This is a genomic window from Methylobacterium sp. AC690 (assembly GCF_979256535.1).
In genome coordinates, this window is the sequence record NZ_CEEDOX010000014.1 from 1 (window position 1) to 57,015 (window position 57,015).

General features: G+C 68.1%; 47 protein-coding genes, 2 tRNA genes and 1 pseudogene (1 of these 50 only partly in view). 23 read left to right on the top strand and 27 right to left on the bottom strand.

Annotation, left to right across the window (positions count from 1 at the left end):
* The 3 genes from AC0IY1_RS16820 to AC0IY1_RS16830 all read left to right on the top strand — a co-directional run.
* Nucleotides 1–880: SapC family protein (locus AC0IY1_RS16820; RefSeq protein ID WP_471771038.1), on the top strand; the 880-nt coding region annotated here is incomplete at its 5' end.
* Nucleotides 877–1,530 carry an invasion associated locus B family protein gene (locus AC0IY1_RS16825; RefSeq protein WP_471771040.1) on the top strand — a complete coding sequence of 218 codons (654 nt, stop codon included), beginning with the start codon at nt 877–879 and terminating at the stop codon, nt 1,528–1,530. The genes AC0IY1_RS16820 and AC0IY1_RS16825, both read left to right, overlap by 4 nt.
* Before the next feature lie 1,565 nt (nt 1,531–3,095).
* Entirely contained in the window at nt 3,096–4,211 is a 1,116-nt protein-coding gene (locus AC0IY1_RS16830) for a S1C family serine protease (RefSeq protein WP_471771042.1), read from the top strand.
* A gap of 129 nt (nt 4,212–4,340) precedes the next feature.
* Here the strand turns inward: AC0IY1_RS16830 and AC0IY1_RS16835 are convergent, their stop codons facing one another.
* From AC0IY1_RS16835 to AC0IY1_RS16870, 8 genes are all read right to left on the bottom strand, one after another.
* Nucleotides 4,341–4,799 carry a tetratricopeptide repeat protein gene (locus AC0IY1_RS16835; RefSeq protein WP_245435919.1) on the bottom strand — a complete coding sequence of 153 codons (459 nt, stop codon included), beginning with the start codon at nt 4,797–4,799 and terminating at the stop codon, nt 4,341–4,343.
* 227 nt (nt 4,800–5,026) lie between these two features.
* Nucleotides 5,027–6,904 (bottom strand): MAP7 domain-containing protein, encoded by a 1,878-nt coding sequence (locus AC0IY1_RS16840; protein WP_471771044.1) that lies wholly within the window; start codon nt 6,902–6,904, stop codon nt 5,027–5,029.
* Between the two features lie 20 nt (nt 6,905–6,924).
* The gene (locus tag AC0IY1_RS16845; RefSeq protein WP_471771046.1) at nt 6,925–7,989 is read right to left on the bottom strand and encodes a hypothetical protein; all 1,065 of its coding nucleotides are present in this window, start codon (nt 7,987–7,989) and stop codon (nt 6,925–6,927) included.
* Nucleotides 7,990–8,049: 60 nt separating this feature from the next.
* Nucleotides 8,050–10,692 carry a virulence factor SrfC family protein gene (locus AC0IY1_RS16850; protein WP_471771048.1) on the bottom strand — a complete coding sequence of 881 codons (2,643 nt, stop codon included), beginning with the start codon at nt 10,690–10,692 and terminating at the stop codon, nt 8,050–8,052.
* Nucleotides 10,693–10,740: 48 nt separating this feature from the next.
* The gene (locus AC0IY1_RS16855; RefSeq protein WP_471771051.1) at nt 10,741–13,851 is read right to left on the bottom strand and encodes a virulence factor SrfB; all 3,111 of its coding nucleotides are present in this window, start codon (nt 13,849–13,851) and stop codon (nt 10,741–10,743) included.
* An 81-nt stretch (nt 13,852–13,932) separates the two neighbouring features.
* Nucleotides 13,933–15,300 (bottom strand): hypothetical protein, encoded by a 1,368-nt coding sequence (locus tag AC0IY1_RS16860; RefSeq protein ID WP_471771054.1) that lies wholly within the window; start codon nt 15,298–15,300, stop codon nt 13,933–13,935.
* Nucleotides 15,301–15,313: 13 nt separating this feature from the next.
* Nucleotides 15,314–17,134 carry a trypsin-like peptidase domain-containing protein gene (locus AC0IY1_RS16865; protein ID WP_471771056.1) on the bottom strand — a complete coding sequence of 607 codons (1,821 nt, stop codon included), beginning with the start codon at nt 17,132–17,134 and terminating at the stop codon, nt 15,314–15,316.
* 36 nt (nt 17,135–17,170) lie between these two features.
* A complete protein-coding gene (locus tag AC0IY1_RS16870) occupies nt 17,171–17,785 on the bottom strand; it encodes a tetratricopeptide repeat protein (protein WP_471771058.1) in 615 nt (204 codons plus the stop codon).
* Between the two features lie 1,317 nt (nt 17,786–19,102).
* On the opposite strand from AC0IY1_RS16870, the gene AC0IY1_RS16875 reads away from it, so the two are divergent.
* The 3 genes and pseudogenes from AC0IY1_RS16875 (at nt 19,103) to AC0IY1_RS16885 (ending at nt 21,697) form a co-directional block, all read left to right on the top strand.
* Nucleotides 19,103–19,414 carry a hypothetical protein gene (locus tag AC0IY1_RS16875; RefSeq protein WP_471771060.1) on the top strand — a complete coding sequence of 104 codons (312 nt, stop codon included), beginning with the start codon at nt 19,103–19,105 and terminating at the stop codon, nt 19,412–19,414.
* The gene (locus AC0IY1_RS16880; protein WP_471771063.1) at nt 19,411–20,079 is read left to right on the top strand and encodes a thioredoxin domain-containing protein; all 669 of its coding nucleotides are present in this window, start codon (nt 19,411–19,413) and stop codon (nt 20,077–20,079) included. Before AC0IY1_RS16875 ends, AC0IY1_RS16880 begins: the two co-directional genes overlap by 4 nt.
* Nucleotides 20,080–20,933: 854 nt before the next feature.
* Nucleotides 20,934–21,697, top strand: a pseudogene (locus AC0IY1_RS16885) (transposase).
* Between the two features lie 305 nt (nt 21,698–22,002).
* On the opposite strand, the gene AC0IY1_RS16890 reads toward AC0IY1_RS16885, so the two are convergent.
* The 3 genes from AC0IY1_RS16890 to queA form a co-directional block, all read right to left on the bottom strand.
* Nucleotides 22,003–22,078, bottom strand: a tRNA-Lys gene (locus AC0IY1_RS16890).
* A gap of 118 nt (nt 22,079–22,196) precedes the next feature.
* Complete coding sequence (gene tgt, locus AC0IY1_RS16895; RefSeq protein ID WP_471771065.1) at nt 22,197–23,369, bottom strand: tRNA guanosine(34) transglycosylase Tgt; 1,173 nt, start codon at nt 23,367–23,369, stop codon at nt 22,197–22,199.
* A gap of 58 nt (nt 23,370–23,427) precedes the next feature.
* The gene (gene queA, locus AC0IY1_RS16900; protein ID WP_471771067.1) at nt 23,428–24,513 is read right to left on the bottom strand and encodes a tRNA preQ1(34) S-adenosylmethionine ribosyltransferase-isomerase QueA; all 1,086 of its coding nucleotides are present in this window, start codon (nt 24,511–24,513) and stop codon (nt 23,428–23,430) included.
* 182 nt (nt 24,514–24,695) lie between these two features.
* On the opposite strand from queA, the gene AC0IY1_RS16905 reads away from it, so the two are divergent.
* The 5 genes from AC0IY1_RS16905 to AC0IY1_RS16925 all read left to right on the top strand — a co-directional run bounded on the left by AC0IY1_RS16905 (nt 24,696) and on the right by AC0IY1_RS16925 (nt 27,775).
* Nucleotides 24,696–24,953 (top strand): hypothetical protein, encoded by a 258-nt coding sequence (locus AC0IY1_RS16905; RefSeq protein ID WP_156375847.1) that lies wholly within the window; start codon nt 24,696–24,698, stop codon nt 24,951–24,953.
* Nucleotides 24,954–25,072: 119 nt separating this feature from the next.
* Nucleotides 25,073–25,960 carry a cation diffusion facilitator family transporter gene (locus AC0IY1_RS16910; protein WP_471771069.1) on the top strand — a complete coding sequence of 296 codons (888 nt, stop codon included), beginning with the start codon at nt 25,073–25,075 and terminating at the stop codon, nt 25,958–25,960.
* Between the two features lie 88 nt (nt 25,961–26,048).
* Nucleotides 26,049–26,651, top strand: a complete 603-nt coding sequence (locus tag AC0IY1_RS16915; RefSeq protein ID WP_471771072.1) for a TetR/AcrR family transcriptional regulator — start codon at nt 26,049–26,051, stop codon at nt 26,649–26,651.
* An 86-nt stretch (nt 26,652–26,737) separates the two neighbouring features.
* Nucleotides 26,738–26,989 (top strand): hypothetical protein, encoded by a 252-nt coding sequence (locus tag AC0IY1_RS16920; protein ID WP_471771075.1) that lies wholly within the window; start codon nt 26,738–26,740, stop codon nt 26,987–26,989.
* Nucleotides 26,990–27,091: 102 nt separating this feature from the next.
* Nucleotides 27,092–27,775 carry a type 1 glutamine amidotransferase domain-containing protein gene (locus AC0IY1_RS16925; RefSeq protein ID WP_471771077.1) on the top strand — a complete coding sequence of 228 codons (684 nt, stop codon included), beginning with the start codon at nt 27,092–27,094 and terminating at the stop codon, nt 27,773–27,775.
* Between the two features lie 145 nt (nt 27,776–27,920).
* Here the strand turns inward: AC0IY1_RS16925 and lipB are convergent, their stop codons facing one another.
* Entirely contained in the window at nt 27,921–28,616 is a 696-nt protein-coding gene (gene lipB / locus AC0IY1_RS16930) for a lipoyl(octanoyl) transferase LipB (RefSeq protein ID WP_471771280.1), read from the bottom strand.
* Between the two features lie 110 nt (nt 28,617–28,726).
* On the opposite strand from lipB, the gene AC0IY1_RS16935 reads away from it, so the two are divergent.
* Complete coding sequence (locus AC0IY1_RS16935) at nt 28,727–29,032, top strand: FliM/FliN family flagellar motor switch protein (RefSeq protein WP_055958086.1); 306 nt, start codon at nt 28,727–28,729, stop codon at nt 29,030–29,032.
* 135 nt (nt 29,033–29,167) lie between these two features.
* Nucleotides 29,168–29,252, top strand: a tRNA-Leu gene (locus tag AC0IY1_RS16940).
* A 122-nt stretch (nt 29,253–29,374) separates the two neighbouring features.
* Here AC0IY1_RS16940 and AC0IY1_RS16945 read toward each other — a convergent pair.
* A complete protein-coding gene (locus AC0IY1_RS16945) occupies nt 29,375–30,508 on the bottom strand; it encodes an FAD-dependent monooxygenase (RefSeq protein ID WP_471771079.1) in 1,134 nt (377 codons plus the stop codon).
* Nucleotides 30,509–30,879: 371 nt separating this feature from the next.
* On the opposite strand from AC0IY1_RS16945, the gene AC0IY1_RS16950 reads away from it, so the two are divergent.
* Nucleotides 30,880–31,089 carry a hypothetical protein gene (locus tag AC0IY1_RS16950; protein ID WP_471771081.1) on the top strand — a complete coding sequence of 70 codons (210 nt, stop codon included), beginning with the start codon at nt 30,880–30,882 and terminating at the stop codon, nt 31,087–31,089.
* A gap of 76 nt (nt 31,090–31,165) precedes the next feature.
* Here the strand turns inward: AC0IY1_RS16950 and ribB are convergent, their stop codons facing one another.
* The 3 genes from ribB to AC0IY1_RS16965 form a co-directional block, all read right to left on the bottom strand.
* On the bottom strand, nt 31,166–32,242 hold the full coding sequence (gene ribB, locus AC0IY1_RS16955; RefSeq protein WP_471771083.1) for a 3,4-dihydroxy-2-butanone-4-phosphate synthase: 1,077 nt from the start codon (nt 32,240–32,242) through the stop codon (nt 31,166–31,168).
* A 51-nt stretch (nt 32,243–32,293) separates the two neighbouring features.
* The gene (gene aroC / locus AC0IY1_RS16960) at nt 32,294–33,397 is read right to left on the bottom strand and encodes a chorismate synthase (protein ID WP_471771085.1); all 1,104 of its coding nucleotides are present in this window, start codon (nt 33,395–33,397) and stop codon (nt 32,294–32,296) included.
* 94 nt (nt 33,398–33,491) lie between these two features.
* Nucleotides 33,492–34,631 carry an anhydro-N-acetylmuramic acid kinase gene (locus tag AC0IY1_RS16965; protein ID WP_471771087.1) on the bottom strand — a complete coding sequence of 380 codons (1,140 nt, stop codon included), beginning with the start codon at nt 34,629–34,631 and terminating at the stop codon, nt 33,492–33,494.
* Between the two features lie 135 nt (nt 34,632–34,766).
* Here AC0IY1_RS16965 and tyrS point away from each other — a divergent pair, with 135 nt between their 5' ends.
* Nucleotides 34,767–36,071 carry a tyrosine--tRNA ligase gene (gene tyrS, locus AC0IY1_RS16970; protein WP_471771089.1) on the top strand — a complete coding sequence of 435 codons (1,305 nt, stop codon included), beginning with the start codon at nt 34,767–34,769 and terminating at the stop codon, nt 36,069–36,071.
* Nucleotides 36,072–36,096: 25 nt separating this feature from the next.
* On the opposite strand, the gene AC0IY1_RS16975 is transcribed toward tyrS, so the two are convergent.
* A complete protein-coding gene (locus AC0IY1_RS16975; protein ID WP_471771091.1) occupies nt 36,097–37,005 on the bottom strand; it encodes a LysR family transcriptional regulator in 909 nt (302 codons plus the stop codon).
* A 161-nt stretch (nt 37,006–37,166) separates the two neighbouring features.
* On the opposite strand from AC0IY1_RS16975, the gene AC0IY1_RS16980 reads away from it, so the two are divergent.
* Nucleotides 37,167–38,024 (top strand): aldo/keto reductase family oxidoreductase, encoded by an 858-nt coding sequence (locus AC0IY1_RS16980; RefSeq protein ID WP_471771283.1) that lies wholly within the window; start codon nt 37,167–37,169, stop codon nt 38,022–38,024.
* Nucleotides 38,025–38,084: 60 nt separating this feature from the next.
* Here the strand turns inward: AC0IY1_RS16980 and AC0IY1_RS16985 are convergent, their stop codons facing one another.
* Complete coding sequence (locus tag AC0IY1_RS16985) at nt 38,085–41,534, bottom strand: YhdP family protein (protein ID WP_471771093.1); 3,450 nt, start codon at nt 41,532–41,534, stop codon at nt 38,085–38,087.
* Nucleotides 41,535–41,707: 173 nt separating this feature from the next.
* On the opposite strand from AC0IY1_RS16985, the gene AC0IY1_RS16990 reads away from it, so the two are divergent.
* Complete coding sequence (locus tag AC0IY1_RS16990) at nt 41,708–42,175, top strand: peroxiredoxin (protein ID WP_055958191.1); 468 nt, start codon at nt 41,708–41,710, stop codon at nt 42,173–42,175.
* A gap of 98 nt (nt 42,176–42,273) precedes the next feature.
* The gene (locus AC0IY1_RS16995; protein WP_471771095.1) at nt 42,274–43,482 is read left to right on the top strand and encodes a M23 family metallopeptidase; all 1,209 of its coding nucleotides are present in this window, start codon (nt 42,274–42,276) and stop codon (nt 43,480–43,482) included.
* A 191-nt stretch (nt 43,483–43,673) separates the two neighbouring features.
* On the opposite strand, the gene prfB is transcribed toward AC0IY1_RS16995, so the two are convergent.
* Nucleotides 43,674–44,802, bottom strand: a protein-coding gene (gene prfB, locus AC0IY1_RS17000; protein WP_156375845.1) for a peptide chain release factor 2 whose coding sequence is annotated in 2 segments (ribosomal slippage) — nt 43,674–44,732 and nt 44,734–44,802 — 1,128 coding nt in all. Because the reading frame shifts where the segments join, the coding sequence is not laid out codon by codon here.
* A gap of 118 nt (nt 44,803–44,920) precedes the next feature.
* On the opposite strand from prfB, the gene AC0IY1_RS17005 reads away from it, so the two are divergent.
* The gene (locus AC0IY1_RS17005; RefSeq protein WP_471771097.1) at nt 44,921–45,316 is read left to right on the top strand and encodes a ribosomal maturation YjgA family protein; all 396 of its coding nucleotides are present in this window, start codon (nt 44,921–44,923) and stop codon (nt 45,314–45,316) included.
* On the opposite strand, the gene AC0IY1_RS17010 is transcribed toward AC0IY1_RS17005, so the two are convergent.
* From AC0IY1_RS17010 to AC0IY1_RS17025, 4 genes are all read right to left on the bottom strand, one after another.
* Entirely contained in the window at nt 45,292–45,612 is a 321-nt protein-coding gene (locus AC0IY1_RS17010) for a hypothetical protein (protein WP_471771098.1), read from the bottom strand. The genes AC0IY1_RS17005 and AC0IY1_RS17010 overlap by 25 nt on opposite strands.
* Before the next feature lie 211 nt (nt 45,613–45,823).
* Entirely contained in the window at nt 45,824–46,036 is a 213-nt protein-coding gene (locus tag AC0IY1_RS17015; RefSeq protein ID WP_103709647.1) for a hypothetical protein, read from the bottom strand.
* Nucleotides 46,037–46,199: 163 nt separating this feature from the next.
* Complete coding sequence (locus AC0IY1_RS17020) at nt 46,200–47,432, bottom strand: LL-diaminopimelate aminotransferase (RefSeq protein ID WP_055958044.1); 1,233 nt, start codon at nt 47,430–47,432, stop codon at nt 46,200–46,202.
* 256 nt (nt 47,433–47,688) lie between these two features.
* Nucleotides 47,689–48,015, bottom strand: coding sequence for a hypothetical protein (locus AC0IY1_RS17025; protein WP_103709648.1), 327 nt, complete (start codon nt 48,013–48,015; stop codon nt 47,689–47,691).
* A 142-nt stretch (nt 48,016–48,157) separates the two neighbouring features.
* On the opposite strand from AC0IY1_RS17025, the gene AC0IY1_RS17030 reads away from it, so the two are divergent.
* Nucleotides 48,158–49,963: a PHA/PHB synthase family protein gene (locus tag AC0IY1_RS17030; protein ID WP_471771100.1), complete on the top strand. Its 1,806-nt coding sequence runs from the start codon at nt 48,158–48,160 to the stop codon at nt 49,961–49,963.
* The gene (locus AC0IY1_RS17035; RefSeq protein ID WP_471771101.1) at nt 49,960–50,430 is read left to right on the top strand and encodes a GNAT family N-acetyltransferase; all 471 of its coding nucleotides are present in this window, start codon (nt 49,960–49,962) and stop codon (nt 50,428–50,430) included. Before AC0IY1_RS17030 ends, AC0IY1_RS17035 begins: the two co-directional genes overlap by 4 nt.
* A gap of 13 nt (nt 50,431–50,443) precedes the next feature.
* Here AC0IY1_RS17035 and AC0IY1_RS17040 read toward each other — a convergent pair whose 3' ends face one another.
* Entirely contained in the window at nt 50,444–51,781 is a 1,338-nt protein-coding gene (locus AC0IY1_RS17040) for an OmpP1/FadL family transporter (RefSeq protein ID WP_082513257.1), read from the bottom strand.
* A 436-nt stretch (nt 51,782–52,217) separates the two neighbouring features.
* Between AC0IY1_RS17040 and AC0IY1_RS17045 the strand changes: the two genes are divergently transcribed.
* A complete protein-coding gene (locus tag AC0IY1_RS17045; RefSeq protein WP_471771102.1) occupies nt 52,218–53,102 on the top strand; it encodes a fumarylacetoacetate hydrolase family protein in 885 nt (294 codons plus the stop codon).
* Between the two features lie 50 nt (nt 53,103–53,152).
* The gene (gene bioB, locus AC0IY1_RS17050; RefSeq protein ID WP_055958183.1) at nt 53,153–54,172 is read left to right on the top strand and encodes a biotin synthase BioB; all 1,020 of its coding nucleotides are present in this window, start codon (nt 53,153–53,155) and stop codon (nt 54,170–54,172) included.
* A gap of 36 nt (nt 54,173–54,208) precedes the next feature.
* On the opposite strand, the gene AC0IY1_RS17055 is transcribed toward bioB, so the two are convergent.
* The 3 genes from AC0IY1_RS17055 to AC0IY1_RS17065 form a co-directional block, all read right to left on the bottom strand.
* Complete coding sequence (locus tag AC0IY1_RS17055) at nt 54,209–55,699, bottom strand: sensor histidine kinase (protein ID WP_055958031.1); 1,491 nt, start codon at nt 55,697–55,699, stop codon at nt 54,209–54,211.
* 186 nt (nt 55,700–55,885) lie between these two features.
* Complete coding sequence (locus tag AC0IY1_RS17060) at nt 55,886–56,686, bottom strand: TVP38/TMEM64 family protein (RefSeq protein WP_471771104.1); 801 nt, start codon at nt 56,684–56,686, stop codon at nt 55,886–55,888.
* Nucleotides 56,683–57,015 carry the 3' portion of a class I SAM-dependent methyltransferase gene (locus AC0IY1_RS17065; protein WP_055958025.1) on the bottom strand. Its footprint extends 321 nt past the window's final position, so only the last 333 of its 654 coding nucleotides appear in the window; the start codon falls outside the window, past its right edge; the stop codon is at nt 56,683–56,685. The genes AC0IY1_RS17060 and AC0IY1_RS17065 overlap by 4 nt, the downstream gene beginning before the upstream one ends.

The following is a 57,015-nucleotide window of genomic DNA, read 5'->3' on the forward strand; positions in this document are numbered from 1 at the left end:
CGCGGGCACCGATGGCCCGCCCGGCCCCCGTCCCCGCCCCGACGCCGCAGGCGAGCCTGCCGGCGCGCACCCGCTGACCCCGAACCGGACCGTCACGCGACCGATGACAGGCTTGCCCCTGCTCTACCGTGCGGTCGTGCCCCTCGACCGCGCGACTCAACGCACCTTTCACCTCGCCAACCCGCAGCGCTTCGGCTTCGCCCGCGACGGCCATCGCGTCCCGGCGGCGATCGGCGCGTTCGGTCCCGCTTGCCGCCACCGGCCGATCCTGTTTCGGCCGGACGGCCTCGGCCCGACCCCGGTCTTCCTCGCCTGCTTCGTGCCCGCGCACTGGGCTCCGATCGACGCGGACGGCGCCTGGACGGGCCGCGACCGGCCGGCCTATCTGCGCCGCTTCCCCTTCATCCTCGGCGGGACCGGCGACGCCCCGCCGCTGGTCTGCCTCGACGACACCGGCGACCCGATCCGCCGCGATTCCGCCGGGGCGGCGCCGGCCGAGGCCGCCCCGCTGTTCCGCGAAGACGGCCGAGAGACGCCGCTGCCGGAAGAGCGGGTGCGGCCGACGGCTGATGATGCGGACGCCGCCCACCCCACCACGGCCTTCGGCCGCACGCTTCAGGATCTCGGTCTGCTGTGGGCGCTGTCGGTGCAGGGCCGGGATGCCGCGACCGGCGCCAGCCACGCGATGCACGGGGTGCTCGGTATCGACGCGGCCGCGCTGGCCGCCCTGACGGATCAGGATCTCGGGCGGTTGCGCCGCGAGGGCTGGCTCGCGGCCATTTACCCCCACCTCGTCAGCCTGCAGTCGCTGTCCGACTTCACCCGCGCCTTCGCCCCGCGCGGAGAGACCGCAGCCCAGGCCCAGGACAACGCCGCATGACCTCGTTCGCCCATCGGAAGACCGCCCTCCTTCCGTCCCCTTTGTGCGCCCCCCTTCTGGCCGTGCTCGCCTCGGGCGCCGTCTTGATCGGTGGCCCGCTCCCCCTCGACTCCGCCCTGGCGCAGGCACCCGGCGCCAAGGCTTCGTCCCCGTCGCCCACGGCGCCGGCCGCCCAGCCGCCGCTCTCGTCCGAGCCCGGTGTCACCACCGCCAGCTACGGCGACTGGGTCCTGCGCTGCCAGCGGGTCGGCACAGCCGAGAAGGCGGCGCGCCTGTGCGAGGTTTCGCAAGCGATGCAGGTGCAGGGACAGCCCGCACCGATCGCCCAGGTCGCGATCGGACCGGTGCCGGGCGAAGCCGGGTTGCGGGTCACCGCCCTGTTGCCGGTGGCCGTGAGCTTCCCCTCGACCGTCCGGATCGGCCTCGAGGAGAAGGACGCCAAGGCTCCGTTGCTCGACCTCGCATGGCGGCGCTGCCTGCCCGGCGGCTGCGTGGCGGACGGGCCGGTGAAGGAGGACCTGAAGCGCTGGCGCGAGGCGGAGGCGCCGGGCCGCCTTCTGTTCAGGAGTGCAGGGGGCCAGGAGGTGGCGATTCCCCTGTCGTTCCGCGGTCTCGCCCCGGCGCTGGACGCGCTCGGCAAGGAACGCTGATCCGTCCCCACCAGGCGATCGAGCGAGAGCAGCGACACGCGCATGATCGGAGCGTCCGTTGCGCGCCGGGCCGGCCTCGCGGCCGTCTTATGCGCCGTCCCCACCGGCGCGCCGACCGATGACGGCCGCGGCCTGTGGCGCGGCGGTGATCCGAGCCGGGTCAGCCTCTCGGGGGGCACCTCGGGCGCGGCGACGGCCGTCCCAGACGCGGTGGCGCATTCCGGTTCGGGGGCGGCGGTGGGAGCTGTTGCTGGCCGCACTGGGGCTGTGCCGCGTTCGGCCTGTCCCGCTTGGTCAACGCTTGCCTGTGTGGCCGCAGCGTGTTCACGCCCACGATCGAGACGGCTCGACGCTTGGCCGCCGCGGTGCGATCGATCCCTACGAGGCCGGCAAACCGCGAGCCCTGAACCGGTCCTGGGTGTTTCAGAGCCCGGCCGACGAAGCCGTCGCGGTGGATCTCCGGTCGCGTCTCGCTTGCGGTATCCCACGTCTCTGAAGCGATGCCCGGACGAGGCGTGGCCGCCAGACGTGGCCTTGAGACGTAAAAGGCGGTCACTCTCGCATCGTGTTTCGGCTTTGGGACGACAATCGAACGACGTCCAGAGGCAGCGATGAACAGGCGGCGCGGCGAGTTCATCGCAGCCTCTGCCGACCAGGCTTGAACGTAAGTTCGTGCAGCGCTGACCTGGTGCCGCCAAGCTGCCAAGCTTCGAATTGAAGCAACGCCGCCCGAGGTCATGATGGCCCGCGCGAATGGTTCGTACAACCATCCTCTGATGCTGCGCGAATCAGTCGACGCATCAGATGGCAGAAGGCTCCTCCGGGTGTGCCGGCAGATGTCGTGGGGTGCACGCAGTCGTCTTCCGACGGGAGTATACGTGTCGGCGAGAACATTCGCCCACCGGTCGGTAAGGTTGTCGCTTAAAAATAGTGCGGGCCGACGATTTCAGGCGGGAAAACGACTTTCCAAGCGTGGCCGTTCAGGTAGGTTGTAGCGGTGGCACGGGGTTGTGGACGCGAAGATCCCGCAGCCGAATGACCTTTCGCTCCGACGCGGGAGGCCGTTTGCAAGACTCTGCGCTTTCTTTCGATCGGGATGCTTTCGGTGAACGCTTCAAAATATGTTCTCAGCGCCGTCGCGGCGGCTCTCATCAGTTGCACCGCAGCGGTGCCGCGCGCATCCGCGGGCCCGTTGGACGGCCTCGCCGGCGGAGCCATCGGCTTCGCCCTGGGCGCCATGGCGGCTGCACCGCGACACGCCTACCACGCTCCGCGGACGCAACGCGTCATCGTCTATCGGAACCGTCCGACCCGCCGCCACGTCGCTGCCGCCCCGGCCCGTCGGAAAGCTGCGCCGTTGCAGGGCGGCGCTGCCATCAGCACCGTGTCCGATCCGTTCGCGGGATCGAGCACCGCTCGGCCGATTCCCGTCAGCGGTCGCTGAGACCACCGGGAAAGTTTTGACCGTGATGAGCCTCGTCTTGCGTCCGTTCCTCATCGGCGTGGTGGCCCTCGCGGCTGCGTTCCCGGCAACGCGTGCAGCCACGGCCGCGCCTGTCCTCAGCGTGGACAAGACGGTGGGTAAGGTGTCGGGTTGGTCGATCGGGATGAGCCGATCGACCGACGGCTGCCTGGCCGCTGCGACCTACGAGGACCAGACGACGGTCTGGATGGGGTTCAATGGAGAGAAGGACGAGGCATTCCTGGCCTTTACCAATCCCAAGTGGCGGTCAATCGAACCCGATCGCCTCTATCAACTCATGATGCTCACCGGACGGGGACGCTGGAAGGGCCAGTTCTCCGGGATCGAACGCGGTGCGGATCGCGGTCTCATGGCATCCGGGCTCAAGAAGAGCTTCGTGCTCGACATCGCCCGTGCCGGTGGGATCGAAGTGCTGTTCGAGCGCAAGTCGATCGCGCAACTCTCGTTGTCGGGATCCTCGGATGCGATCAGCGCGATGATCGATTGCCAGAAAGCCATCGTCGAAGCGAAAGCGGAAACGGCGCCATCCAGGAACAAGGCGAACCCCGACGCGGGCGTGACGCCGAGGCGGGATAGCGGGTCCTCCGGAACCGGCTTCTTCGTGTCGGAGGCCGGACACGTGCTGACCAACAACCATGTCATCAATGGCTGCACGGAAATCAATATCGCCAAGTTCGGTCTGCCGTCCCTGCGGGCGCGGCTCGTCGCCACCGATGTCCAGAACGATCTCGCGGTGCTGAGCACCGGCTTCGAGAATCCCGTGGTTCCGGCCCTGTCGCTCAAACCGAGGGTCGGCGAGAGCGTCTATGCCTATGGCTTTCCACTTCCCGACCTCCTGGCAGCCTCCGGAAATTTCACGGTCGGCAACATCACCGCCGCCGCGGGCCTCGGCGATGACACCCGCATGCTCCAGATCTCGACGCCCGTTCAGCCCGGCAACAGCGGCGGGCCTCTGATCGACCAGTACGGCGCCGTGGTCGGCGTCATCGCCTCGAAGCTCAACGCGATGACGGTCGCGAAGGCCAACAACGACATCCCGCAAAACGTGAACTTCGCCATCAAGTCGACGATCGCGCTGAATTTCCTCGACTCGAACGGGATCGTCACAGGGAGCGGCACCAAGAATCCGACTTCGCTGGATCCGGCGACCGTCGCCGAGCAGGCCAAGGCCTACACCGTGCACGTGACCTGCCGATAAGCTGTGCCGCTCGCCATCCGGCCTCGGGAATACCCCCGGGTCGGACAGCGATGCGCCGTCTCGCGCGAACACCCGACGGTCAGGTCTGCCACCCGGGCGATCGGCCGGCATATCGACCGACACGAGCGTTCAGTTGCAGCCGACGCTCCCGCACAGGGTGTTGGCACCCGTCGGCGACGCCCCGGCGATGGCGGGCGCGAAGAGCGCCGCTTTGGCAAGCTTCGCCTCCTCGTTGTCGGGCTTCAGGCGAAGGACTTCGTCGTAGTCGCGCGACGCCAGGAGGAGGTTGCCGAGCTGCGTCTGCGACTTGGCGCGGTTCATCAGCGGATAGATGAAGGTCGGCCGCATGGTGTGGGCCTGCGTGAAATCGACGATGGCCGCCGCATGGTTGTTCAGGCCGGCCTGCGCGATGCCACGATTGGCGAAACTGTAAGGGTAATCGTCATCGGCCCGGATCGCGCTGGTGCAGTCGGCGAGCGCCGCCGCGAAGGCGAGACGATCGTTGTTGGCCTTGCAGCGCCCATCGAGGGCGATCGCGCGCTGTCGAGGCGTGCGCGCTTCCGCCAGCAGAGCCGAACAGCCGGTCACCCGAGCTTCCGCCGCGCCGGTTCTGCAATCCTGCCCGGGATCGGCCAGAGCGCCTGATCCTGGCGTCAGGCATGCCGACAGAACGAGGAGCGCGGTGAGCTGACGGGCGGCTCCTGGAAACCGGTCTCGCCGACACTGCCTCGGAGTCGCGCAGGTGCCGGAAACGGTGCGGGGGCGTGGCGGCATTCGCTTTCCCGGCATGATCAGACGTCCTCGACCCGTTGTTTTCACCGGCACCGGTTCGTGAACATGTCACTGTTCGGCAATTGCATGGAGTTCATCATCTTGAGCAACTCGGCGCGATACGTCTCGCTGTGCTCGGAGGGAAAACGGCCGCCGATATGCGTGATCGTGCTGCGGTCATCGCGGCGAATCGAGACGAAGTCGAGATAGCTGCGATCGTCGAAAGCCCCTTGTCCGCGCGCCGTGCCCCGCCCTTCGAGAATGTAACCGGACCGTCCGGGCGCAGTCGTGATCTCCTGCGAGCGGGAGACCTGCGTCCGGCGTGGAGCGATCTGTTCGCTCATGTACTGGCGCGCGTCGCCGCAGCGCTCGTTCGGGCTGACCTGCACATAGATGGCGACCTGCTCGCCATGCAGCCGGGATTGCCAGACCGTGCTGTACGACTGTTTCTGAGCGTCGAAATGATCATCGGCCAGCGCTTTGATCTCAAGCAGATTTGTCGCGTAGTTCAGTGTCCAGCCGGACGCGCTCCGGGCCGTCGACCGCTGCCGTTGCGCCTCCTCTCGCAGCCGCTGGGCTTCCGCCTCCCGCTGTCGCTGCGCCTCCGCCTCGCGCTGCCGGAGGGCTTCGCGCTCGCGCTCGCGCTGGCTCTCCTGTTCGAGGCGAAAGCGGTCCGCTCGTTCACGCTCCAGTCGCGCCTGCTCCTCCCAGCGCCGCCGCTCATCGGCCTCACGCTGGCGCTGAGCGTCGGCGTCCCGTTGGCGTTGGGCTTCGCTTTGCTGCCGGTCACGCAGGCGGTCGCATTCCACGACGTGGTTCTCGACGATGCCGCGGAAGCGTCCGGCCGGATAAGCGCTGCCGTAGCTCGACGCGCTGAGGCGGTCGTCGCAGGATGCCACGGCCTTCTGAAACGCGCGCTGCTCGCGGCCGGCCTGGAGCCTGTCGGCGAAAGCGCGCGCATAGGGATAGGCGGCGGTGACCGCCTCGCATTCGCGGATCAGCGGATCGAGGGCGATGGAGCGCAGCGCTGCGGGCTCGGCGTTCGGGTCGACCTTGTTGCAGGGTGTCGTCATGCCCGCGAAGAAGCCCTGGGGCAGGAAAGAGAAGGCGGTGGTGAGCGCGCCGCTCGCCCTCGGCTCGAGATCGCTGCCGCCGAGGCCGCGTTGTAGGAATTCGTAGGATTGCAGGATGTTCTGTCCCTCCTGCGCCATCGCGCCCAGCAGAATGTCGCGCAGGGACGCGCGTCCCGCCAAGGGCACGGCGCCCGGCGCCCGGCGCCCGATTCGCTGACCGCCCATGACGCTGGCGCCCGAAGACCCTGCGGCAGCGTCGAAGTCGCAGCGGCCACCCGCAACCGGCTGACACTCGTCGACGACGGCGACGAGGTCGCGCGGCTGACGGCGTGACAGGCGTCGGAGCAGATCGCCGAGGCGTACGCCCTCGCTCTCGATGAAGGCCGGTCGCTGCGTGAGGTCGCCCGCAGCCCCCTGCGGCATCAGGAACACGTCGTCCTCGCCACCGACACTCGGGCCGAGCGCGATCACCGCGACCTGGGCCCCCTCCGGGAGCCGCGCTGCGGCTTCGCGCAATCCGCGCTCGAGTTCCGGCCGGTCCGCGGGTCCGAAGGTCCAGACGTCGAACCCGATTTCGCGCAGACGCTTGCGATAGGCTTCCTCGTCGGCATGGGCCGTCGCCGCCCGACTCCCGGCATTCGTCGCCTGGGGCACGATCAGGAGCGCGATGCGCGGACCGGACAGGACGCTGCTCCTGCCCGTCGCCGCCTGAACGGCAAGCCCTGGTGCAGCCGCGTGTGCGGACGGGGTGTGCATGCTGGCATTCAGGGCGAGAGACAGGCCCGTGAGCAGTGCAGCCGCGCGCGCCGTGGCCCGGAGCCGGACCGGTCGTGAACTGGAGAGGGCCATGGGAAGACTCTTGGAAAGCGTCATGGACGGCAGATCGCGCGCAGTCGCTCGTCGCGGCCGACGAGATCCGTGTTGGCGTCGCACAGGCTTCGGAGCGCGTCGGTGTGCCGGGGCGAGCGGTTGCGCCAGAGCGCGTAGTAATAGGCGGCGCGGGAGACGTCGGGCTGAGCGGCGGCGCGATACGTGGTGTCGGTGGTCCGGGGATCGTAGAAGCGCGCCATCTGCCAGGCAGCATCCGCGCTGGCGGCGGGATCGGCCTCCTCGAAGGCCCTGAAGGCGGCCCCTCCCTGCTGAGCCTCGATCGCTGTGCCGCCGAGCGCCAGAAACGCGCTGCCTGTCGCGCGTTCATCCAGGAGGCGTCCGTGCCGTTGGCGCAGTTCGGCAGCACTCAGACGTGGCGCCTCCGGAACGGGCGGCGTCCGTACTTCGGGCTGCGCCGGTGTGTCCGCCGGCGCAGTCGGGTGGCCGGCCAGGACAGCCTTGAGCAGGTCCTGGTACAGGTACGCGCCGATCCCGGCCCCGGCGAACAGAACCAGGAATACGAGCGCCGGCCAGATCCGGCGCGGCGCCTCTCGAGGCACTTCGGGCAGGACAAGCCCGTCGCGCACGCTGGCCCGGCGGGGCGGCTCAGGCTCGGCCGGGGACGTTTCCGAATCCTGCAGCGGGGCGAGACCGTCACCGGGTTCACCGGCGAGCGTCTCCTGAGAGGGCGCGGTTTGGGTCAGGCTGGGGGCGGGGATCGGGGAAGCGGCGAGCATGCCGGAGCCGGCGGGTGCCGGCGTGATGAACGGCCAGGACACGACCCCGAATGAGTTGCCGTCCTGGCCGACGATCTCGATCGGAACGAGTTCCTCGATGCGATCGACCACCGAGGGGCCGAAGCGGGCTACGGTGCGGCCGTCATGCTCGGTCATGGAGAGCGGGGCGAGCCACGCGATCTCCGGCTGCCATCCCTCGGTGCCGAGATGCCTCGGCTCGGTGTCCTGTCGCCGGAACGACAGCAGCGGCGAGGCGGCGCGCTGCCCGAGATCGATGAGGGCGTGGCCGCCGATCTCGTCCTCGTCCTCTGTGATGCGAAGGGTCATGGTTGTGTCCAGGCAAGTCGTCTGAGGCGTCTGTGAGCAGCGGGGCTCGAGGTCCGTGAACTAAGCGGCCGAACGCCCTTGCAGGCCCGTCAGGATCGCGCCCAGCCTGCCGTTCTGCTCGAGGTCGATGGTGACCCCGGCCGCACTCTTCGCGTTGTCCTCCACGACCCGGTAGAAGCCGTGGAACCAGTCGGTCGCGTAGGTATGGCCGAAGGCTGCCGGAGTGGGGCCGATCGACCGGGCATCGAAGGTGACCGGCCGGGCCTCGAACGCGATGCGGTCGCCCGCCTCATCCTGGATCGAGGGCCGTTCGCCGGCCGGGGGGACCAGACCGAAGCCGAGATCGCCGCTCAACCGGTTCAGGCGCGTGGCCGCGATCAGTGCGAGCTTCGCCGTCGACTGCTCGGCTCGCTCCACGGTCGCGAGGGCCCGCAGATCGGCTGCGATGGCGGCCTCCACATCCGCACGGCGAGCCAGGGTGATCATCTCGCCGACGATGATCTCCATCACGTCAACCGGAACCTGGAAGCGGCGTGTGAACCCGTCGGCCTCGATCCGCCGGCGCATGGAGCCGATCCAGGCGGTTACCGCGGCCCGGGCCAGGCCACGCTCACGATCGGACGCGCCGGGTCCCACCGGTGATCGGGCGCCCGGGACTCCACCCCCAGGGCTCGGCGCACCGGGGCGGGCGATCGCACCGGGACGCGCGATGCGAGCAGGTGCCGCCGGCGAAGCGCTCTCGGCCGGTGCCCCGGATATCGACTGACTCGCCCCATGGAGGGCTTCGGTCAGGGTGCCCACATCGATCAGGAGTTCGCGCAGCAGCGAACCGAAGCCGCCGGCCGCTACGGTCGCGTCGAGGGCGTCGAAGACATGGCCGGCAGCCTCGCGGCGCTCGGCCAGGCGGGTCTCGATGTCGAGGGCCACGTGGAAACGCCCGAGCCGCTCCCGCAGCTCAGCCCGCAGTCCATCGAGCCGCGAGGCAATCTGGGCGGCCTTCAGCTCAGGCCGGCAGACGCGAGCCAGATTCTCGACGAGGTAGCTGACGCCTCCGTCGTTGAGGCGCAACGCCTCGTCGAAGGCGCGGGCAGGATCCTGAAAATGCGCGGCGGCCTCGGGCAGGGCCACGAAGCCGCGGCGCAGTTCGGCGATCCGCTCCTGCTTCTCCGGCAGGAACCCGATCTCGCGCCGCCCCTCGTATCGGATCACCGATTCGGCCGGGTAATTCGGGTTCCGGAACCAGAACGCGTTGCGGAACGGCGCCCCCGGCGTCCACTGCCGAGGCCAGGTATGGGCCTTGCCGAAGAACCCCAGGAGTGATGCCTCGATCCGGTTGCGGAACCGCAATCCAGCATCCTGTCCGGCATCCCCCGCCTTGTCGACGAAGTGACTGTCGAACCAGGTCATCACCAGGAAGAGCAGGTTCGGCAGGGCGATCCGCGCCTCGGGGCTGGCGCCGTGAGTCTGGGTGATCCAGCGCTCCACCAGATCCGGCAGCGTCACGACCTCCTGGTTCGACGGCCTGATGCAGAGCAGCATCGTCGTCAGTTCCTGCTCGGCCACGTAGCGATCGAACAGGTAGGCGACCTTGCCGCGCAGGAAGGTCTCCTTGAGAGAGTCGGGGTGCTCCGCCAGGAAATGGGCCAGATCGACCTTCTGACGGCTGCGCGCGCCGGGGAAGTCGAGGAGGTCCGCTTCACGAAGGAAGGATCGCGGTGCATCCGCGATGTCGATCCGTAACTCCGCCGTGATGGCCGCTACGGTGGCGCGCGGCAGGGAGACCGGCGTTCCGGAAACGCCGTAGACGAGCAGCGTGTCGGCGCTCCCGGAGGCCCCGAGGCCCTCCAGGGTGGCGACATCGAGTATACTGCCTTCCCGCGGCACCAGGGCGCCGATCGGCGCAAAGATCTCGTCGGGATGCCCGAGGCGTTCGAGGGCCTCCGTGAAGTCCCGGTAGAGCCCGGTGAACGCCGCATGGCCGCCCCAGAGCGGCGCGAACAGGCGCGCGCGTCCCTCCAGGTCGAGCCCCGGGGCGAGTGTGCGTGCCTCGTCCCAGTAGCGTGCCAGCGCCTCCAGGGCGCGGCTGCCGCGCGCCTGGTCGAGCAGATAGTCCCTCAGGTCGTCGACTTCGGCACCCGTGAAGCGTGCACCCCCGGTGCGGGTCCGGGTCCGCAACTCGGCCAGGAGCGCATCGATTTCCTCGGCCTGCGGCGGATGTTCCTTCGTGGCATCGCCGTCGTGCAGGAAGCTGTTGCAGAGAACCTTAATCAGATCGCTCTCCGTCAGCACCCGAAGGCGGACCGGAGCGCCGGGCGGAGTCGGTGTCCCGCCCTCCTGGGCGCTGAAGCGCGTCACGAGCCCCGTCGCTTCCTTCTCGCCTATCGGATTGATCTCGGCGAGGAAGTCGACCGGCGCGATTCCGTCGAAACGGGCCCGCAGAGAACCGTTTTCGGGGCGGGCCAGAACCTCCACGAGGTAGGATTTCCCAGCCTGGCTTGGGCCGAACACGCCGACGCACATCGGTCGCCGCGCTGCCCGGCCGAGGCGTTCGGCCCGATGGGCGATCTTGCGCGTCGAGCGGACGAGATCGTCCCGCTCACGGCCGACGGTGGCTGCGTTGGCGGCATCGCCGAGCCAGCGCTCGGCATCCTGCGCGAGACGGCTGGTGTCGTGGCAGGCCTTGGCAAGGAGGTCAGTCGACATGGCAGAGATTGTGGTTAATCCTGGAGGAGTTGGGGGCAGACAATGCCTTCAATCGACGGAGAGAACTCCAGTATCGAGCCAGTACCCTTGCTCAGAAACCAGAGTGTCGAGCACAAGCTCGATCTTTCTTTTGACGTCGAGGCCGTCCGCATCGTAGGCATCGGTGATTTCGAATTCTTCCTTCATGGATTCCGAACGGATCAGGGCATCCGGGCTGTCATCGTCAGCACGCCCATCGCCGACGCGTTCGAGTGTGATGTCGAGGGGAAGGCGCAACGGCGTGGCCTCCTGTCCGGTTCGGAGACGCAGCCGATACAGGGGCGTTGCGATCCAGCGCTCGACCGGCAATTGCCGGTAGCCGAGGCGCATCGGCGCATAGTAGCGGAGCTTCGCAGTCATCGCGGGTCCGCTCGCCCGCGCTGCTGCGGGCGCGTCGAGGTCCACGTCGCGCAAGCAAAGACCGGCATCCCGCAACTGCCCGCTCAATTCCATCTCGCCGATGTACCGGGCGGTCGAGCGCAGGCCCAGGCGGTGGGTGAACAGGGTGAAGTTCGTCAGCTGGCTCTCGGCCAGCGCGCAGAGCATTCCACCCACCGCCGTCGTCGTCTTCGGATCGCCGATGCGGCGGTTGTCGCGATCCCGGAACGGATACCAGTTGCCGGCCTGGTACTGGTGCAGCGGCACGATCCGATCGGGAGAGACCGCCAGCTTGTTCACGAGGAGGTCGACGAAGGCCGAGAGACGCGAGGGGCGTCCCGACAGCAGCACGACGTCCACATCCAGGGCGTGGATCGCCTCGCAGAGGTTGTCGAGCACGAGGTCGAGAACCGACACCACGCAGGCGCCGACAACCTCGGCGCGCGCCTCGAACACGCAATCCACCAGGGCGAAGCCGGTGGCGCCGTCGCGCCGCGCCGGACCTTCGAGGAAATCGAGCAGGCGTGGCTGCGGCAGGGCACGGCGCGCCACGCGGCCACCGCGCTCAGGGAAGAATTCCGAGAACGGACGGGTGGTCAACTCGCCCTCGGCCTCGACATCGGCCAGAAGACGCAATCCGATCGGTTCCAACACGCGGGATACGAATTGCCGGCGCAGGTGCTTTTCCTGCTCGGCCATGTTGGCGCGGTCGCCACCGAAGCGCTCGAGCAGGAGCGCGTGCGGGTCAGGATGCCCCGCACGGCGCAGGGCCTCCTCGAGGGTCGGCAGGACGAGCCTCTCGATGACGCTCTTGAGGATGTCGTCGCCCGCGATCCTGAATCCCTCGCGGAAATTCTGCACCGGTTTGATCGCCCGGTTCCCCTCCGCGTAGTAGGTCGTCACCATCAGGTCGGTGGTGCCGCCGCCGACGTCGATGCTGGCGATCCGCACCGAGGGTTCGGCGGGCGTGCCGGGAGCGGGTCTCGTGTCCGGTTCGGCGAAGGGTCGCGGGCGGCCGATGAGCTTGAGGAAGCCGTCGACGGCCCCGCCCAGTTTCTGCGTGATCTCTCCGTAGAGATAGACGAACTGGACGCAGCTCGCCTCATCCCAGGACACGTGGACCTCCGGCTGCGTGACGCCCGGGGGTGGCGTGTCGGCCCATCCCATCAATTGCCAGATCAGCTTGACGGCGCCTTCCGCCCGGGAGCGCAGCAGACGCTGTTCCTGCACAGGCATCGCCGGTGGCAGGGTGAGGATGATCCGTCGCAGCTTGCGAGGCGCGTCCTTCGTCCGTCGACGCTCACGCACGCCGGCGTTGTTGATCATCGACAGCGCGTGGCAGACGACCTCGGCGACCATGAACGTGAAGAAGGACGACCGTGAGAAGGTCAGCCGCGATGCGCCGATCCGATCGTCGGCCTGAACCCGGATGCCGTAGCGCTTCCTGTCGGCATCGAGTTGCGAGATCACGTCGCCGCGGCTGTTGACGAACTGGCGGATCGTCCGGTCGATGAGCGGGCTCGTTCCATCGGCGCCGTAGTCGCGATCCGGAAAGCGCCATTCCTGGTTCACCGGTCTCACGTCGCAGAGATAGCGCTTCGGGCTCGACAGACCGCCGACCGCCTCGGTGCCCTGCGCCAGCTCTCGGAAACGGCTCGCTTCGGGCCCGACCCGAACGGGGCTCGGCCAGAAGAACGCGCGCGGCCGTGCCGAGAGCCGCGAGAGATGATCGCGTCCGAATCGGGCGTGCGATAGCTCGACGTGGCTCTCGAACGGCTCGACATAGGCCTGTTCTGGCTCGGACAGGTCGCGAAGCTGCAGCACGAAGGAGTTGTTGAGGTCGACACGATCCTCGTTGGGGTGCGACTCGATCAGGATCCCGCAGGTGCGGCTGTTTCCGATGTCCAGGATCAAGTCGACGGTCACCGGCTTGATCGCCGGGAGCGCCGAGACCGTATCGGTCAGACGCATGACGCGGGGCTGGATCGCCCGCTGCAGGTATTCGAGCAGCACGAGATAGCGGGCATAGTGTTCGAGGGTGTTCGGGAAATCGCTGTCCCGCAGAGGCCGGTCGGGCCGCTGGGCCGCCTTGAACTCGCGGAATTGCTCGGAGAGCCAGGACGGCACCCATTCCTGAAAGCCGGCGCGCTGGCGCGCCTCCTCGCTGTCGGAGGCCGCGCCGAGAAACCAGCCGATGTCGCGGAAGCGGAAGGCGAACCGGAACTCGTGCTCGTTGGCGGCATCGTCGAGGCTCGGCGCCGTGTACGGCCGGTTCGGGCGCCGCTCCAGAAGTTCCGTGTCGAAGGCGAAGATCACCCGATGGCTGATTGGACTGTCTGGGGCGCGGTCGGAGACCTCTGCGACGCGCACCCGCGCCCAGTTGGTCGGGCCCACGTCGAGTTCATCGCCTCCCTCGATTCCCGCCTTCACCCGCAACATCGGGATCGGCGTCCACTTCTCCAGGAAGACTTCGAGGGCGCCCCGCTCGCTGATGGCGTATTCGCGATCGGCACCGCGGGCGGTCTCGATTTCCTCTCCACCCGGGTCGGTCTCGTCCCAGGTCGGGAGCAGCCGATAGGTCTGCCGACCCGCCGGCTGGGATACGCCTTCGACCTCGCGCTCGATGAAGCGGCGCGACAGGCGACCGACGGCATCGATGTTGAACGCGTACTCGACGAACTGCACGCCGCTATGGGGCACGAGTCGGATCGTGGGACCGAAGGTGACGGGATCGACGAACATCGGGACGGATACAATCCTGATACGAGACGGCCTTGCCGGGACTCAGGGGACGCGTGGAGGAGGCATGCTCATGGCCGAAGTTCACGGCATGGCAGGGGCTCCGGAAGCGGGGACGATCGGAACCGGGAAGGTGAAGACGCTCTGGGATACACGGGGAGCCGAGACCCGCCCTTCCTCTTCCCGCATCACCCGACCGTTCTGGGACAGGACGAGGCGGAACGGAATGCTCGGGCGCGCATCGCCGTGCCGGTCGTAGAGGGCAACGGCGATGCCGAAGACCCCGGCCGGTGTCGGCGCCTCGTCCCAGATGATGTGCTCGACCGGGCGGCTGGCGCTGGTCCCTCCGCCTTCGTTCTGGTCGGCCACGAGGCGGCCGCCGCAGGCGCTGCGGTTGTTGAAGCTGATCCGGGCCTGATCGGGGCAGGCGACTTGCAGATCGAGATCGGCAGCCCCGTCCCAGGCGAGGGTCAGCTCCAGGTATCGCCCGCGCTCGATCCGCTCCAAACGCCCTTCCACATCGGCGGCGATGGCGCGTGGCGGGGTGACCGGCGTGGACGGACCCGGAATCGCGGCACGCGATGGGAGGGGACAGCTTGCATCGCAGGACAGGGCACGGCGCGTCAGCGCAAGCTCGGCAGCGTGCACCTCACCCTCGATGGCCTGGATCGCTGCGCGCTGTGACAGGTCGGCGGGGTCGATGCCGAGGGAAGCCACGGGACAGTGATCGGGCAGGACGCCCTTCAGCCAGTCCGGCCAATTGGCGCTGCCGATCGCGCAGGCCTGCAGCAGGCGGTCGCCGAGAGCCAGCGAGAGAAGGGCGAATACCAGCCACAGGACGGGCACGAGAGCCGATCTCGCCCGCACCACGCCGGCGTCGTTCACCGCTTCAGGCCGCGGCGGCGGCGGCGCACTCGAATGCCGGGCGGCCTGCGATGTCCGCGGTGTGACCATCGCGGCTGCGGCGCTGCCGGTGATCGCGCCGTTCCGCTCGGCAACGACGCCCATCCCCTGAGCGTGACGATAGCCCCATGCCACCAGGACCGGTTGGCCGCCGAGAGACCAGAGATGGTCGTCGTCAGGGGTGACGAGCGCATCGCGAATGAGGCGAGCAAGCTCACGCGAAGCTGCGCCCTCACGCTCGAGCGCGTCGGCGAAGGCGGCGACCTCGGATCTCAGGCGTCCCGCTACGCGACGGAGGGCTTGCGCCTCGCCGGCTTCGAGCCCCACGACGGGCGCGGCCTCGCCGTCTCCGTCGGCAAACCAGGCCAGCCCCGGGAGGCCCGTCTTCGCCATGGTGATCGGCACCGGCTCGGCGAAAAGCTTGGCGTGCGCGCGACCGACCCGCTGGGCCAGCAGGGCGACGAACTGGTCGTACTGTTGATTGAGCTTCGGATTGACCGCATCCAGACCTTGGCGCGGCGTCTCGGTCAGCTTGACGGTGCTCGACATCTGGCGACCGATCTCAACGCGCTTGCGGCCCGCCCTCACGCCCCGGACGGGGGCGTGACGGGACGGGAGCGGTGGGGCGGGGCGGAGGGGCGACGGCACCCTCCCTCGGCGCCGGTCTCGGTGCCGCGTCCGGCGCGGGCTCCGCGGTGGCCCCGGCACCCGGGCCGGATTCCCGCGGGGCGGCGGACGCAGGTTCCCCGGGCGGGGCGTCCCGCGCCGTCGCCTGCAGGTCGCATGGTTCGGCGTCGAGCGGTGCCGCGACGCCACTGGCTTCCAGGAATGCCGAGAGACCGTCCGCCCCCAACGCGTAGCGCGCCGTGACGGGCATGCGCCCGTCACTGCGGCCGAAGCTGTTCACGCCGATGACGCGCGCGCAGTAATCCACCAGCGGTCCGCCGCTGTTGCCGGGAGCGATCTCGGCGCTGTGAAGAACCAGCGTCACGGCCGCGTCGTCGTAGCGCTGAAGGTGGTTGACGACGCCGGTCTGTAGGACCGGTTCCAGGTCGCGGCTCGCGGAAGCGTCCCCCTCGCCGAGCCTTGCGAACGTCGGGTCGGTGCCGAGGTGAAGGCCGGGGAAACCGGCCGCGACGACAGGTGTCAGGGGTCGTCCAGGTCCAGCCAGAGCGAGGGGTCGCACGTCGGCCTGACGCGGAACCCGCAACAGGGCGAAATCCGTGAGGTGGCCCTCACCTCCGGTACGGACGAGCGTGGCCGGAATGATTCCGATATGGCGGCCCGCGATCCTCAGGGTCTCGGCGTTCTCGACCACGTGGCGGTTGGTGACCACGAACTCGTCGCTGACGAAGAAGCCGGAGCCGGTGGAACTGCCCGCGAGGACCAGGACGCTGCCGCGCTCCAGTCGGGCAACGAGACTGGCCGGGTCAGGCGTGGCCGGCCCTTGGATCGCGGGCCCGATCGCGGCCCGGGCCTGAGGACGCGACGTGGCATCGGGTGGCAGGCGAACGCCGGCTGGGCTCTGGGGAACCAGGGACGGCAGTTCGGCGCGCAGGCGCGGACAGGCGAACGCGGCGGCGGACGCCAGGGTGTCGCGGCGTCGCTGCAGGTTGTCGAGCCATGCGGCCTGCAGCGCCTTCGCCTCCGCCGATACCGTCCGCGGGGCGGTGGGAAACGTCAGTGCGCCCGGCAGAAAGGACAGTCCGAGAAGAACGGCTGCGCAGGCGACAGCGACAGGTGCCGGGCTCGACCAAGCCGGCAGGGGACGGGCCCTCGGCGGACGTAAGGCTGCCCTCGCTGTGGGTGGAATCTCGGAGGATGGTGCTTCGGCGGATGGGAAGCGGGCCGACCAGTCTGCGCGTCCGACCGGCGGCATCGGCAGGCCCGGGGGCAGGAGGCCCCCGAGAGCCATTGCGTGATGGCGCAGCCGGCTCGCCTCGTCCGCAACCAGTCCGGCCGGGAGGAGGCCCCAATCGATCAGGACCGGCTGATCGCCGATGGCCAGGACGGCGCGCGGCCCGGCGAGATTCAGACAGGCCCCCAGGAACGGACCCTCGACGGGGTCGCGCAGGAGGGGCGTCAGGTCGGAGAGGACCGCGCGGAAACGGTCGCGCAACTCCTCGGCCTCGACGGGGTCGAGGTCCGCGAGACTGCGAATAGGTCCGTCGAGGGACGTGTACCAGTCGACACGCGCCGCAGCGGATCCGTTGCTGTGCGACAGGACCGGCTCGGCGAAGAGCCGGGCCGAAGCCGCACCACTGCGCTGTCGCAGCAGGCGGACCAGGCGTTCGTAACCTTCGATGACGAGCCCGTCATCGATCCGAACGAGGTCGAGGTCGGCTAGCGTGCGACTGCCGACGAAACGCGACCCCTCCGTCACGGCCGCTCTCCGCAGCGCTGGCCCAGGCAGCCGGGGCTAATCACAGCGGGCACCCGTTCCAGGCCCGTCGATCTCCAGGCGTACGAGAACATCGCGTGCCTTCGCCGTCCCACGTTGCGCCGCCCGCTCGTACCAGGATCGTGCGGCAGATCCGTCAACGGGACCGCCGAGGCCGTTGTCGAGGGCCGTCGCATAGCAATACATGCCCTCCGCGAGCCCCATCTCCGCCGCCTCGCGAAACCACGCACGGGCCTTGGTATCGTTCTGCTCGAAGCGGCGTCCCTGCCGGTAGAGAATACCGATGTTCACCTTGGCGGCGGCGCTGCCGAGGTCGGCAGCGACCTTGTAGGCGCGATACGCATCCTGGTTCGCGCCCTGACGATCATAGGCGCGGCCGAGCTGAAAGCTCAGGCGACGAAGGTCGAAATTCTGCGCGAAGGCTCGCTGGCAAAACGGAATGGCACGTTCGGGTTGCAGCTGGCGGAATTCGAGGCGCGTACGCCGATGCGCCGAATCCGGGTCCCAAGGTGCGGCGGCTGCCTGATCGCACAATTCAACAAGGTTCTCTTGTCGTGCGAATGGCTGCTCCATCCCCGAACACAGCGTGATTTGGAGATCAATGAAAAGACAGATCAGAACGAAGCGCAGCATTGCAAATGTCTTCGCATTGCTCAGTGATAACGGCATTGGACGAATAGAAGGAGTGAACCACTCCGGTCGTGGGAGTGCCCGCGACTACCCGTGCGGTGTACGATGGGTGGCCTTGAAAAAGTACCAAAGACCCGGACGGTTTTGCCGATTTCGGAAAACAACGGCTGCGTGTCCCCCTTCCGCAACACGTTGGGGTCCTCAACCTTCCACATCGTTGTCAGGGTTGTCGTTGCACTTGGCGACGCGTCCTCCTGCCGATGCAAACAGCCTGACGCGCGGGGTCACGACGCGGGTGGGCTGCGAACTGGGGCGGCGACCTCCAGTGACGAGCGCTCGGACGGGCAGAGCCCGCGGCGTGACGGCGTCTGTGATGGCATTTGTGTCCGACGTGGCCGAGCCGGCCCGTTTCTCGTAGGCAGCCACCGTGTTCGCAGTTCCGTACGCAGCGAGGCGCCAGCGATGTTTCCGGGATCGAGCCCGAATTGCTCCCCGTTTCTGAACGTACCCGATCGTCGAACGCTGTATCGGACGGCGGTTTTCGCCCGCCTCGATCCCCGGGTGGCGGGGGGGCTGCACGCTTGCGGCGTCGTCGTGCTCGCCCGCGGCGGTGGATAGGGGGCGCCATCCGCGCGGAACAAGGACTCTGTACTCTGATGCCTTTCTCCAAATCGCCGACGATAGAGCTTCATGAAAAATCTTTTCAGACCGGGGCCAGTTTCGCGTGCTCTCGGATTGCTGAATTGCTCAGGGCGCTTTTCCCTGCGCCTTCTTACTCAAATCGGCCTACTGCCAAATATCTTTATTTTATCATGTGTGCTTTAGTAAGTAGTCGCAGATATAGTCTGCATTGAAAATTTTTCCGTAAGCAGAAAGCGAAGCACATAATTTTAGATCTCGCTTTCTGAATTGTATTTGAAGACTTAATACGTCCGATTGTACTGGATTTAGAGAAATTTTGGATCAGTTGAATAGCAACAATTTATATTAGGTTGACAATTTTTTGTTTATGATAAATTAGAAGGACTGTATTAATTTTTTTTGAAGTAGCAATCCATATGTATTTGAAATCATACAGTATAATACTTATTTAAAAATTTCGAAATGCTAGTATGTACTTAAACATTAATAGGGTGAAATAGATATCTTCTGTTTTAGACTATGGATTGTAGCGGCGGATCGCGCAAAAATTCAACATACGCAATTCGAGTACACGGACCTTATTTAGTTCGTAAGCTGACAATTCATTTGTCTATTCTATTGACTATATTTATATAAGAGAGCATACACTCAGATGTCGGTATATTTTGGAGAATAGCAATGACACGCTACATGATGGTTGCCGTAGCAGCGGCCATGAGTAGTTTACTTATTCATGATCCTGCGTTAGCCATCCAGAAAAATAGTGTTTCCTTCGGCAAAAGCTATCTTGCTAATAAAGTAAAAAAATATCAACAATATGCAATTAGTTATTGCGGTGGATCCTGCTGTCAGGATACTGATTGCTCGGGCAATTTGATTTGTCAAAACAGAAGATGCACTGATGATCCTGATGAAGGTTCACACATATGCTCGCGTCCTTTGGAAAGAGATAGTACGCTCAAAAAATTTGTCGATGCCACGATGCCATGAATACAATCAGAACAAGGCGCTCTATTATAAATTTTTTTCCTTATTCTCTAATTCTTAGCTCTATAGCAACATTAAAGAGCTTGCCAGCGCTTGCGGACGGAGCAACGCTTGCTGCGCTTTTGCAGAATAGTCCGTTAGGTGACGTCTGGCTTGGCTCGCCATCAGCAAAAATTACGATCATTGAATACGCTTCATTAACTTGCCCACATTGCGCGTCTTTTCACAAAAACACGTGGCCGCTCCTTAAAACACTTTATGTTGATACTGGAAAGGTGAGGTTTACTCTGCGCGAATTTCCGCTGGACCTAGTTGCAACCGCCGCCTTTATGATTTCACGCTGCGAGGGCGCAGAAAATTATTACAAAATTATTGATATTTTGCTCAAACAGCAAGCAGAGTGGGCCTTTGTCAAAAAATCAGATTCACCAGTGGATGCAATGGCCCGATTATTAACTGAGGTTGGGTTTACAAAAGCAAAATTTGATCTTTGCTTGAGAAATTCGCAAATTTATTCGGGCATTAATTTTATTAGGGACAGAGCAATTAATACATTTAAAGTTGAAAAAACACCAACATTTTTTATAAATGAATCAAAATACGTTGGAGAAATGGATTTTCCAGAAATCAAGTCTCACATCGAAAACGAAATCATTTCACAAAATTAAACGAACTGAAAAATATTTGAAACAGTTTTTCTATATTTGATTTTCTCGAATGCAGATTGATCGCAGACTTATCAAATGCTTTGTTTTGCTATCAACTGCTTGAAATTTATTTCGAATTTTAACAATCTAGTATGTTGTCATGATTGCAAACAGGACGGTCATCAACAAGGAGATAAAGGCATGAACCCTATCGGATTTCTCAAGATTGCTTTTTGTTGCTCTTTATTTCTGCTGCCAGCCGCGGTGCTTGCGAATGAAGCAGAAAATCACCGCGGGTTAAGGGAAGGAGGTGACAGTCTACGGCTTATGGGTGGAGGTGATGTAGGAGATGTTTGCCGAGGTAATGCCGATTGCCAACCGGGATTGATTTGTACATCGCGCGACCCAGCCGGTAATGGATTTTGTCAGCCTTCAATATTAACCCCAATTCCACCCATTAATCCACCAACCTGTCAGTAAATACCGTAAAGGAGTTTCTGTTAAAAAGTTATGCACTCCGCTATTAGTCAATCAGAATTTTGGCTTCCTCATTCTGCGAATGCCAATGACGGCTAAAATAAGGAGGGATGTTAGAATGCCGAAGTGGTGCTTCTTGTAAAAACCTTCTCATGTGCCTTGCTGTCATAAATAAGCAAAATATTAGAATATCCGTAATAAGTTCTAATTAAAAACTAATTCAAATTTCAATTTATTTCCTGCATATATAATTGTATTAGCGTAAATAACCTGAATTACGCTTTTTTGCTTCTGCAAATACGGCGATATATGCCTGCATATAGACCGTTATGGGCCTCTAACAAAAATTATTCAGCTGCTAGGGCATTCTTTCTTCGCGCGGATATTTCTGATCTGATATATCCGATGAGCAGTGGGCGCTAACTGCTTCATATCTCACAGTGTCGCGGTAGGATTAAAGGAAGCGTGAGCGCATCCTGCTCGGCTCGAGGTGTTCAACGGGTTTCGCTATTTCGCGACGACAGGCGACTCTGGCGCTGGATGCTCAGTGCCATGCTGCCCTAGAAAGCCATGTACTAGCTGGCGCAGCGTTGACTAGCGGCAGGCTGCTTCAAGCTGCTCGCCGATGAGTTAAGCGTACTCCTGCGCCCAACCTCCGGCCGCAGTCCCGAGCCGAGCGCGACCATTCTAGACAGTCGAAGCCTGCGCTGATCACTTGAAAGCGGCGAGCGAGCTGAGTACGGCGGAGCTAGGCGCAAGAGAGGCTCATTAGTCCACTTGGCTGTCGAAACGTTTTGCCACATCTTGGCTTTGCACGTCACGCCCGTTGATGCCGACGACCGTGCTCAGGTTTGGCGTCTGGTGCAAACCGTGCAGGTTGCCACCGGTCATGCAGTCAACCTAGCCGACGTCAATCAGGGCTACACGGGCGAAATACCAGCCAAGGCTGCTTGCACCCACAGCAACGAACTGGGATTCGTTAAGGTGCTAGAGGCCGAGCGCGGCTTTGTCCCTGCTACCTCCGCGATGGGTGGTCGAGCGCTCCTTCGCTTAGGGGACGCGCTTCCGCCGCATCGTCAAAGACTACAAGCCTTATTCCAGTAGCCTCGCAAATCTCCATATCGTGGCCATCGTCCGTGTCATGCTTGAACAGGCCGTGTAACTCGCGGTCAGGTCGTGACAGCTTCCAGCCGGTATTTATGTAAAGACGACAAGGTTTGATCTTGCGCCGCTAGGAGGATGGCCTTTCAGCTTAGCACCATTCGGTGAGCATTACCGGGCGACCAAGCACTTGTCTCGCCCGTTGATTCGATGGAGGTTGAATTTCATCGAGTAAACTATAACGTATCCTAATGAAACGCTTAAGTGGCGGCGGCTATGGCTACAGGGAGAATTCGGAGGCCCGTTTGCTTGGTTTGAACCGAAGCAGATGTGATCATCTCCAGATCACTGGAACGATCGAGATAATGGTGAGCGCGCTGGGACTCGAACCCAGGACCTACAGATTAAAAGTCCGTTGCTCTACCAACTGAGCTACGCGCTCGTGTGCGACGGGGCGTTGCGGCGCTCGGCGCCGCGCCGTGTCGAACAGCGTGGCTCGCAATAGGGGCTCGGCGGTATGGGGTCAACCGGCTTCGCGGCCGTCTCCCGGGGATGGTGCGTCAGGCCGCAGCGCGTGCGGCCTCGGCCCGGGCCCAGGCCGCGCGGGTCTCGTCGCTGAAGTCGGCGAGGCGGCCCTGCGCGATGGCGGCGCGCAGGCCCGCCATCAGGTCCTGGTAGTAGGACAGATTGTTCCAGGTCAGCAGCATCATCCCCAGAATCTCGTCGCTGCGCACCAGGTGGTGCAGGTAGGCCCGGGAGTAGTCGCGGGCCGCCGGGCAGGCCGAGGCCGCGTCGAGGGGGCGGGTGTCCTCGGCGTGGCGGGCGTTGCGCAGGTTGATCCGGCCGTGCCGGGTGTAGGCGAGGCCGTGGCGCCCGGCGCGGGTCGGCATCACGCAGTCGAACATGTCGATCCCGCGCGCCACCGAGCGCATCAGGTCGTCCGGGGTGCCGACGCCCATGAGGTAGCGCGGCTTGCCCGCGGGCAGGTGCGGCTCCACGGTCTCGATCATCGCCAGCATCACGTCCTGCGGCTCGCCCACCGCGAGGCCGCCGATGGCGTAGCCCTTGAGGTCGAGATCCACGAGCGCGCGGGCGCTCTCCACCCGCAGGGCCGGTACGTCGCCGCCCTGGACGATGCCGAACATCGCCTTCCCGGGCTGGGTGCCGAAGGCCACGCGGCAGCGCTCGGCCCAGCGCAGGGACAGGTGCATCGCCTTCTCGATCGCGGCGTGCTCGGCCGGCAGGCGGACGCACTCGTCGAGTTGCATCTGGATGTCGGAGCCGAGCAGCCCCTGGATCTCGATGGAGCGCTCCGGGCTCATGTGGTGGGTCGAGCCGTCCACGTGGGAGCGGAAGGTCACGCCCTGCTCGTCGAGCTTGCGCAGGGCCGAGAGCGACATGACCTGGAAGCCCCCGGAATCCGTGAGGATCGGGTGCGGCCAGTTCATGAAGTGGTGCAGGCCGCCGAGGCGGGCCATGCGCTCGGGACCGGGACGCAGCATCAGGTGGTAGGTGTTGCCCAGGACCACGTCGGCCCCGAGTTCGCGGACCTGGCCCGGATACATCGCCTTCACGGTGGCGGCGGTGCCCACCGGCATGAAGGCCGGCGTCCGGATGGTGCCCCGCGGCATCGTGATCGCGCCGGTGCGCGCCGCCCCGTCGGTGGCGTCGACGCGGAACGTGAAGTCGGCGGGCAGGCCGCCGGATGCGGAGGGGGAAGCGGGCTCGGACATGGGCGCCGTCTTAGAGCCTCCGGCGCTTTCGAGGCAAACCCCGCGCGGGCCGGCTGCGTCAGCCGCGCGCCGGGAACAGCAGGCTGGAATCGCCGTAGGAGTAGAAGCGGTAGCCCTCCGCGATGGCGTGCGCGTAGGCCGCCCGCATGGTCTCCAGGCCCGAGAAGGCCGAGACCAGCATGAACAGGGTCGAGCGCGGCAGGTGGAAATTGGTCATCAGGGCGTCCACCGCGCGAATGCGCGTGCCCGGTGTGATGAAGATCTCGGTCTGGCCGGCGAAGGCGTGAAGCCGCCCGTCTGCGTCGGCCGCACTTTCGAGGAGGCGCAGGGCCGTGGTGCCGACGGCGACGATGCGCCCGCCGCGGGCCCGCACGGCGTTGAGGGCCGCGGCGGTGTCGGCATCGAGGCGACCGATCTCCGCATGCATGCGGTGGTCGGCGGTGTCGTCGGCCTTCACCGGCAGGAAGGTGCCGGCGCCCACGTGCAGGGTCACGGTGTGGCGGGCGATGCCGGCGGCATCGAGCTCGGCCAGCATCGCCTCCGAGAAGTGCAGCCCGGCGGTGGGGGCCGCCACCGCCCCCGGCTCGCGGGCATAGACCGTCTGGTAGTCGGTGGCGTCCTGCGCGTCGGTGGGGCGCTTGCCGGCGATGTAGGGCGGCAGCGGCAGGTCTCCGAGGGTGGCGATGGCCTCGTCGAGCGCCGGTCCGGCCAGATCGAAGCGCAGGGTGATCTCGCCGCCCTCCCCCTTCGCCGCGATGGTGGCGTCGAGGCCGCCGAGTTCGCAGGGTTCGCTGGCGCCGTGGCGGCCGAAGCTGACCCGGTCGCCGGCGGCGAGGCGCTTGCCCGGCCGGGCGAAGGCGCGCCAGGTGTCCGGGGCCTCGCGCAGGTGCAGCATCGCCTCCATGCGCAGGCCCGGGGAACCCCGGCGATGGCGCAGGCCGGCGAGCCGCGCCGGAATCACGCGGGTGTCGTTGAAGACCAGGGCGTCGCCCGGGCGCAGGAGCTGCGCGAGGTCACGCACCCGCCGGTCCTCCAGGCCCTCGCCGGGCCGGACCACGAGGAGGCGCCCGGCATCGCGGGGCACCGGCGGCCTGAGGGCGATGCTGGCCTCGGGCAACTCGAAATCGAAGAGATCGACGCGCATGCCGCGCCACCTGCATGGTTTGTCCGCGCGGATCAATGGTCCGGCGCGCCCGCCCGGAACCCAGACCGGTCCGGCCGGTTCGATGATGCGGTCGGGCGAGCGTGCGACCCGCCTGGATTTTCGTACCTGAGGTTGCGATAAGCGGGTCCACGCACGGTGGGATCGAGGCAGGAGTTCGAGGCATGAGCGACGGAATCACCCGGCCGGTGCGGCCGGGCCGCGTGACCCTGGACGGGCAACTGGTGTCGTACTGGGAGCGGGAGGCGCAGCGCCTCGAGGCCCTCGCCGATGCCGCGCGCTGGAACTGGAGCGCCCGCAGCTTCCGGCGCCGGGCCGAGCGCGCCCGGGCCGAGGGCGCGCGCTTCGCCGCGCGCGAGCAGGCGCGCAGGCCCGCCGCGCCCGAAGCGTCCGAAGCGTCCGAAGCGCCCGAGACGGCATAGCCCCGGCTCAATCGTTCAGCGGCGGGTTCAACCTTTGCCGTGGCCTTGGCGCAGGGACGGGCGCTATGGCCGCGCGACCGGGCGTCGTCGCTGCGCCCGGCGCGAGACCGGACGTCGTCATGGACCGTACCCAGAAAGCTGCCCTCCTGAGCGCCGGCCTCGGCGCCCTGGTGATGGGCCTCAAGTTCGCCGCCTACTGGGTCACCGGCAGCCTCGCGCTGTACTCGGATGCCCTCGAGAGCATCATCAACGTGGTGGCGGCGGTGTTCGCCCTCATCGCTCTGCGGGTCGCCGCCCGCCCGGCCGACGACGACCACCCCTACGGCCATCACAAGGCCGAGTACTTCTCCGCCGTGATCGAGGGCGCCCTGATCATCGTGGCGGCGATCCTGATCCTGCGCGAATCCTTCCACGGGCTCCTCGACCCGAAGCCCCTCGACGCGCCCTTGACCGGCCTCGTCGTCAACCTCGTGGCCACCGCGATCAACGGCGCCTGGGCAATGATCCTGCTGCGCCGCGGCCGGGAATGGCGCTCCCCGGCCCTGGTGGCGGATGCCCGCCATGTCATGGCGGACGTCGTCACCTCCGGCGGCGTGCTCGCCGGCGTCGCCCTGGTGGCGCTCACGGGCTACGCGATCCTCGACCCGCTCATCGCCGGCCTGGTCGCCCTCAACATCCTGTGGTCCGGCTGGGGCATGGTGCGCGATTCGGTGAGCGGCCTGATGGACAAGGCGGCCCCCAGCGAGATGGTCGCGCAGATCCGCGCGTTGATCTCGATCCACAGCACCGGCGCCCTGGAGGCACACGACGTCCGCACCCGCCACGCGGGACAGGCCACCTTCATCGACTTTCACCTCGTGGTGCCGGGCACCATGACGGTGCAGGATTCGCACGCGATCTGCGACCGCCTGGAAGCCGCGATCGTGAGCGCCATCGAGGGCTCGGTGGTGGTGATCCACGTCGAGCCGGGCGAGCACGCCAAGGGGCGCGGCGTGCCGGTGATCTAGGGCGTTTCGCCCTGAGAGCTGTCGGCCCACGCCGACAAACTGCACATCGGCACTAGACGACCGGTCTAATCGGTCCTATATCGCCGTCATGGCACAGGCGAGCGGCAACACCGATGTTCGGCAGGGCATCCTCGATACCGCCCACACGATCGTGGGTGCGAAGGGGTTCTCCGGCGTCGGGCTCAACGAGATCCTGGTGGCGGCGCGGGTCCCGAAAGGGTCGTTCTACCACTACTTCGGTTCCAAAGAGGCTTTCGGCGAGGCGTTGCTGGCGGATTACTTCGAGGCTTACCTGGCCGACATCGACGCGACGCTGGCGGAGCCTGGTCTCAGCCATGCCGAGCGCCTGATGAATTACTGGCGCAAGTGGCAGGCGACGCAGGGGAGTATCGATCACCAGCGCAAGTGCCTTGCCGTAAAGCTGGCCGCCGAGGTCTCGGATCTGTCCGAGCCCATGCGCCTGGCCCTCAAGGCCGGAACGGCGGGGATCATCGCGCGGGTGACCGGTGCGATCGAGGCGGGCGTGGCGGAAGGGTCGCTGCAGGTCGAGGGCAGCGCCCGGGATACCGCCGAGATGCTCTATCACATCTGGCTCGGGGCCAGCCTCATGGCCAAGATCGAGCGCGCCGACGCACCGTTCGTGGCCGCCATGGCCACGACCCGTCGCGTCCTCAACCTGCAACCGTCCTGATCGCACGATGCGAGACGGGCACCGCAGCCCCGTCCAGCCCATTTTCCAGACGACTGGTCTACTTTTAACGAACTGTAGGGAGAAGCATGATGCGTTCCGAACTCACCCACAGCGTTGCCCCTTACCTGCTGCTCGCTGAACTCGGCGCGTCCCTGTTCGGGAGCGCTGCCGCCTCGGCCGAGGAGCGCATCACCCTGGAGGTGATCGGCGCCGTCCGCATGGCCGGACCCGAGACCGACCGCCGGGCCAACGACCCTGAGCGACCGGTCGAGGCCCGGCCGTTCCGCGCCGTGGACGCGGAGCGCGCCGATGCCGTTCTCTGGTCCGAACGGCATTGATCGGCATCCACTTGACAACCCGTGCCGATCCGCTCCGCTCCGCAGCCGCTCGACCCCATATCCCCAGACGACCCCCGATTTCCCCGTAAACGGAGAGCACCCATGAAAATCCTGATGGTCCTGACCTCGCACGATACCCTCGGTGACACCGGGCGGAAGACCGGCTTCTGGCTGGAGGAGCTTGCCGCACCCTACTACGTGTTCAAGGACGCGGGTGCCGAGGTCGTGCTGGCCTCGCCCAAGGGCGGCCGGCCGCCCCTCGACCCCAAGAGCAACGAACCGGGTTTCCAGACCGACCTGACCCGCCGGTTCGAGGCCGACGACGCGGCCAATGCCCAGCTGTCCGAGACGGTGCGGCTCGATGGCGTCACCCATGACGGTTTCGATGCGGTGTTCTACCCCGGTGGGCACGGACCGCTCTGGGACCTCGCCGAAGACCCGGCCTCGGTCCGGCTCATCGAGGCCACCCTGCGCGCCGACAAGCCCGTGACGCTGGTCTGTCACGCTCCCGGCGTGCTGCGCCACGCGAAAGCCCCGGACGGCAAGCCCCTCGTTGCCGGTAAAGCCGTCACCGGCTTTACCAACACCGAGGAAGCGGCCGTGGGCCTGACCGACGTCGTTCCGTTCCTCGTCGAGGACGAGCTCACCCGCAACGGCGGTGCGTTCTCGAAGGCGGGGGACTGGGAGCCGTACGTGGTCGGCGATGGGTTGCTCATCACCGGCCAGAACCCGGCCTCGTCCAGCCCTGCGGCTGAGCGCCTTCTCGGCCTGCTCGCGGGCGCCTGACGCTCCAGGTCGTGCCGGCAGGCGAATGTGACGGCGAGGCGCGTTCGGCATCCCGGCCGGACGCGCCCGGCCCCTCGATCGCGGCGCGTCGACCACGACCGATGGGTTCCTGGGAGATCCACGTCGCGGTGCCCGGGCGGGCGCGTCAGTCGACCGGGACAGTTGGCCCGAAGACCGCCTCGAAGGCGGCGCGCAGCTGCATGTCGACCTCGGGCATCGAGACGAGGTGGCCGAGATCGACGAGGCTGGTGACGCCGTGGCCGGCGATGCCGCACGGCACGATGCCGGAGAAGTGCGACAGGTCCGGCTCCACGTTGAGACTGATGCCGTGGAAGCTGACCCAACGCCTCACCCGGATGCCAATGGCGGCAATCTTGTCCTCGACCTCCGCCCCGCGCTCCGGCCGCCGGACCCAGACCCCAACCCGGTCCTCCCGCCGCTCACCGCGGACGTTGAAGGCCTCCAGGGTCGCGATGATCCAGGCCTCCAGGGCGGCCACGTAGGCCCTCAGATCCCGGCGGCGCCGGTTGAGATCGAGCATCACGTAGGCCACCCGCTGGCCGGGCCCATGATAGGTGTACTGCCCGCCCCGCCCCGTCCGGTGAACGGGAAAGCGCCCGGGCGCGACGAGGTCGGCGTCATGCGCCGAGGTGCCGGCGGTGTAGAGCGGCGGGTGCTCCAGCAACCAGACGAGTTCCGGCGCCTGCCCCGCCGCGATGGCCTCGGCGCGCGCCTCCATGGCCGTCACGGCCTCTTCGTAGGGCACGAGCGCGTCGCTGATCCGCCATTCCACCGCCGCCGCGCCGGCCTTGGCCCGGAAGTCCCCGGACGGGAGTGCCAGCCGGGGGGCGTTTAGGGTTTCGTTTACCAAGACTTCACCATCGCGCGTGGAAGGTGGACGGAAGGGCGGACGCCGCATCGCGCGCCGTCCCGGAGCGAGGGACGGGTCGCGTGGCGGTTCTGGAAGACCTGAAGGTCGATCTTACGGTGGTGCTCGGGCGCAGTCACATGCCGCTGCACATGCTGCTGCGCATGGGCCGGGGCGCCGTGATCGAACTCGAATCCACCGAATCCGATATGGTCGAGATTCTGGCGAACGACCATCCGATCGCGCGCGGTCAGATCGTCGTCACGGGCAACCGCATCTCCGTGGAAATCACCGAGCTGATCCGGAAGGCCGAGGTGGTGCGCCTCGCCGGCGTGACCATCGGCGAGGGCGCGGTCCCGGTCCTCGAGAGCGGCGTCGATTTTCTCTGATCCCGCCCTCGCGGCGCTTGTCGGACGGAAATCCCTCTGTTATTGGCTGCGCCGCGCCCCGAGAGATCGGCCGCCGCAGCCGAGTGAGACAGGATCTCCGGGCCCGGTGACCGACGCGAACGGTGTGTTGACGATGCGGCCATGGCGGAATTGGTAGACGCGCTAGCTTGAGGTGCTAGTCCTGCAAGGGGTGGAGGTTCGAGTCCTCTTGGCCGCACCAGCTCAACTGAGTTGGTGTCCCCTTCTGAACGATGAGGCCCCTACCAGGCCTCCCCATCTCCTCAGACACTTCGATCGATGCTGCGCCCTGCACCGGGTGCGTGATCCTTTGCAAACCGGATCTCACACCGAGACCGGCTCGCGGAGGGGCGCGTAAGTGGCGCGGTAGCTGCGCGGACCGATCATGGGCAGCAGCCGGTTTCGGACCCAGTCCGGCAGCGTCGCGGTGCGCGACAGGCGATCGGTCATGGCCTGGACATGCGCCACGCGCGGCCGCCGCCGCGCCTCGTAGGCGGGACCGATCGCGTTCCAATCGCTTTCGTGCGCCAGGATGTCGGACAGCACCAGGGCATCCTCCAGGGCGAGCGCGGCGCCCTGCGCCCAGACCGGCGCCGTGGCGTGCGCGGCATCCCCGGCCAGCAGAACCCGCCCTTGGGTCCAGCGCGCGATCCGCACCTCCTCGAGCGGGGAGTGATGGATCGCGTCGGGACGGGGCAGCACCCGATCCAGCGTGTCCTGCACCAGGCGCGGAAACCGGTCGAACACCTGGCGAATCTCCGCCAGATCCCGGTCGCCCGCGCCGGCCCGGCTGATGGAGACCCAGCCGTAGACCTCTCCGTTGTCAACCGGAATGAGCAGGAACAGGCCGCCCGCTCCCGCCCAGAGGGTCCAGGCGTCGATGCCCGGGTTGGGTGCCATGAATCGCCAGCTGGCTTGTCCGAGCACGGCCGCGCGGGTCGCCTGTTCGTCGAACATGGAACGCCGGACCGTCGAGTGCACGCCATCCGCGCCGACGAGGAGACCGCCGTGCTCCACCCCGCCGGCGCCGAGATCGACGGTCACGCCCACGGCGGTCGCCGCGATCGCCTGGATCGTACAGCCGCGCCGAATCGTCCTTGCCGGGAAGTCCTGCCCCAGGAGGCGCTGGAGATCGCTGCGGCGCAGGCAGCGCGGGCAGGCCGCCTCCCCCCAGAACGCCGCCTCGTCCACGGCAAACAGCAGGTCGCCGCGATGGGTGCGATAGTCGCGCCGCCGCACGGGTGATCCGACGTGCTTGAGGGCTTCGCTCAATCCGAGCTGCCCGAGGGCCTGCACCGCATTGCCCGGGAGGTTGATGGCGAGCCCGCCGTCTTCCGGTGCGGCGCGTCGCTCCAGGGCGAGGACGGGGCGTCCCTGCCGGTGCAGGGCCCGCGCCAGCGCCAGTCCGGCGATGCCGCCGCCGGCAACGAGAACGCGACCGCGCGCATCATCGATCATGAAGCTCTCCATCCTCGTCGCGATCGGCGCCGCGCACGCGGCACGCGCGCCATTGTCACGAAGTCGCGTGCGGCAGGGAACCGTCCGCGGCGCCAGACCTTCCTAGTGCGGGTCTGCGACGGGCGGGTTCGCCTTATGCGGGTGTTGCGCGCGCAGGGCTGCCTTGTGCGAAACCGCCTTGCCCGAGTCGGACTTGTACGAAACCCAGGCCCGCGGCCCGGCGCTTGCAAGTCGCCGAGAGACGTCGGCTCTGGCGCTCGTCGCAGACGGCGCGCCTCGGTCGTCCGAAGCGACGGACGAAAATGGGTGCCATCGCGGCCGAATCTACGTAGTTCTAACGCGGACGCTCGCCGAGCGCAGGGGGAAGCGGAATGCGGTTGATCGAGGACGTGGATGCGACGGGGGGACGACGGCTCCTGCGAGGGGCCTACATCTGGTATCGCTTCACCCTCCTCGCGGTTCGCGAGATCCTGACGCGCCGCGACACCGAGCACGATCAGGCCGGGGCCCCGTCCTACCCGGGATCGCCGGCGGGACCCCACCCGCGCCGCCTGTCCTGGTCGAGCGGCCCCAAGGCCTGAGGCTCGCACGACCGAGGCCTCCGCTGACCGGACCCTGCAGGGGGTCGGGGGCAAACGGAGGCTCCCGCGCCTCGCTTCAGCTCTCGAGGCGCTCGTCGCCCAAAAACTCGATCCCGAAGCCCGACAGGCCGACATAGGCCCGCGACGAGGTCGCGAGGTTGCGGATCGACGACACGCCGAGATCGCGCAGGATCTGGGCGCCGAGCCCGACCTCGCGCCACTGTGCCACGCGCTGGGCCTCCGAGCCCTCCTCGGCGAAGGGCTTCAGGGGCACGCCGGCCGTGCCGTCGCGCAGGTAGACGAGGATGCCGCGGCCCTCCTCGGCGAAGCGGCGCATCACCGTCTCGATCTGGCGCCCGCCCTCGATGACGTCGGCCACCACGTTCGACCGGTGCAGGCGCACCAGCACGTCCTTGCCGTCGCCGATGCGGCCGTGGACGAAGGCGAATTGCTGCACGGTCTCGAACGGCGTGGTGTAGGCGTAGCCCGTCATCTCGCCGAACTCGGTCTTCACCGGGAAGGTGCCGACCCGCTCCACCAGGGTCTCGCGAGCCTGACGGTAGGCGATGAGATCGGCCACCGAGACGCGCTTGAGGTTGTGCCGCTCGGCGAAGGCCGTGATCTGCGGACCCTTCATCACGGTGCCGTCGTCGTTGGCGAGTTCGCAGATCACGCCCACCGGGGGCAGGTTCGCGAGCTTGCACAGGTCCACCGCCGCCTCGGTGTGGCCCGAGCGCATGAGCACGCCGCCATCCTTGGCGATCAGCGGGAAGACGTGGCCCGGACGGACGAAATCGTCCTCGCCCATGTTCCCGTTGGCCAGCGCCCGCACGGTGTTGCAGCGCTGCTCGGCCGAGATGCCGGTGGTGAGGCCGTGCTTGACGTCCACCGTCACCGTGAAGGCGGTGCCGAGCGGGGCGTCGTTCGAGGCCACCATCGGGTCGAGGCGCAGGCGCCGGGCCTCGGCCCGGGTCAGGGGCGCGCAGACGATGCCGCAGGTGTTGCGGATGATGAAGGCCATCTTCTCCGGCGTGCAGAGCGAGGCGGCGACGACGAGGTCGCCTTCGTTCTCGCGGTCGTCGTCATCGGTGACGACGACGATCTCGCCGCGGGCATAGGCCTCGATGGCCTCGGTGATGTGGGTGTGGGGCACGGGCTGTCTCTTGGCGTTTCGCGGATCGACGGCGGCGGGCGCAGGCGGGGGTCAGACCCGCGCGCCGACCTGCCCCCGATGGCGCAGATAGTGATCGGCGAGGACGCACGCCATCATGGCCTCGGCCACCGGGACGGCGCGGATGCCGACGCAGGGGTCGTGGCGGCCCTTGGTGACGAGGTCGACGTCGCGGTTGTCCTGCGTCACGCTCATGCGCGGGGTCAGGATCGACGAGGTCGGCTTCACGGCGAAGCGGCAGATCACCGGCTGCCCGGTGGAGATGCCGCCGAGGACGCCGCCGGCATGGTTGGCGAGGAAGGTCGGGGCGCCGGCATTGCCCGAGCGCATCTCGTCGGCGTTCTCCTCGCCCCGCAGGGCGGCGGAGGCGAAGCCGTCGCCGATCTCGACGCCCTTCACGGCGTTGATCGACATCATCGCGGCGGCGAGATCCGCGTCGAGCTTGCCGTAGATCGGCGCGCCGAGGCCGGGGGGCACCCCCTCGGCCACGACCTCGATCACCGCGCCGACTGACGAGCCGTCCTTGCGGATGCCGTCGAGGTAATCCTCGTAGAAGCGCGCGGTCTCGGCGTCCGGGCAGAAGAACGGGTTGGCGTTCACCGCCTCCCAGTCCCAGCGCGACCGGTCGATGGCGTGCGGGCCCATCTGCACCAGGGCGGCCCGGATGGTGACGCCGGCCGGCAGGACCTTGCGGGCGACGGCGCCGGCCGCGACCCGCGCGGCGGTCTCGCGGGCCGACGAGCGCCCGCCGCCGCGATAGTCGCGGATGCCGTACTTGGCGTCGTAGGCGTAGTCGGCATGCCCCGGCCGGTAGCTGTCGCGGATCTCGGAATAATCCTTCGAGCGCTGGTCGGTGTTCTCGATCTCGAGGGCGATCGGCGTGCCGGTGGTGAGCTGGACGCCGCCGGTGCGGTCGTCGGCGAAGACGCCGGAGAGGATGCGGACCTGATCGGGCTCGCGCCGCTGCGTGGTGAAGCGCGACTGGCCGGGCTTGCGCCGGTCGAGCTCGGCCTGGATGTCCTCCGCCGAGAGGGCCAGCCCGGGCGGGCAGCCGTCGACCACGCAGCCGAGGGCGACCCCGTGGCTCTCGCCGAAGGTGGTGACGCGAAACAGGTGTCCGAACGTATTGTGCGACATGGCGCTCCCGCTCTAGCGCGGGTTTGGCCCGAGGGCCAGCGCGCGGCCATGCGCGGCTCCCGGGGCGACCGTGCGCCAGGACACGCGCCGCACCTCAGGCATCCGGTCGCGCCAGCACGCCGCCGGTGGTCGGCTCGCGCACGCCGGTGGTCGACGGGAAGGTAATCGGCAGACCCTTCAGCGAGCGGACCGCCAGATGCGCGAAGGCCTGCGCCTCCAGGTAGGCCGAGGACCAGCCGATGGCGTCGGCCGTCGTGATCTCGGCGCGCAGGTGGTAGTTCAGCAGGCGCACGAGCTCACCGTTGCGCGCGCCGCCGCCGGCGACGATCCAGCGCGCCGGAATCTCGGGGGCGTGGTCGAGGGCGCGGGCGACGGCGCGGGCTGTGAACGCCGTCAGGGTCGCGGCGCCGTCCTCAGTGGAGAGCTGGCCCGCGAGCTTGTGCGAGAACCAGTTGCGGTCGAGGGATTTCGGCGGCCGCCGGGCGAAGAACGGGTGGATCAGCAGCCAGGCCAGCAGCGGCTCGTCGGGGCGCCCGCGGGCGGCGGTGCGGCCGCCGTCGTCGAGGGGGCGGCCCGTGCGCTCGCGCATCCAATCGTCGATCAGCGCGTTCCCGGGGCCCGTGTCGAAGGCGATGACGTCGCCGTTCGCAGACAGGATCGTGGCGTTGGCGACGCCGCCGATGTTGAGGATGCCGAGCGCGCCCTCGAAGCCGGAGGCGCGGGCGAGGGCCTGGTGGAACACCGGCACCAGGGGGGCGCCCTGCCCGCCCGCCACCACGTCCGCGTGGCGCAGGTCCGAGACCACGGCGATGCCGAGGCGGCGGGCCAGGGCGGCGCCGTCGCCGATCTGCACGCTCATGCGCTGGTCCGGCCGGTGCACCACGGTCTGGCCGTGGAAGCCGATCACGTCGATGTCGGCCGGCGTGAGCTGGTTGTCGGCGAGGAAACTTTCCACCGCCTCGGCATGGGCGGCGGTGACGAAGGCCTCGGCCTCGGCGAGGCAGCCCGGCCGGTCCTCGCGGGCGGTGACCCCTTCCGAATCGATCAGCGCCTGACGCAGCAGGGCCCGGTCCTCCTCGCTGTAGCCGCGATAGCCGGTCGGCCCGAGGGGTTCGAGGTAGCCGTTGTGGCTCTCGACCACCCGAACGGTCTCGCCATCGGTCTCGATCAGGGCGACGTCGACGCCGTCGAGGGACGTGCCGCTCATCAGTCCGATCGCGCGCATCATCGTCATGGTGCCCTCCTCGGGCCTCGATGCCCGTGCCTTCCGTCCGCAGCCCTGCTAAGAGCCGCCCCAACAACCCGTGCGGTGCTATCACGCGGCCTTTGGCCCTGTCCCGCGCCGCGATCCACCAGACCGGAACCTCGCATGTCCCCCGACGCCACCCAGGCTGCCCCCGCCAAGCCCGTCGACGCCTTCGTGCCGCAATCCGACTTCCTGAAGGTGCTGACCGAGCGCGGCTACATCCACCAGGGCTCGGACCTCGCCGGCATCGACGCGGCCGCGCACGAGGGCCGGCTGACGGCCTATGTCGGGTACGACTGCACCGCCGCCTCCCTGCATGTCGGCCACCTGCTGTCGATCATGATGCTGCACTGGCTCCAGGCCACCGGCGGCACGCCGATCACCCTGATGGGCGGCGGCACGACGCGGGTGGGCGACCCCTCGGGCCGCGACGAATCGCGCAAGATCCTCACCCTCGAGCAGATTGAGGAGAACAAGGCCGGCATCCAGAAGACCTTCTCGCGGTTTCTCAGCTTCGAGGCCGGCGGCAACGGCGCGACGATGGTCGACAATGCCGAGTGGCTGACGAAGCTGAACTACATCGAGATGCTGCGCGACATCGGGCGCCACTTCTCGGTCAACCGCATGATGTCGATGGACAGCGTGCGCATGCGGCTGGAGCGCGACCAGGAACTCTCGTTCCTGGAATTCAACTACATGATCCTGCAGTCCTACGACTTCGTCGAGCTCAACCGCCGCTACAGCTGCGTGCTGCAGATGGGCGGCTCGGACCAGTGGGGCAACATCGTCAACGGCATCGACCTCGGCCGCCGCATGGGCACGCCGCAGCTCTACGGCCTGACCTGTCCGCTCCTCACCACCGCCTCGGGCGCCAAGATGGGCAAGACCGCCGCCGGCGCGGTCTGGCTCGATCCCGGGATGCTGAGCCCGTACGATTACTGGCAGTTCTGGCGCAACACCGAGGACGCCGATGTCGGCCGCTTCCTCAAGCTGTTCACCCTGCTGCCGATGGACGAGATCGCGCGTCTCGAATCCCTGCCGGGCGCCGGCATCAACGAGGCCAAGAAGGTGCTGGCGACGGAGGCGACCGCATTGATGCACGGTCGCGAGGCGGCGGAGGCCGCCGCCGAGACGGCCCGCAAGACCTTCGTCGAGGGTACGGTGGCGCAGGACCTGCCGAGCATCACCGTGTCGCCCGAGCTCCTGGACGCGGGCCTCGGCGTCCTCTCGGCTTTCGGCCCGGACTACGCCAAGCTCCTGCCCTCCACCAGCGAGGGCCGGCGCCAGATCAAGAGCGGGGGCCTGCGCGTCAACGACGTGCCGGTGACGGACGAGCGCGCGGTCCTGCGGACGGCCGACCTCACCGCGGACGGCGTGATCAAGCTCTCGTTCGGCCGCAAGAAGCACGTGCTCGTCCGCGTCGGTTGACGCGGAGGCCAGCGCCGCGCCGGCCTCAGGCCGCGCGGCGCTGGCGGCCGATGAAGTCCACGAAGGCGCGCAGCGGCGCCGGCAGGTAGCGGCGCCCGGGATAGTACAGGAACGGCCCCGGGAATCGCTGCCACCAGGGTTCCAGAACGGGTTCCAGGGCGCCGCTGTCCAGGTGCGGCCGAAGCCAATCCTCAAACAGGTTGAGGATGCCGACGCCGGCGATCGCCGCGTCGACGGCGAGCTCGGTGGCCGCCCCGACGCGCACGATCAGCGGCCCCGTCGGCTCGACCCGCACGATCGCGCCGTCGAGCTCGAACTCCCAGGGCGGCATGGCGCCGCTGGCGAAGCGGCCGCCGATGCAGGCATGGTCGAGAAGGTCGCGCGGATGCTCCGGGCGGCCGCGCCGGTCCAGATAGGCCGGGGCCGCGACGGTGGCGAAGCGCTGCTCCCGCGGGCCGATCGGGACCGCCACCATGTCCTGCTCCAGGCGCTCGTCGTAGCGGATCCCGGCGTCGCAGCCCGCGGCGAGCACGTCGACGAAGCTGTCATCGGCGATTACCTCCAGGCGGATATCGGGATAGGCCGCCAGGAAGGGCGGGACGATCCCGGGCAGCACCAGCCGGGCCGCGCTCACCGGCACGTTGAGCTTCAGCGTTCCGGCCGGCCGGTCGCGAAATCCGTTGACCACGTCGACCGCCGCCGCGACTTCGCCGAGGGCGGGTTTCAGGCGGTCGAGCAGACGCAAGCCGGCCTCGGTCGGGACGACGCTGCGGGTGGTGCGGTTCAGGAGCCGGACCCCGAGTCGGGTCTCCAGCCGTCGCACCGCCTCGCTCAGCCCCGAGGCGCTGAGCTCGCTGGTTCTGGCGCCGTCGCGAAAGCCGCCCGCCTCCGCCACGGCGACGAAGGCCGCCAGTTCTCCGAGATCTCGGCTCATTGTTCGCATTTCCGCACGGGCCGTGCAGATTATGCCGGATTATCGCGCGGGGTGGTAGGGTCTAGGTGGAGCTCATCGCAGAGGAGTTTTCCATGACCGACCTTGCCACCCCGAATGATCTCGACACGACGAACGATCTCGACAGGGCGAAGGATCTCCACATGGCCGGGACCTACCGGCTCGGCGACCGGACCGTGAAGCGGATGGGCTACGGCGCCATGCAGCTGGCCGGACCGCAGGTGTTCGGCCCGCCGAAGGACCGGCCGCGCGCCGTCGCCGTGCTGCGGGAAGCGGTGGCCTCCGGCGTCGATCACATTGACACCAGCGACTTCTACGGGCCCCACGTCACGAACCAGATCATCCGTGAGGCGCTGCACCCCTATCCGGACGATCTCGTCCTCGTCACCAAGATCGGGGCACGGCGCGGCCCCGATGCCTCCTGGATCCCCGCCACCTCGGCCGCGGACCTGACCGCCGCCGTGCACGACAACCTGCGGAACCTCGGGGTCGCGGCGCTCGACGTGGTCAACCTGCGGATCATGTTCGACGCGCACGGTCCCGCCGAGGGCTCCATCGCGGAGCCCCTGGGGGTCCTCGCCGACCTGCAGCGCCAGGGACTCGTGCGCCGGATCGGGCTCAGCAACGTGACGCCGCGGCAGGTAGCCGAGGGCCGCGCGATCACACCCATCGTCTGCGTGCAGAACGCCTACAACCTCGCGCATCGGGCGGATGACGCGCTGGTCGACGACCTCGCCGCCGCCGGCATCGCCTACGTGCCGTTCTTCCCGCTCGGCGGCTTCAGCCCGCTGCAATCGACGACGCTGTCGGCCGTCGCCGCCCGGCTCGGCGCGACGCCGATGCAGGTCGCGCTCGCCTGGCTCCTGGCCCGGGCCCCCAACATCCTGCTCATCCCCGGCACGTCGTCACCGGAGCACCTGCGCGAGAACATGGCCGCTGCAGCCCTGAGGCTGCCGGAGGACGCGATGGCGGACCTCGACGGCATCGGCGGCGCCGGCTGATCGCGGCTGCCTGCGGTCGGGCCGATGGCGTTCGGACCGACCCGCCGGCGGACCGGTCCCCTAGCGCTCGGTCTCGTTCATCGGCGTGCCGGCGGCGAGGCCGTCATTGCCGCCGCCGGCGCTGAACAGCTTGCGCAGGATGCCGGGGGCGAGGGCCGAAAGTGGGTTCACGCTGACGTCCGGCTTGGCGAGGCGGCCGGAGACGCGGAAGTTCAGGGCGAACAGGCCCTCGTTGCGGCCCCCGCCGAGGAGCTGGCCGAGGATCGGCAGCTGCGAGACGACGTTGTTCAGGCCGTAGAGGGGCACGAAGGTGCCGTTGATGTCGGTGCGCTCCTTGGCGGTGTCGAGGTAGCCCGTCATGGTGAAGCCCATGGCGGGGTTCGAGATCGCCGCGTCGCTGATGTCGATCCGGCTCCCCGTGCGGGTGAAGATCGCCCGCAGGCGGTCGAATTCCACGTCGTTGCCGGAATTCTGGACCACGTATTTCCGGCCGCGCGCATCCGTGACCTCGCTGGTGGCCGGCCCCTGCGCCATGATGCTCGAGAGGGCCGGCTCGTTGCGCAGGATGAAGTTGCGGATCTGGACGGAGCCCGGCTGCGGCCCGTCGTTCAGGGCGCTCGTCATGATCAGCTTGCCGCCGTACATCCGCTTGTAGATGTCGGCGAAGCGCAGGGTCGAGCCGGCATCGAGCGTCTCGATGGTGACGCTCGATCCGCCGCGATCGGTGTGGGTCACCTGCGCCGTGAAGGGCGCGCTGCTGAACTTGCCCTGGACGCGGCCGCTGCGCAGGTCGCGGCCGCGCAAGGAGAGCTTGGCGCTGGCATTGGTGAGCGATTCGCCGTTGAAGCCGCTGACGATGCCGAGGCTGAGATCGGCCTCGACGTCCTTCGGGCTGGCGTCCCGGGCTCCCTTGACGTCCGGCCCGCCGAGACTGCGCAGGAACGGGCGCGCATCGGCCACGGCGCCCCGGACGGTGACCCGATAGGCGTTGCCGCCGCTGCGGTCGATCTGAAGCCGCATGTCGTCGCCGGGCGAGAGCTTCAGCGCCGTCAGATCGGCGCGCTCCAGTCCCCCGTCGCCGTTGAGGCTGGCGCTGCCGCGCGCCATCAGCGGTGACGCCTCCACCACGAGGTCGCGCAGGTCCTGGTTGCCGTTCGCGCCCTCGCTCACGGTGAAGCTCGCGCGCCCGGCCTTGCCGACGGCCTTGGTCACGCCGGGGAGGAGTCCGTCGGTGCCCATCCGGGTCAGATCGGCCTCCACGCGGATCGGGGGCTTGCCCGACCCGGTCCGGCCGATCGGCAGGGTCAGGCGGACCGGGATGGTGCCGGTGATCTGGGGCGCCACCGGCAGGCCCTTGCGGGCCCGCAGGGCGTCGTCGATGGCCAGGCCGATATTCACCTCGCCGGGGGCGCCGGCCTTCGGCTGGCGAAGGTCCACGGTGATGGGCGTGCCCATGACGCGGCCGTCGCCCTTGAGGGAGAAGGCACCGCGGTCGCACAGGACCGTGAAGCGTCCGCTCTCGAGCCGCTCCTTCCCGAACACCTTGTCGACCGCGATGTCCGACAGGGTCCCGGTGATGCTCACCGGCAGGTCCGGCAGGTCGGGGATGTGCTTCAGGTTGAGGGGGAAGTCGATGCGCAGGTCCGCGGCACCCTTCACCGTCCCGGGATCGAGGTCGAGGCCCGTGAGCGTCTTGAACATGTTGGTCTGAAGCAGCGAGACCAGGGCGTCCGCGCCGCCGCTGAGGCGCAGCCCGATCTGCGCCGTCACCGTATCGGGGGTGATCTTCGGGATGACGAAGGATCCATCCGAGATCGACAGGGTCCGGTTGTCCGCCATGCGCACATCGGCGGTGACGTTGCGGATCTTGGTCGTCTGTCCGGTGATCGTACCGGTCACCCGCCCCCGCGTGAGGGGCGGCGCGTCGGGCACCACGATGAGCGTGGCGTCGGAGACCGCGAAATCGATATGGACCGCGTTGTCGGGCATCGGCTCGCCGCGGGTGGCGGCGGCGAGTTCCGAGCCGCTCATGTCCACCGTGATGTCGACCGTGTTGACCTTGCCGCCGCGCAGGTTGTCCACGAGGTAGTTGCGCGCGGGCGGCGCCACGTGCTCGGGCCAGAGGCGGAGCGCCATGCGCCCATCGGTGTCGGCGGCGGCGATGTGCAGGGTCAGCCCGTCATCGTCCGCGGAGGTCCCGATGGTTCCGGTGATCCGGCCGTTGGCGACACCGGCCCGGACCGAGAAATCGTCGATTACGACGCCGCCGGCCTTGCCGGTGAGATGGGCCGAGACAGTGTCGAGGCTGACGGGCTTGTCGGCCGCATTGGCCCCGCGCAGCACCGCGTCCTTGCCCGCCAGTTCCAGGGTCCAGGCGGATTCGGCGCCCGGCGGGGCTGCGGTCCAGGCGCCGGTGAGGTGCACCGCGTTGCCGGCCCCGCGATAGTCGAGGGCGTCGAGCTTCATCGCCCGGCCGGCCTCGTCCCAGCTCACCGCGGCGGACAGGCTGTCGATGGTGACGGGGTTGAAGTCCTTCTCCTCGATCAGGACGTTGCCGCCGCCGGTGCGGATCTCCGCCGTCATCGTCTCGATGCGCCCGGCATCGATCGCCACGTCGGCCTTGGCCGAGAGCTTGAGGTCGGTGTCCACCGGCAGCTTCGACTGGCCGGACAGCAGGAGCAGGTCGGTGATCGGCAGGTCGTCGAGGGTGATGATGCCGGTCCGCTTGGTGCCGCCGGCCTCGTGCAGGTCGCCGCCGAAGCGCCACTCCCCGTGCGGGCCGTCGATGCGCAGCTCGAAGACCCGGGCGTCGCGCACGGCATCGCGGCGGAACAGGCCGTTCACGTGCTCGAAGACGGCGCGCTGGCGGGCATCGTCGTCGATCAGGGTCAGGCGTCCGTTGGTGATCCGCGCCCGGTCGAGGGCACCGATGACGCCGGCGGAATCGAGCACCACGCCGAAGATCGAGGCGACACCGGCGGAGATCGGCGAGACGTGGCCGATCGCGGCGTCGACGCTGGGCAGCGTGTGGGGCACCACCGCATTGCCCTGGCTGCTGTCCGAGGCCGCGAAGGCGATGCTGCCGTTGCGGTGGACCAGGGCCGTCATCTGCAGGTCGCGGAACTCGATGGCCCGGGGCTGTACCGCGAGGCGCAGGAGGCTCCAGGTGTCGAGGCTGACCACGGCCAGGGGCGCCCGGACCACGAGGGCGCCTTCGGGATTGTGGATGTCGAGGCCGGAAACGCGCAGGGCCAGGGACTGCTCCGAATCGAGCTCCAGGGCGCTGTCGCTGAGGGCGACGCGCCAGCCGGGACCGATGCTGCCGGCGATGGCCGAGGCCACCCGCTCCGACATGCCGTCGATGCGCAGCGGCCCCATCGACAGGCGGCCGATGACCCCGCCGATGGCGACCATCAGGCCCACCACCAGGACGGCCGCAATCCAAAGCAGCGGCCGCCGCCGTGCGGCGGGCCGCGCGGGCCGCAAACCTTTGGCCGTATCCTGGTCCATCAATCCTTGTGCCGCTGGATCGGAAAGTCCCCTCGGGCTATCGAGCGGCAGTCCTACGGGTTTCAGCTTTCGCGGGTCTTTGGCGTTCGTCGGTCCCGGTGCGCCGGGGCGTCGGGCTGCCGTCGCGGTGCAACGCCAGAGGCACACCATCAATCGGCCGAAAGGAAGGCATGATGCCCCTCGATACCGGAGATCAGGCGCCCGATTTCACCCTGCCGGGCGCCGGCGACGAGACGATCAGCCTCGAAGCGCTCAAGGGCCGCAAGGCGGTCCTGTACTTCTACCCCAAGGATGACACGAGCGGTTGTACCCTGGAGGCGCAGGGCTTCAACGCCCTCGGCCCCGACTTCGCCGCGGCTGACACCATCGTGATCGGGGTCTCCCCGGACTCGGCAAAGAGCCACGACAAGTTCCGCGCCAAGTACGCCCTGACCTTCCCGCTGGCCTCCGACGAGGGCAAGGCGATGCTCGAGGCCTACGGCGTCTGGGTCGAGAAGAGCATGTACGGCCGGAAATACATGGGCGTTGAGCGCACGACGATGCTGCTGGACCGCGATGGCCGCATCGCCCGGATCTGGCCGAAGGTGAAGGTGCCCGGCCACGCCGGGGAGGTGCTGGCCGCCGCGCGCGACCTGGCCTGAGGACGAAATTCGACAGGGTGAATCGCCGGGGCGGCGCCTTGGCGGTTCGTTAACCCTGATTCGGGCAGGGTGACGGGGTGGATCAGGTCACGCGTCCCATGTCATCGTCTTCCCGGAAACCCTCCTCGACGGCGAACCGCGTCGTCTCCGCCACCCCGGCTTCAACGCTGCGGTCACGCCTCCTCGCAGGGGCGCTGGCCGTCGCCGTCGCCTGGGCTGGCGGAGCGACGTACTACCTCGTCTTCCACGACGAGGTGCTGGCGCGCTTCGTCTCACAGCAAAGCGCCATCCAGTACGGCTACGAGGAGCGGATCGGCACCCTGCGCCTGCAGCTCGACCGGGTGACGATGGAGCAGACGGCGTCGCGTGACGGGCTCGCCCAGCGCATGGCCGAGCTCGCGCGCCGGCAGGCCGCCATGGAGGCCCGCCAAGCCGCCATCGCCAGCCTCGCGGGCGATACTGCCCCGGTGGCACTTCCGACGCCGGTGATCGAGGCGACCGAGCCGGCGCCCAGAGCCCTGTCGGGTCCCCTACCGGGTGCCAAGCCCTTCCCCACGCCCGATGCGCTTCGGCTCCGGACCGAGGCCGAGCCCAGTCCCGGGCGACAATCCGCCCGCGTCGTCGAGGGTCAGGTCGCGGCCCTGGAACAGCGCCTGGACGGCCTCGCGGAAGCGCAGTCCCGCGTGCTCGCCACCCTCGGGTTGCGGGCCGGCAAGGGCGCGCAGCGCCTGCGCGGCCTCGTCGCCCGCCTCGGTCTCGACCCGGCCCGCTTCGAGCACGAGCGCCCGGCCGGCATCGGCGGTCCGCTGGTGCCCTTGAGCGGCGACGCCTTCGCCCTGTCCCTGTCGGAGGTGCAGCGCTCCCTGGCCGAGGAGGCGCGCCTGCGCCGGATCACGGCCGCCCTCCCCGTGCGCCGTCCGCTATCCGGGGAGATCAGCCTCTCCAGCAATTTCGGCGCCCGCCTCGATCCCTTCACCCGCGGCTACGCGATGCATACCGGCATGGACATGCGGGCGGAGACCGGCGAGCCGGCCCGCGCCACGGCGGCGGGCCGCGTGACGGTGGCGGATTACAATGGCGGCTACGGCAACATGGTCGAGGTCGATCACGGCCACGGCCTCGTCACCCGCTACGCCCACCTCTCGGCCTTCGACGTCACGCCGGGCCAGTGGGTCGAGCCGGGAACGGTGGTCGGACGCGTCGGCTCCACCGGCCGCTCGACCGGCAGCCACCTGCATTACGAGACCCGCATCGACGGCGAGCCGGTGGACCCGGTGCGCTTCCTCAGGGCCGCCGACGCGCTCTGACCGGCTCTCCGCCGCGCCTACGTCGGGAGGCCAGGACCGCCGACGGGACCGTCTGCCGAAACGGGCTCCCCCGCACGATCGAATCGCTGCGGCGCCTCCCCGGAACCGGGAGACGCCGCCTGACGATGCGCAAGTGACATTGGGGCAAGTGACGCTGGGCAACTGACGCTGGCGACGTAGGGTCGGGCGCCCTACTCGATGTCCTCGACCACGTCGGCCCCGCCATAGACGCGCTGGGCCAGCGAGGCTTCCATGAACGGATCGAGGGAGCCGTCCAGCACCGCGTCGGGGTCGGTGGACTGGGTGCCGGTGCGCAGGTCCTTCACGAGCTGGTAGGGCTGCAGCACGTAGCTGCGGATCTGGTGGCCCCAGCCGATATCGGTCTTCGCGGCGGCCTCGGCACTCGCCTTCTCCTCCCGCTTCTTCAATTCGGCCTCGTACATGCGGGCGCGCAGCATGTTCCAGGCGGTGGCCCGGTTCTTGTGCTGGGAACGCTCCTGCTGACACGCCACCACGATGCCCGTCGGGATATGCGTGATGCGCACCGCCGAATCGGTGGTGTTCACGTGCTGGCCGCCCGCGCCGGACGACCGGTAGGTGTCGATCCGACAGTCGGATTCCTTGATCTCGATCTCGATCCGGTCGTCGATGACCGGATAGACCCAGACGCTGGCGAAGCTGGTGTGGCGGCGCGCGCTCGAATCGTAGGGCGAGATGCGGACCAGCCGGTGCACGCCCGACTCGGTCTTGAGCCAGCCATAGGCGTTGTGACCCTTGATCAGCAGGGTGGCGCCCTTGATCCCGGCCTCGTCGCCGTCCGACCACTCGACGATCTCGACCTTGTACTTCCGGCGCTCGGCCCAGCGGCCGTACATGCGCTGGAGCATGTTGGCCCAGTCCTGGCTCTCGGTGCCGCCGGCACCCGAATGGACTTCGAGATAGGTGTCGAAGCCGTCGGCCTCGCCGGAGAGCAGGGTCTCGATCTGGCGGCGCGCGGCCTCCTTCTCGACGGCGCGGACGCCGGCCTCGCCTTCCTGGATCGTGGACTCGTCACCCTCCATCTCGCCGAGTTCGATCAGCGTGTGGGCGTCCTCGAGCTCCTGGCTCAGTTTCTTGATCGCGGTGACGGCGTCATCGAGCTGGGTGCGCTCGCGCATGACCTTCTGGGCCGCCTCGGCGTCGTTCCAGAGTTCGGGGTTCTCGGAAGCCGCGTTCAGCTCCGCGAGGCGTTTCTCGACGGTATCCCAGTCAAAGATGCCTCCTCAGCAGTCCGATCGACTGCTTGGCGGCATCCGAGAGTTGTTCGATCTCGGCGCGCATCTGGTGTTTCGGGCTCGTGTGTTCGGGGTGTGGGACGGGGTGATACCGGGCCGGCCGGATGGTGTAAACGGCGCGGGCTGAAAACCGGGGGGCGCGCTCCCGTCAGGAGAACCGCCGCATGACAGGACCGAACCGCGCGCGGCTGCGCCTGCTCGTCGGCACCGCGCTGGTGATCGCCGCCGGGCTCGCCCTGCGCCTCCTCGGGCTCGGGCTGCCGGGGCCGGTGGTCAAATGGGGTGGATCGGTCCTCTGGGGCGCGATGGTCTATGGCCTCGTCGGCCTCGTCCTGCCGCTGCCGCGCTGGCGCATCGTGGCCGTGGCAGGGGCGATCGCCCTGGCGGTGGAGCTGTTCCGGCTCATCCACACGCCGGACCTCGACGCCTTCCGGCTGACGCTGGCGGGCAAGTTGCTGATCGGACGGGTGTTCTCGCCCTGGAACGGCGTCGCCTACGCGGCCGGCATCCTGTGCGCGCGCCTGGCCGACCGGCGTCAGCGGAGCGCGGGACGAACGTAGTCCGGCAGGCCGATGTGGGCCGGCGACAGGACGAATTCGCGCGGGCGGTGCCGCTGGTTGAGCGGGCCCTCGCTGAGGCCGTCGCTGAAATAGTCGGTTCCGGTCAGGCCGAACCCGCCGCCATTCATCACGCTCGGCACGGGAACCGCCTCGGGCACGTCCGGGATCGGCCGGCCGGAGCTCGGGCTGGTCGGCAGCACCACGGGGCCGTTCGCGCCGAGATAGAGGGTCTGCGCGGAGGCGCCGACGGTGAACCCGAGACCGATCAGGCCAGCAGCGAGGAGGGTCCGCATCATCAGCACCACGATCAAACTCCGGCGGGCAGCCTGAAGACCCGGAGGGACGCGCCCGGGGGCACCATGCCCCAATCCGGCGCCCCTGTCCGTGTCCGTTCGGTCGCGCCGGCGCGACATTCGTCGCTGTCCTGTGGGAAAGCCGCCGCGCGGGGCGGCCCCGAAACGACGAAGGCCGGGCATCGGCCCGGCCCTGCGACGCGTTGCGGCACCCTCAGCCCTTGGCGCGGAGCACCACCGAGCGCTCCTGGAGCGACGGCTCGCAACTGGAGTAGAAGCCGTTCAGCACGGTCGGTCGCGAGGTGCACTCGTAGCCGAGGGTCGGCTCGGGCGCCGGAACCGGGTCGCGGGCGACGATCGGCTTCGGAGCGCAGGCTCCCGCGGAGGCGCTCAGCACCAGGGCGACGGCAAGGGTCAGGCGACGCATACGATCCTCGGGCCTCGGCGAACGCGCCGCGCGCAAACAGGACATGCGGCGCGGCTTCGTTGCGACCCTGCTGAGCGCACACCGCCGTGACAAGCACGTCGGCGCGTTTCGGCAAGCTTTGCGGCCGGCTGTCTCCCGGCCGCAACATGCGGGCGATGACGCCTCAGCCGGCCTTCGAGAGCGACGCTTCGGGCATCGGCACCACGTTGTGCAGGGTCTTGTCCGAGGTCTCGAAGAAGCGCCGGACGTTGCGCGCGGCCTGCCGGATGCGCTGCTCGTTCTCCACGAGGGCGATGCGGACGTAGTTGTCGCCGTGCTCGCCGAAGCCGATGCCGGGGGCCACCGCCACGTCCGATTTCTCGAGGAGGAGCTTCGAGAACTCCAGGCTGCCGAGGGCCTGGTACTTCTCGGGAATCGGCACCCAAGCGAACATCGAGGCCGACGGGGTCGGGATCTTCCAGCCGGTCTTGCCGAAGGACTCGACCAGCGCGTCGCGGCGCTTCTTGTAGATCCCGCGCATCTCGACGATGCAGTCCTCCGGCCCGTTCAGGGCCGCGGTGGCGGCGACCTGGATCGGCGTGAAGGCGCCGTAATCGAGGTAGGACTTCACGCGGGTCAGCGCCGCGAGCAGGCGCTCGTTGCCCACCGCGAAGCCCATGCGCCAGCCGGCCATGGAGAAGGTCTTCGACAGGGACGAGAACTCCACCGTGCAGTCGATGGCGCCCGGAACCTCCAGCACGGAGGGCGGCGGATCGCCGTCGAAGTAGACCTCCGCGTAGGCGAGGTCCGACAGGATGATGATCTCGTGCCGCTTCGCGAAGGCGACGAGGTCCCGGTAGAAGTCGAGGCTCGCCACGTAGGCGGTGGGGTTCGAGGGATAGCACACCACGATCGCCACGGGCTTCGGGATCGAGTGCTGCATCGCCTTCTCGACCGCGGGGAAGAAGGCGGGCGTCGGCTCGGCCGGCACGGAGCGGATGACGCCGCCGGCCATGAGGAAGCCGAAGGCGTGGATCGGGTAGCTCGGGTTCGGCACCAGCACCACGTCGCCCGGCGCCGTGATCGCCTGCGCCATGTTGGCGAAGCCCTCCTTCGAGCCCAGCGTCGCCACCACCTGGGTGTCGGGGTTCAGGCTCACGCCGAAGCGGCGCTTGTAGTAGTTCGCCTGGGCGCGGCGCAGGCCGGCGATGCCCTTGGAGGCGGAGTAGCGGTCGGTGCGCGGACGGCCGGCGGTTTCCACCAGCTTGGCGATGACGTGCTTCGGGGCGTCGAGGTCCGGGTTGCCCATGCCGAGGTCGATGATGTCGGCGCCGTTGGCGCGGGCCTGGGCCTTGATCCGGTTCACCTGCTCGAACACGTAGGGGGGCAGGCGCTTGATGCGGTGGAAGTCGGTCATGGCCTTCACGATGTCCGAGAAAACGAGCGAGGATACGAGTTTGGGCGCGAGGCGGCGAGCGTGACCCGGCGCGAAGCTGTCATCATCCCGAGACGGCAGCGTGGTCTCGTCCGGAGGTCCCTCGGGCGGAATCCGGACGTCTTTTGACGGCCTTGCCTGGCGCAGGGTCGTCGCAGAATTCGCACGCTCGGCTCCGGTCTAGCAGTTTTGTGCCCCGACGCCGAACGATATCTCGGGATCCCCGACGGCCTGCCCCCTAGGGCTTGGCGCCCTGGGCCGCGCCCTCGGCGGAGCGGCCGCGCGCCTCGTTGCGCCCCCGCGCCGCGACCAGCTCCGCCTCCAGGGCCTTGGTGCCCTCCGGCGTCTTGGCGCGGATCGGCCGGGCCGGGGCGGAGACCCCCACCGGCATGAAGTCGTCGCTGCCGCGGCGGGACTGGGCCACGAAGTCCGGCGCCTTGGCGGGCGGTCCGGCCTCGCCGGTGCCGTAGGCGATCCGCATCGGGTTCAGGTCGCCGGAACATCCCGCGAGCAGGACGGCCACGGCGACGACCGCAACAAACTGGGAGTTGTGAAGCCGGGACATGGAGAAGTCGGCCGTTTTGGAGGCGTGCGCTCTGGCGGAACTCCGCGATGGCGCGTTAATTTGTCGGAAACGAGGCCCCCCGGGCCGCGCGGCAGGCGTCGCCCGGCGAAAGGTTCGGCCACACTCGGGGAGAGATGCACGCGTGACGACCGAACGGACGACACCGCTGCCCGACATCGAGGCCCTGTCCCGCAACGCGAGCCTGCTGGTCGAGGAATTCGGGCGGGCCGCATCACGCTACATGAAACCCGTCGGTACGCCGGACGCCCTGCCGGTCGAGGCGGTCGAGCCGCCCGAGGAGGTCAAGGACGTGGTCCGCACCCTCGGCAGCGTGGCCGAGACCTGGCTCTCCGACCCGAAGAAGACCGTCGAGGCGCAGACCAAGCTGAGCGAAGCCTTCATCACCCTCTGGGGCTCGACCTGGCAGCGCCTGCAGGGCGAGGCCGCCGCGCCCGTGGCCCAGCCCGAGCCGAAGGACAACCGCTTCGCCCACGCGGAATGGTCCACCAACCCGATCTTCGACTTCATCAAGCAGAGCTACCTCATCACCTCCCGCTGGGCCGAGGGCCTCGTGGACGAGGCCGAGGGCATCGACGAGCACACCCGGCACAAGGCACAGTTCTACCTGCGCCAGATCACCGGGGCCCTGTCGCCGTCGAACTTCGTGATGACCAACCCGGAGCTGATCCGGCACACCCTGAAGGAGAACGGCGCCAACCTCGTGCGCGGCATGAAGATGCTCGCCGAGGACATCGAGGCCGGCAAGGGCCAGCTCCGGGTGCGCCAGACCGATCCGGCCGCGGGCTTCGAGGTCGGGGTCAACGTGGCGGTGACGCCGGGCGAGGTCGTGTTCCGGAACGACCTGATGGAGCTGATCCAGTACGCGCCCACCACCGACACGGTGCTCAAGCGGCCGTTCCTGATCGTGCCGCCCTGGATCAACAAGTTCTACATCCTCGACCTCAACCCCTCGAAGAGCCTGATCGCCTGGATGGTCAGCCAGGGCCTGACGGTGTTCTGCATCTCCTGGGTCAACCCGGATGCGCGCCACGCCGACAAGGACTTCGAGAGCTACATGCGGGAGGGCATCGAGACCGCGATCGACGCCATCGGGGTCGCCACCGGCGAAAACGAGGTCGCGGCGGCGGGCTACTGCGTCGGCGGCACCCTCCTGGCCGTGACCCTGGCGATGCAGGCCGCCACCGGCAACAAGCGCATCAAGAGCGCCACCTTCCTGACCACGCAGGTGGACTTCACCCATGCGGGCGACCTGAAGGTGTTCGCCGACGAGGATCAGATCCGCCTGATCGAATCGCGGATGCAGAAGCGCGGCTACCTCGAAGGCACCGGCATGGCGACCGCCTTCAACATGCTTCGCCCCAACGACCTGATCTGGTCCTACGTGGTCAACAACTACGTCAAGGGCCAGACGCCGATGCCCTTCGACCTGCTGTACTGGAACGCCGATTCCACCCGGATGCCGGCGGCCAACCACTCGTTCTACCTGCGCAACTGCTACCTCAACAACACGCTCGCGCAGGGCAAGATGATCCTCGGCAACGTCCGGCTCGACCTGAAGAAGGTGAAGATCCCGATCTTCAACCTCGCCACCAAGGAGGATCACATCGCGCCGGCCCTGTCGGTGTTCGAGGGGTCGTCGAAGTTCGGCGGACCGGTCGACTACGTGCTCGCCGGCTCGGGCCATATCGCCGGGGTGGTGAACCCGCCGGCCAAGCCCAAATACGGCTTCTGGACCGGGGGGCCGGCCAAGGGCCGGTTCGAGGACTGGATGGCGGCGGCCACCGAGACCAAGGGCTCCTGGTGGCCGTACTGGTTCCAGTGGGTGGAGCACCAGGCGCCCGCCCGCGTCCCGGCACGGGTGCCGGGCGAAGGCGGCCTGGCCTCCCTCGGTCCGGCGCCCGGCACCTACGTCCGCATGAAGGCGTGAGCGCGGGCGTGGAGGCGCCGGTCTGGACCGTCCGCCTCGAGGCGGAACCAGACCCGGGGATGCGGGCCGCGATCCTGGCGCCCCTCGTCGCCTACAACGAGGCCCAGGTGCCGAATGGGAACTGGGGCCTGCTCGCCCTCACGGTACGCGACGCGGGCGGAGCCATCGTCGGCGGTCTCTGGGGCCGGACCGGTTACGGCATGCTGTTCGTCGAGTTGCTCGCCCTCGGCCCGGCCCGGGGGCGCGGCCTGGGCCGCCGCCTGATGCGGGATGCCGAGGCGGAGGCGCGCCGGCGGGGCCTGTCCGGGATCTGGCTCGACACCTGGACCTTCCAGGCCCCGGGCTTCTACCAGCGCCTCGGCTTCACCGAGTGCGGGCGGATCCGCGATTATCCGCCCGGCCACGACCGCATCTTCTACGTCAAGCGCTTCGCGGACGGCGGGGCCGGACCGGCTCCGCCGCCCTGAGCGTCATGCGTCCTCAGAACTTGCGCACCAGGGGGGCCGGCGCGGCCGCCACGGGCTCGCCGAACACGTAGCGGAAGCCGACCGAGACGATGTCGGCGCTGCTGTCGGCGACGCCCGCGAAGACCACGTTCTGGACGTTGTAGTCGCGGCCGGGACCGGCCAGGATCCGTCCCTTGTCGACGAAGAAGTGCGAGTAGGCGAGGTTGAGGGTCAGCTTCTCGCTCCAGCGGTAGCTTCCGCCGACCGAGACGTTCACCCGGTCGCCATCAGGCAGGCGCACCGACCGGTTCGAGAAATCGATCGGGGAGGATTCGTAGGCGACGCCGGCGCGGACCGTCAGGGCCGGCGACCAGTCGTACTCGCCGCCGATCGAGTAGGTGTAGCCGTCCTTGTAGTTCAGCGGCAGCTGCGTCGCGACGGCACCGGTCCGGTCGAGGAGGACGTTGACGGTGCCCAGACGGCTCCAGTTGTCCCATTCGAAACCGAGATTGAGGCGCGCCACCGGGGTGATCGCCTGGGTGAGGCCGACGCTCAGCTTCTCGGGGGTGTTCAGCTTGGCCTTCACGTCGCCGCCGAGCGCCGCCAGCGGCCCGGGCAGGATGAGCTGGCCGCCGATGTCGTGATGGACGGAGGAGCGGAAGCCGACGCCGATCGCGGTGCCGTCGAAGGGCGTGATCAGCGCACCGGCGGTGAAGCCGACGCCCCAGGAATCGCCCTTGAGGCCGGAGCTCGGCAGGGCGGCCGGGTTGGTGCTGAGCGGCGAGAGCAGGGCCTGGCGCAGGACGAGCTTGAAGTACTCGATGTTCGGGCCGGCGGCGATGGAGAGCCACTCGTTGACCTTGAAGCCGACGACCGGGTTGAAGGCCAGGGAGAAGATGCGGCTGGACCGGCCGTAGAGCTCGCCCGACCAGGTCTGGCGCGGCTTCGTCACGAGGCCGAAGGGCGCGCCGGAGGTGATGCCGACCCAGAGGCGGTCGTTGAGCTGGTAGGAGGTGGCGCCGGCCGGAACCACGGCACCCTGGCCGATCTCGCCGCTGTCACCGAGGCGGGCGAAGGCCGGGTTCGTGCCCACGTCGGGCGTGATCTTCGCCGACAGGTTGATGAAGGACAGGTTCTGCTCGGTGACCCAGCCCGGCCGCATGGTCACGGTGGCGGGGTTCCAGAACATTGAGGAGACGCCGCCGGAGCCGGAGGCGGCGCCCGCCCAGGCGAGACCCTGGGCCTGGGCGCTCTGCTCGCGGATGCCGAAGGCTCCGGCCGAGGCACCGGCGACGCCGGCGCAGAGGAGGGCTGCGGAAACTCCCGAAAGCGCCAGGCCGCGCAGGGAACGGCGCCGAATCGTACCCATCATGACGTAGGACCCACCCCAGTTGTTGGTGCTCGCTTGTCCTCTCCCGATCGGGGGAGGCCTCGCACCTTGGGTGTGACAATGACGCGAGTGAAGCAACTTCGCAAATCGCAGACCGACAAGTATATCTTCAGTATCATGGGAAACGTAGACTGAAATCAGCGCGATATTGCAGGCCTGGATTCGAGCTGGCGAGGAAGCCTGCAGAATGGTTCACATCTAAACTCTCGTCTCCGTGAGTAAGCCCTTCGGCCGAAAAAACACGCCCGGCGCATCTCCGGACGGGGGTGTGACCTTTCGGCGACAAAATCGCCGTCGGGCCGGGCCTCGGGTCCCGGCGCCCGATGAGACGGCACGCCGTCCGTCGCCGATTGCCCCTTGCCGCCCGTCCGGGTCCGATCGATGTCAGGCAGCGGACAGACATGCGGAGGCACGAGCGATGAAACTGGTACGCCACGGCGCGAGCGGAGACGAGAAGCCCGGTCTGGTCGATGCGCAGGGTGTCCTGCGCGACCTCTCGGCCCATGTGCGCGACATTGCCGGGCCTGCCCTCTCGCGCGAGACCCTGGAGCGCCTGCGCCGGCTCGATCCGGCGAGCCTGCCGGCCCTGCCGGCGGAGACCCGCCTCGGCCCCTGCGTCGGCGGCACCCGCAACTTCGTGGCCATCGGGCTGAACTTCACCGACCATGCCGCCGAGATCGGTGCCGACATCCCACCGGAGCCGATCATCTTCAACAAGGCGCCCTCGTGCCTCGCCGGGGCGCACGACCGGGTCATCCTGCCCAAGGGCTCGGCCAAGACCGACTGGGAGGTGGAGCTCGCCCTGGTGATCGGCGCGCGGGCCTCCTACGTGCACGCCAACGAGGCGCTGTCCTACGTGGCGGGCGCCTGCATCTGCAACGACGTGTCCGAGCGCGCGTACCAGATGGAGCGCGGGGGCACCTGGACCAAGGGCAAGGGCTGCCCGACCTTCGGACCGCTCGGTCCCTGGCTGGTCACCCTCGACGAGATTCCCGACCTCAAGAACCTGGGCATGTGGCTCGACGTGAACGGCACCCGGATGCAGACCGGCTCCACGGCCACGATGATCTTCGACGCGGCGCAGCTCGTCGCCTACGTCTCGCATTTCATGATGCTGGAGCCCGGGGACATCATCACCACGGGTACGCCCCCCGGCGTCGGGATGGCGCGCAAGCCGCCCCGCTTCCTGCGCAGCGGCGACGTCATGACCCTCGGCATCGCGGGACTCGGCGAGCAGCGCCAGGAGATCATCGCCTTCGACGACTGGACCGCCAAGGTGGCGGCGGGCGAGCCGACGCACTGAGGTCGCGCGGCCGGCTTGATTTTCCGGCCGAGATTCGCCTCATGGGGACCATGACTGACACCCTGGCCCCCCTCGCCGCCCGCCCGGTCTCCGCCACCGCCGCGATCCGTCACGACTGGAGCGTCGCCGAGATCCAGGCGATCCACGACCTGCCGCTCCTCGACCTCGTGTTCCGGGCGGCGGAGGTCCACCGCGCCCACAACGATCCTGCCGACATCCAGCGGGCCGCCCTGCTGTCGATCAAGACCGGCGGTTGCCCCGAGGATTGCGCCTATTGTCCGCAATCGGCCCACCACAAGGGCACCGGCATGGCCCGCGAGCGCCTGATGCCCGTCGACGCCGTGCTGCGCGAGGCGGCCGAGGCCAAGGCGGCGGGCGCGCACCGCTTCTGCATGGGCGCGGCCTGGCGCCAGCCCAAGGACGGGCCGGAATTCGACTCGGTGCTGGCGATGGTGCGCGGCGTGCGCGGCCTCGGCATGGAGGCCTGCGTCACCCTCGGCATGCTCTCGCCCTCGCAGGCCGAGCGCCTCGCGGAGGCCGGTCTGACCTCCTACAACCACAACCTCGACACCGGCCCCGACTTCTACGGGGACATCATCTCGACGCGGACCTACGAGGACCGCCTCACCACCCTGCAGAACGTGCGCGATGCCGGCATCGGCGTCTGCTGCGGCGGCATCGTCGGCATGGGCGAGGGCGTGAAGGACCGCGCCAGCATGCTCCAGGTCCTGGCCAACCATGCGCCGCACCCCGAGAGCGTGCCGATCAACGCCCTGGTGGCGGTGGAGGGCACGCCCCTCGAGGACCGGCCCGCGGTCGATCCCCTCGACCTCGTGCGGATGTGCGCCACCGCCCGCATCGTGATGCCGCGTGCCCGCGTGCGCCTCAGCGCCGGCCGCAAGGGCCTGACCCGCGAAGCGCAGATCCTCTGCTTCCTCGCCGGCGCCAACTCGATCTTCTACGGCGAGCGCCTGCTGACCACGGCGAACAACGAGACCGATTCGGATGCCGAGCTCCTGCGCGACATCGGCATCACCGTTCCCGGCCTGACCCTGGCGGCGGCCGAGTAGCCGTCGCCGTTCGAGACCCGCCCGTCCGCCGTCCGGTCAGGCGCCGGCGGCGTCCGGGATCGTGATGCGGAAGCAGGTCCCGGCGGCGGTGTCGTCGAGGCTGAGGCGTCCGCCGTTCAGCTCGATCAGCTCCGACGCGATGGCGAGGCCGAGGCCGGTGCCGCCGGAGCGCGACGAGCCCTTGAACGGGGAGAACAGGTGCTCGCGGGCCCGCGGCGGCAGGCCGGGGCCGTTGTCGGCGACGAGGATCGTCGTCTCGCCCGCGCCGGGCTGGCCCGCGCGACGGGCCCGGATGGTGATCTCGGGGTTCTCCTGGGACGGCGCCTCGTAGCCGGTCCCCTGCGGGCTCAGGGCCTGGACGGCGTTCCGGACGATGTTGGCCAGCGCGCGCGAGAACTGGTCCGGGTCGACGAAGATCCGGAGCTCGCTCGGGCAGAGTTCGCGGATGACGATCTTCGAATCGCGTCCCCGCCCGGCGAGGTCCGCCTGCTCGGCGACGATCTGGGCGATGGGTACGAGGCGGCGGTTCGGGTTGCGCTCCGTCGCCCGGCCATAGGCCAGGGTTTCCTCGCAGAACCGGATCGCCCGATCCAGGGTGGCGACGAGGCGCGGCGCCACCCGCTGGGCGACCGGATCGGCGACGCCGTCGAGGCGGTCGCTGAGGAGCTGCGCCGTGGTCAGCAGGTTGCGCAGTTCGTGGTTGATCTTGCTCACCGACAATCCGAGTCCGGCGAGCCGCCGCTTCTCGCGCAACTCGCTCGCCAGGGCGGTCTCCATGCGGGCGAGCGCGATCTCGGCATGGCCGATCTCGTCCGTCCGGCGCGAAGGCACGATCACGCCGTCGATCGCCTCCGGGTCGTCGGCGAAGCTGGTGATGTTCTGGACGAGCCGGCGCACCGGCCGCACGATCGCCCGCTGTAGGACGAGGAAGATCAGGCCCGCCACCGTCGCCGCCAGCGCCATGGACGACAGGGCCAGCCGGATCGAGAAATCCGCCACGGCCAGCCGCAGGGGGCGGGGATCCATCAGGATCTCGACGAGGTCGAAGCCGTCGCGGCCGTGCCCGATCACCCGTATCGGGTCGTTCGATTCGATCAGGAGCGTCCGGGCGACGCCGCGGATCGACCGGATCCAATGCTCCGACCGCAGGTCGATGATGTCCGAGACCGTGTCCGGCACCGTCTCGTTCGCGAGGAGCCGGCGGGTGCCGTTGCCGCGCACCGCGATGGCGCGCGCGCCCGCACCGTCGAGCAGGCGCTGGGACAGGCCCTCCGAGACCTGCTGGTCGGGCGCAGCGTCGAGGACGAGGGCGGCCACCTGGGCGGCGGCGATCCGGTCCGACAGCCACATCCGGCGGTAATTCGCCACCGTGGGGACGTAGATCAGCACCTCGATCAGCGCGACGAACGCCACGGTGAGCAGGAAGAGGCGACCAGAGAGGCCGAGGTGCCGGCCGAGACCGCGCGCAGCCACGGGATTCGCCGCGGCCGCCTCCTGCTGAAATTCGACGCGCGACGTCACAGCCATCTCGGTACTTCGCGTTTCCGGTGTCCCAACGGCGCGGCGGGTGACGGCGTGAACCCGATCTGGAGCGTGGTCCAGTGGCGTTTTCAGGGCGACGGCTCGGAGCGCGATTGCCCACCAACGTCCCGGACCGCATTAGGCTGCGTCCGGAGATGCAACTTTTTAGATCAGATGTATGGCCAAATTCGATCAGGACTCTAACCGGCGTCGCGCCTGAACGCGACGTCGTAGGAATACCGAGATCAGGGCCAAAGCCGCGAGGGCGCCGAGGCCGAGCACCATTTTGGGGGTGATCAGCGCCCGCAGCGTCAGGGCGTTCTCGCAATCGAGGCCGTCGGCGGCGAGGCAGGCCGCCTTGGCGGTCTCGTGCGCCAGCACCACGTCCTCGATCGCCGCGCCGGTGGCGGCATACACGAAGGCCCCCGGCAGGAGACCCACGAGGGTCGCCAGCACGAAGGTGCTGCGCTTCACTCCGAAGGCGGCCGGGGCGAGGTTGGTCATCCAGAACGGAAAGATCGGCAGCAGGCGCAGGACGGCGATGTAGCCGAAGGCGTCCTCGCGAAAGCCCGCCGCGAGGCTCGCGAGCCGGGGCCCGGCCCGGCGCAGCAGCAGGTCGGCGGCTGCGCCGCGGCCGATGGTGAAGACGATCGCAGCCCCCGTGGTGGCCGAGGCGACGGCCACGAGGGCGCCGGGCACGATCCCGAACAGGAATCCGCAGAGCATCGTCAGGAAGAGCGAGGCCGGGATCGAGACCACCACGGCGCCGACATAGACGAGATAGGCGACCACCATCGCGCGGAAGCGGTCCTCGGCGACCCAGGCGTTGAGCCAGGCCCGGGAGGCGAGCAGCCGGTCGAGGCTGAGAAGGTGCGAGGCGCCGGAGGCCAGCACGGCCAGGGAGGCGCAGACGAGGAGCAGGAGCGGTCCCCAGCGGAGGAGGCGCTTCAGCCGGGTCGGCGCTTCGTCGGCCGGAGGCGTCGGCGCACTCACCCGCGCTTGCGCATCCGCAGGATCTTGAAGAACCCGCCCGGGAAGGTCGGCGAGACGCCGATGAACTCGACGCCGTTGGCGCGGGCCCAGGCCTCGATGCGGCTCGACTTGAAGTCGGAGGACCAGCCGATCTTGGTGCAGAGCGGCGCCACGATCTCCTCGACCTTGGCCAGCGTGCCGGCATTCTGGCCGAAATGGTTGGCGAGCACGATCTCGCCGCCCGGCCGGACCACGCGCAGGAACTCGGAGAGGGCAGCCTCCGGGTCGGGCACCAGGGTGATGAGGAACTGCGCCACCACGGCGTCGAAGCTCGCATCGGCGTAGCCGAG

Excerpts from the sequence above, each read along its gene's own strand:
- AC0IY1_RS16875 (WP_471771060.1), top strand. The coding sequence starts at position 19,103 with ATGACACGCTACATGATGGTTGCCGTAGCAGCGGCCATGAGTAGTTTA.
- AC0IY1_RS16950 (WP_471771081.1), top strand. The coding sequence starts at position 30,880 with ATGCGGTTGATCGAGGACGTGGATGCGACGGGGGGACGACGGCTCCTG.
- AC0IY1_RS16880 (WP_471771063.1), top strand. The coding sequence starts at position 19,411 with ATGAATACAATCAGAACAAGGCGCTCTATTATAAATTTTTTTCCTTAT.
- AC0IY1_RS17045 (WP_471771102.1), top strand. The coding sequence starts at position 52,218 with ATGAAACTGGTACGCCACGGCGCGAGCGGAGACGAGAAGCCCGGTCTG.
- AC0IY1_RS17010 (WP_471771098.1), bottom strand. The coding sequence starts at position 45,612 with ATGATGCGGACCCTCCTCGCTGCTGGCCTGATCGGTCTCGGGTTCACC.
- AC0IY1_RS16965 (WP_471771087.1), bottom strand. The coding sequence starts at position 34,631 with ATGACGATGATGCGCGCGATCGGACTGATGAGCGGCACGTCCCTCGAC.
- AC0IY1_RS16840 (WP_471771044.1), bottom strand. The coding sequence starts at position 6,904 with ATGGCCCTCTCCAGTTCACGACCGGTCCGGCTCCGGGCCACGGCGCGC.
- AC0IY1_RS16915 (WP_471771072.1), top strand. The coding sequence starts at position 26,049 with ATGGCACAGGCGAGCGGCAACACCGATGTTCGGCAGGGCATCCTCGAT.
- AC0IY1_RS16825 (WP_471771040.1), top strand. The coding sequence starts at position 877 with ATGACCTCGTTCGCCCATCGGAAGACCGCCCTCCTTCCGTCCCCTTTG.
- AC0IY1_RS17005 (WP_471771097.1), top strand. The coding sequence starts at position 44,921 with ATGACAGGACCGAACCGCGCGCGGCTGCGCCTGCTCGTCGGCACCGCG.
- tgt (WP_471771065.1), bottom strand. The coding sequence starts at position 23,369 with ATGTCCGAGCCCGCTTCCCCCTCCGCATCCGGCGGCCTGCCCGCCGAC.
- aroC (WP_471771085.1), bottom strand. The coding sequence starts at position 33,397 with ATGTCGCACAATACGTTCGGACACCTGTTTCGCGTCACCACCTTCGGC.
- AC0IY1_RS16855 (WP_471771051.1), bottom strand. The coding sequence starts at position 13,851 with ATGTTCGTCGATCCCGTCACCTTCGGTCCCACGATCCGACTCGTGCCC.
- AC0IY1_RS16980 (WP_471771283.1), top strand. The coding sequence starts at position 37,167 with ATGGCCGGGACCTACCGGCTCGGCGACCGGACCGTGAAGCGGATGGGC.
- queA (WP_471771067.1), bottom strand. The coding sequence starts at position 24,513 with ATGCGCGTCGATCTCTTCGATTTCGAGTTGCCCGAGGCCAGCATCGCC.
- AC0IY1_RS16925 (WP_471771077.1), top strand. The coding sequence starts at position 27,092 with ATGAAAATCCTGATGGTCCTGACCTCGCACGATACCCTCGGTGACACC.
- AC0IY1_RS17020 (WP_055958044.1), bottom strand. The coding sequence starts at position 47,432 with ATGACCGACTTCCACCGCATCAAGCGCCTGCCCCCCTACGTGTTCGAG.
- AC0IY1_RS17015 (WP_103709647.1), bottom strand. The coding sequence starts at position 46,036 with ATGCGTCGCCTGACCCTTGCCGTCGCCCTGGTGCTGAGCGCCTCCGCG.
- AC0IY1_RS16910 (WP_471771069.1), top strand. The coding sequence starts at position 25,073 with ATGGACCGTACCCAGAAAGCTGCCCTCCTGAGCGCCGGCCTCGGCGCC.
- AC0IY1_RS16985 (WP_471771093.1), bottom strand. The coding sequence starts at position 41,534 with ATGGACCAGGATACGGCCAAAGGTTTGCGGCCCGCGCGGCCCGCCGCA.
- AC0IY1_RS16990 (WP_055958191.1), top strand. The coding sequence starts at position 41,708 with ATGCCCCTCGATACCGGAGATCAGGCGCCCGATTTCACCCTGCCGGGC.
- AC0IY1_RS17040 (WP_082513257.1), bottom strand. The coding sequence starts at position 51,781 with ATGATGGGTACGATTCGGCGCCGTTCCCTGCGCGGCCTGGCGCTTTCG.
- AC0IY1_RS16850 (WP_471771048.1), bottom strand. The coding sequence starts at position 10,692 with ATGTCGACTGACCTCCTTGCCAAGGCCTGCCACGACACCAGCCGTCTC.
- AC0IY1_RS17025 (WP_103709648.1), bottom strand. The coding sequence starts at position 48,015 with ATGTCCCGGCTTCACAACTCCCAGTTTGTTGCGGTCGTCGCCGTGGCC.
- AC0IY1_RS17055 (WP_055958031.1), bottom strand. The coding sequence starts at position 55,699 with ATGGCTGTGACGTCGCGCGTCGAATTTCAGCAGGAGGCGGCCGCGGCG.
- AC0IY1_RS16905 (WP_156375847.1), top strand. The coding sequence starts at position 24,696 with ATGAGCGACGGAATCACCCGGCCGGTGCGGCCGGGCCGCGTGACCCTG.
- AC0IY1_RS16945 (WP_471771079.1), bottom strand. The coding sequence starts at position 30,508 with ATGATCGATGATGCGCGCGGTCGCGTTCTCGTTGCCGGCGGCGGCATC.
- AC0IY1_RS16845 (WP_471771046.1), bottom strand. The coding sequence starts at position 7,989 with ATGACCCTTCGCATCACAGAGGACGAGGACGAGATCGGCGGCCACGCC.
- AC0IY1_RS16860 (WP_471771054.1), bottom strand. The coding sequence starts at position 15,300 with ATGTCGAGCACCGTCAAGCTGACCGAGACGCCGCGCCAAGGTCTGGAT.
- AC0IY1_RS16920 (WP_471771075.1), top strand. The coding sequence starts at position 26,738 with ATGATGCGTTCCGAACTCACCCACAGCGTTGCCCCTTACCTGCTGCTC.
- AC0IY1_RS16870 (WP_471771058.1), bottom strand. The coding sequence starts at position 17,785 with ATGCTGCGCTTCGTTCTGATCTGTCTTTTCATTGATCTCCAAATCACG.
- bioB (WP_055958183.1), top strand. The coding sequence starts at position 53,153 with ATGACTGACACCCTGGCCCCCCTCGCCGCCCGCCCGGTCTCCGCCACC.
- AC0IY1_RS16975 (WP_471771091.1), bottom strand. The coding sequence starts at position 37,005 with ATGAGCCGAGATCTCGGAGAACTGGCGGCCTTCGTCGCCGTGGCGGAG.
- AC0IY1_RS16995 (WP_471771095.1), top strand. The coding sequence starts at position 42,274 with ATGTCATCGTCTTCCCGGAAACCCTCCTCGACGGCGAACCGCGTCGTC.
- tyrS (WP_471771089.1), top strand. The coding sequence starts at position 34,767 with ATGTCCCCCGACGCCACCCAGGCTGCCCCCGCCAAGCCCGTCGACGCC.